Annotated in this window: 43 protein-coding genes, 2 tRNA genes and 1 pseudogene; 43 read left to right on the top strand and 3 right to left on the bottom strand. The window is 38.2% G+C overall.

The window, feature by feature from the left end; all coding sequences use genetic code 11:
* The 43 genes and pseudogenes from tnpA to yneA all read left to right on the top strand — a co-directional run.
* Window positions 1-281: pseudogene (gene tnpA, locus AXF17_RS06225) on the top strand (IS200/IS605 family transposase); the annotation flags it as partial.
* A 325-nt stretch (window positions 282-606) separates the two neighbouring features.
* On the top strand, window positions 607-1,926 hold the full coding sequence (locus AXF17_RS06220; protein WP_094234277.1) for a P1 family peptidase: 1,320 nt from the start codon (window positions 607-609) through the stop codon (window positions 1,924-1,926).
* A 26-nt stretch (window positions 1,927-1,952) separates the two neighbouring features.
* The gene (gene polA / locus AXF17_RS06215) at window positions 1,953-4,559 is read left to right on the top strand and encodes a DNA polymerase I (RefSeq protein ID WP_094234276.1); all 2,607 of its coding nucleotides are present in this window, start codon (window positions 1,953-1,955) and stop codon (window positions 4,557-4,559) included.
* A 13-nt stretch (window positions 4,560-4,572) separates the two neighbouring features.
* Window positions 4,573-5,172, top strand: coding sequence for a dephospho-CoA kinase (gene coaE, locus AXF17_RS06210; protein WP_094234275.1), 600 nt, complete (start codon window positions 4,573-4,575; stop codon window positions 5,170-5,172).
* A gap of 59 nt (window positions 5,173-5,231) precedes the next feature.
* Complete coding sequence (locus tag AXF17_RS06205) at window positions 5,232-6,266, top strand: sugar-transfer associated ATP-grasp domain-containing protein (RefSeq protein ID WP_094234274.1); 1,035 nt, start codon at window positions 5,232-5,234, stop codon at window positions 6,264-6,266.
* A 54-nt stretch (window positions 6,267-6,320) separates the two neighbouring features.
* Window positions 6,321-7,700 (top strand): Mur ligase family protein, encoded by a 1,380-nt coding sequence (locus AXF17_RS06200; protein WP_169711327.1) that lies wholly within the window; start codon window positions 6,321-6,323, stop codon window positions 7,698-7,700.
* Entirely contained in the window at window positions 7,700-8,419 is a 720-nt protein-coding gene (locus tag AXF17_RS06195; RefSeq protein WP_094234272.1) for a hypothetical protein, read from the top strand. The genes AXF17_RS06200 and AXF17_RS06195 overlap by 1 nt, the downstream gene beginning before the upstream one ends.
* 147 nt (window positions 8,420-8,566) lie before the next feature.
* Window positions 8,567-8,648 (top strand) — tRNA-Leu (locus AXF17_RS06190).
* Between the two features lie 27 nt (window positions 8,649-8,675).
* A tRNA-Leu gene (locus tag AXF17_RS06185) sits at window positions 8,676-8,762 on the top strand.
* Window positions 8,763-8,809: 47 nt separating this feature from the next.
* Window positions 8,810-9,226 carry a preprotein translocase subunit YajC gene (yajC, locus tag AXF17_RS06180; RefSeq protein WP_094234271.1) on the top strand — a complete coding sequence of 139 codons (417 nt, stop codon included), beginning with the start codon at window positions 8,810-8,812 and terminating at the stop codon, window positions 9,224-9,226.
* A gap of 234 nt (window positions 9,227-9,460) precedes the next feature.
* Window positions 9,461-11,734, top strand: coding sequence for a protein translocase subunit SecD (gene secD / locus AXF17_RS06175; protein WP_094234270.1), 2,274 nt, complete (start codon window positions 9,461-9,463; stop codon window positions 11,732-11,734).
* Window positions 11,735-11,789: 55 nt separating this feature from the next.
* The gene (locus AXF17_RS06170) at window positions 11,790-13,967 is read left to right on the top strand and encodes a RelA/SpoT family protein (protein ID WP_094234754.1); all 2,178 of its coding nucleotides are present in this window, start codon (window positions 11,790-11,792) and stop codon (window positions 13,965-13,967) included.
* Window positions 13,967-14,590, top strand: a complete 624-nt coding sequence (locus AXF17_RS06165) for an MBL fold metallo-hydrolase (RefSeq protein ID WP_094234269.1) — start codon at window positions 13,967-13,969, stop codon at window positions 14,588-14,590. The genes AXF17_RS06170 and AXF17_RS06165 overlap by 1 nt, the downstream gene beginning before the upstream one ends.
* The gene (gene hemZ, locus AXF17_RS06160) at window positions 14,583-15,962 is read left to right on the top strand and encodes a coproporphyrinogen dehydrogenase HemZ (RefSeq protein WP_094234268.1); all 1,380 of its coding nucleotides are present in this window, start codon (window positions 14,583-14,585) and stop codon (window positions 15,960-15,962) included. Before AXF17_RS06165 ends, hemZ begins: the two co-directional genes overlap by 8 nt.
* Window positions 15,963-15,983: 21 nt before the next feature.
* A complete protein-coding gene (gene hisS / locus AXF17_RS06155) occupies window positions 15,984-17,237 on the top strand; it encodes a histidine--tRNA ligase (RefSeq protein ID WP_094234267.1) in 1,254 nt (417 codons plus the stop codon).
* Between the two features lies 1 nt (window position 17,238).
* Window positions 17,239-19,011, top strand: a complete 1,773-nt coding sequence (gene aspS / locus AXF17_RS06150; protein ID WP_094234266.1) for an aspartate--tRNA ligase — start codon at window positions 17,239-17,241, stop codon at window positions 19,009-19,011.
* A 71-nt stretch (window positions 19,012-19,082) separates the two neighbouring features.
* Window positions 19,083-19,685, top strand: coding sequence for a nicotinate (nicotinamide) nucleotide adenylyltransferase (gene nadD / locus AXF17_RS06145; protein WP_094234265.1), 603 nt, complete (start codon window positions 19,083-19,085; stop codon window positions 19,683-19,685).
* Window positions 19,666-20,253 carry a bis(5'-nucleosyl)-tetraphosphatase (symmetrical) YqeK gene (yqeK, locus tag AXF17_RS06140; protein ID WP_094234264.1) on the top strand — a complete coding sequence of 196 codons (588 nt, stop codon included), beginning with the start codon at window positions 19,666-19,668 and terminating at the stop codon, window positions 20,251-20,253. The genes nadD and yqeK overlap by 20 nt, the downstream gene beginning before the upstream one ends.
* Window positions 20,250-20,594, top strand: coding sequence for a ribosome silencing factor (gene rsfS, locus AXF17_RS06135; RefSeq protein WP_094234263.1), 345 nt, complete (start codon window positions 20,250-20,252; stop codon window positions 20,592-20,594). Before yqeK ends, rsfS begins: the two co-directional genes overlap by 4 nt.
* Before the next feature lie 4 nt (window positions 20,595-20,598).
* Window positions 20,599-23,091, top strand: coding sequence for a leucine--tRNA ligase (leuS, locus tag AXF17_RS06130; protein ID WP_330398472.1), 2,493 nt, complete (start codon window positions 20,599-20,601; stop codon window positions 23,089-23,091).
* 21 nt (window positions 23,092-23,112) lie between these two features.
* Window positions 23,113-25,191: a ribonuclease J gene (locus AXF17_RS06125; RefSeq protein WP_237049020.1), complete on the top strand. Its 2,079-nt coding sequence runs from the start codon at window positions 23,113-23,115 to the stop codon at window positions 25,189-25,191.
* Between the two features lie 30 nt (window positions 25,192-25,221).
* Window positions 25,222-25,554, top strand: coding sequence for a YlbF family regulator (locus AXF17_RS06120; RefSeq protein ID WP_094234262.1), 333 nt, complete (start codon window positions 25,222-25,224; stop codon window positions 25,552-25,554).
* A gap of 85 nt (window positions 25,555-25,639) precedes the next feature.
* The gene (gene efp, locus AXF17_RS06115) at window positions 25,640-26,203 is read left to right on the top strand and encodes an elongation factor P (RefSeq protein WP_094234261.1); all 564 of its coding nucleotides are present in this window, start codon (window positions 25,640-25,642) and stop codon (window positions 26,201-26,203) included.
* 109 nt (window positions 26,204-26,312) lie between these two features.
* Window positions 26,313-27,353 (top strand): endolytic transglycosylase MltG, encoded by a 1,041-nt coding sequence (mltG, locus tag AXF17_RS06110; RefSeq protein WP_094234260.1) that lies wholly within the window; start codon window positions 26,313-26,315, stop codon window positions 27,351-27,353.
* Complete coding sequence (locus AXF17_RS06105) at window positions 27,353-28,015, top strand: O-methyltransferase (protein ID WP_094234259.1); 663 nt, start codon at window positions 27,353-27,355, stop codon at window positions 28,013-28,015. Before mltG ends, AXF17_RS06105 begins: the two co-directional genes overlap by 1 nt.
* Window positions 28,008-29,240 carry a peptidase U32 family protein gene (locus AXF17_RS06100; RefSeq protein WP_094234258.1) on the top strand — a complete coding sequence of 411 codons (1,233 nt, stop codon included), beginning with the start codon at window positions 28,008-28,010 and terminating at the stop codon, window positions 29,238-29,240. The genes AXF17_RS06105 and AXF17_RS06100 overlap by 8 nt, the downstream gene beginning before the upstream one ends.
* Window positions 29,241-29,309: 69 nt before the next feature.
* Entirely contained in the window at window positions 29,310-30,635 is a 1,326-nt protein-coding gene (locus AXF17_RS06095; RefSeq protein ID WP_094234257.1) for a hemolysin family protein, read from the top strand.
* Complete coding sequence (locus AXF17_RS06090) at window positions 30,628-30,984, top strand: Asp23/Gls24 family envelope stress response protein (RefSeq protein WP_094234256.1); 357 nt, start codon at window positions 30,628-30,630, stop codon at window positions 30,982-30,984. The genes AXF17_RS06095 and AXF17_RS06090 overlap by 8 nt, the downstream gene beginning before the upstream one ends.
* Window positions 30,984-31,385 (top strand): transcription antitermination factor NusB, encoded by a 402-nt coding sequence (nusB, locus tag AXF17_RS06085; protein WP_094234255.1) that lies wholly within the window; start codon window positions 30,984-30,986, stop codon window positions 31,383-31,385. The genes AXF17_RS06090 and nusB overlap by 1 nt, the downstream gene beginning before the upstream one ends.
* Complete coding sequence (locus AXF17_RS06080; RefSeq protein WP_094234254.1) at window positions 31,375-32,355, top strand: tRNA (adenosine(37)-N6)-threonylcarbamoyltransferase complex transferase subunit TsaD; 981 nt, start codon at window positions 31,375-31,377, stop codon at window positions 32,353-32,355. The genes nusB and AXF17_RS06080 overlap by 11 nt, the downstream gene beginning before the upstream one ends.
* Entirely contained in the window at window positions 32,327-33,466 is a 1,140-nt protein-coding gene (gene xseA / locus AXF17_RS06075) for an exodeoxyribonuclease VII large subunit (protein ID WP_094234253.1), read from the top strand. The genes AXF17_RS06080 and xseA overlap by 29 nt, the downstream gene beginning before the upstream one ends.
* 11 nt (window positions 33,467-33,477) lie before the next feature.
* Complete coding sequence (gene xseB, locus AXF17_RS06070) at window positions 33,478-33,678, top strand: exodeoxyribonuclease VII small subunit (RefSeq protein ID WP_094234252.1); 201 nt, start codon at window positions 33,478-33,480, stop codon at window positions 33,676-33,678.
* Between the two features lie 8 nt (window positions 33,679-33,686).
* Complete coding sequence (locus tag AXF17_RS06065; protein WP_094234251.1) at window positions 33,687-34,580, top strand: polyprenyl synthetase family protein; 894 nt, start codon at window positions 33,687-33,689, stop codon at window positions 34,578-34,580.
* Window positions 34,580-36,457: a 1-deoxy-D-xylulose-5-phosphate synthase gene (gene dxs / locus AXF17_RS06060; protein WP_094234250.1), complete on the top strand. Its 1,878-nt coding sequence runs from the start codon at window positions 34,580-34,582 to the stop codon at window positions 36,455-36,457. The genes AXF17_RS06065 and dxs overlap by 1 nt, the downstream gene beginning before the upstream one ends.
* On the top strand, window positions 36,441-37,235 hold the full coding sequence (locus AXF17_RS06055) for a TlyA family RNA methyltransferase (RefSeq protein ID WP_094234249.1): 795 nt from the start codon (window positions 36,441-36,443) through the stop codon (window positions 37,233-37,235). Before dxs ends, AXF17_RS06055 begins: the two co-directional genes overlap by 17 nt.
* An 18-nt stretch (window positions 37,236-37,253) precedes the next feature.
* On the top strand, window positions 37,254-39,851 hold the full coding sequence (gene mutS / locus AXF17_RS06050; protein ID WP_094234248.1) for a DNA mismatch repair protein MutS: 2,598 nt from the start codon (window positions 37,254-37,256) through the stop codon (window positions 39,849-39,851).
* A gap of 11 nt (window positions 39,852-39,862) precedes the next feature.
* Entirely contained in the window at window positions 39,863-41,806 is a 1,944-nt protein-coding gene (gene mutL / locus AXF17_RS06045) for a DNA mismatch repair endonuclease MutL (RefSeq protein ID WP_094234247.1), read from the top strand.
* A 24-nt stretch (window positions 41,807-41,830) separates the two neighbouring features.
* Complete coding sequence (gene miaA / locus AXF17_RS06040; protein ID WP_237049019.1) at window positions 41,831-42,757, top strand: tRNA (adenosine(37)-N6)-dimethylallyltransferase MiaA; 927 nt, start codon at window positions 41,831-41,833, stop codon at window positions 42,755-42,757.
* A gap of 10 nt (window positions 42,758-42,767) precedes the next feature.
* Window positions 42,768-43,931 carry a tyrosine-type recombinase/integrase gene (locus AXF17_RS06035; protein WP_094234246.1) on the top strand — a complete coding sequence of 388 codons (1,164 nt, stop codon included), beginning with the start codon at window positions 42,768-42,770 and terminating at the stop codon, window positions 43,929-43,931.
* Window positions 43,931-45,250: a methionine gamma-lyase family protein gene (locus AXF17_RS06030; RefSeq protein WP_094234245.1), complete on the top strand. Its 1,320-nt coding sequence runs from the start codon at window positions 43,931-43,933 to the stop codon at window positions 45,248-45,250. The genes AXF17_RS06035 and AXF17_RS06030 overlap by 1 nt, the downstream gene beginning before the upstream one ends.
* The gene (locus AXF17_RS06025; RefSeq protein WP_094234244.1) at window positions 45,216-46,031 is read left to right on the top strand and encodes a TVP38/TMEM64 family protein; all 816 of its coding nucleotides are present in this window, start codon (window positions 45,216-45,218) and stop codon (window positions 46,029-46,031) included. The genes AXF17_RS06030 and AXF17_RS06025 overlap by 35 nt, the downstream gene beginning before the upstream one ends.
* Before the next feature lie 3 nt (window positions 46,032-46,034).
* Window positions 46,035-46,523, top strand: coding sequence for a Cys-tRNA(Pro) deacylase (gene ybaK, locus AXF17_RS06020; RefSeq protein ID WP_094234243.1), 489 nt, complete (start codon window positions 46,035-46,037; stop codon window positions 46,521-46,523).
* Between the two features lie 292 nt (window positions 46,524-46,815).
* On the top strand, window positions 46,816-47,118 hold the full coding sequence (yneA, locus tag AXF17_RS06015; protein ID WP_094234242.1) for a cell division suppressor protein YneA: 303 nt from the start codon (window positions 46,816-46,818) through the stop codon (window positions 47,116-47,118).
* Window positions 47,119-47,518: 400 nt separating this feature from the next.
* Here yneA and AXF17_RS06010 read toward each other — a convergent pair whose 3' ends face one another.
* From AXF17_RS06010 to AXF17_RS06000, 3 genes are all read right to left on the bottom strand, one after another.
* Window positions 47,519-48,391: an acetyl-CoA hydrolase gene (locus AXF17_RS06010; protein ID WP_094234241.1), complete on the bottom strand. Its 873-nt coding sequence runs from the start codon at window positions 48,389-48,391 to the stop codon at window positions 47,519-47,521.
* Window positions 48,392-48,408: 17 nt separating this feature from the next.
* Window positions 48,409-48,858, bottom strand: a complete 450-nt coding sequence (locus AXF17_RS06005; RefSeq protein ID WP_094234240.1) for a hypothetical protein — start codon at window positions 48,856-48,858, stop codon at window positions 48,409-48,411.
* Window positions 48,859-48,998: 140 nt separating this feature from the next.
* Window positions 48,999-49,883, bottom strand: a complete 885-nt coding sequence (locus tag AXF17_RS06000; protein WP_094234239.1) for a LysR family transcriptional regulator — start codon at window positions 49,881-49,883, stop codon at window positions 48,999-49,001.
* Window positions 49,884-50,141 lie beyond the last annotated feature (258 nt).

Raw genomic sequence — 50,141 nt, 5'->3', positions numbered from 1 at the left:
TATTTGCACCGAAGTATAGAAGAAAAGAAATATATGGGAAGTACCAAGTGGAAATAGGAAAGATGATAAGAATCCTATGCCAAAGAAAAGGTATCAACATTGTTGAGACTGAGCTATGCCCTGACCATATACATATGCTTGTAGAAATACCGCCAAAGTATTCTGTGTCGCAAATAGTCGGATATTCAAAGGGAAAAAGTTCACTTATGATATTCGATAAATTTGCAAATTTAAAATACAGGTACGGAAATAGACATTTCTGGTGTCGAGGATATCATGTATATAGTAAGTAACAACAAAATTAGAAGATTTTTGATATATGTCTAACTATTTGAAATATGATCGGAAACTAGATGCTTACTATATCAGTTATTGCATTAATGCAATAAAAGGTTAAGACAAAAAATGTATGGAAGACCTCTTTGTCCCTTCGCAAATGACATAATGACTTCCCATGAGGCTATCCAATTACGCATCTGACACTTGGTTGAATTTTGTTTAAATGACTGTTATTACATGCTATAATATGTTGAATTGATGTAAATAAAATATTCGTGTTAATTTGTCGTGTATACAAGTAAGAAATAAAGCGAAAGGTATCAGAGAATGGGCTTTAAGAAAATTGACGTAAAGGAAATTAATGGCTTTAAACTAGGTAATGCCGAGAATCAAAGTGCCGGTACTGGTTGTACTGTAATAATATCTGAGCAAGGAGCTGTTGCTGGTGTAGACATAAGGGGCGGAGGTCCAGCGACAAGAGAGACGGATCTGCTAAAATCAGAAAATACTGTTCAGGCAATTAATGCCGTAGTCCTTAGCGGTGGAAGTGCATTTGGACTTGAGTCCGGTTCTGGTGTTATGAAATACCTTGAGGATAAAGGTGTTGGTTTCAAAGTCGGAGAACGCAATATCCCGATTGTTACACAGGCCTCTCTATACGATTTAGAAGTAGGTTCTGGCGATTTAAGACCTGATTGTGAAATGGGTGTTCAAGCTTGTATCAATGCCTATGACGGTATTTTTGATCATGGTAATTATGGAGCAGGCACGGGTGCATCTGTTGGTAAGTTCTATGGCATGGAAAGAGCGATGAAATCATCACTCGGAACCTTTGCATGCTCTGACGGAATTCTTGAGGTTGGTGCAATTACCGCGGTTAATGCCTTTGGTGATGTTTACAATGGCAACAATAATATAATCGCTGGACTTCTGAGCAAGGAAAAGGATTATATCAAAGGCTCTATTTCTGTGATGAAAAATCACGTACATGGAGAGGGCGGCCCTGAAGCACCAGATATCAGAGACCCTTTTAAGAATAATGAAGTTAACACAACTGTCAAGCTTGACGATGCTGAAGTTGTTGATCTTGCAGATGATAATCAGCATTATGATGTTAGTGTAGAGGAACGTGAGCCTGTGTCAAATGCACAGGAAACTAATACTCAAACTTCGGTTGTTTCCAGAACTAATGATGTCGATAAATCTGAAATTGATGAAATTGAATCAAAAATTGAAGAACTACGTGCTGAATTAGAAAATAACTTAGAAAGTCACAACGCTGTTCATGGTGTAGCTACTGTAGAAGATGAGTCTGAATACGAAACTATTCCGGTTGAAGAAATGGGCTACGATGTCCCGTTCAACACAACTCTATCATGCTTAATCACAAACGCAAAACTTACTAAGACGCAGGCAAATAAACTTGCATCAATATTACATGACGGATTTGCAAGAGCAATAAAGCCTGTTCATGGAACTCTTGATGGAGATGCTATTTTTGTCATGACCACAAACCAGGTAGAGGTTAACTTTGATGCTTTTGCCGCGCTAGCTACAGATATAATGCAATATAGCGTTATTGACGGTGCACTTGCTGCAACTGATGCTTACGGACTTAAGGCATCGCGTTCTATCATTAGCAAATAGTCCATATTTGTAAGAGGAAACAATCAATGAGACTAGTAATAATTGATGGTAATAGTTTGCTGTTTAGGGCTTACTTTGCCATGAGACCAATGATGACTAAAGAAGGGGTGTACACGCATGGTGTGTACGCCTTTATCAATATGCTTAATAAAATTTTAGCTGATTATACACCTGACTATGCTGCAGTATGCTTTGACATGAAAGCCAAGACATTTAGACATAAACAGTATGAAGAATATAAGGCCGGAAGACAACAGACGCCAATTGAGCTTCTGTCCCAGATTCCTCTCATGCACGATATTCTTGAAGCGATGAACATTTCTGTTTTTGAGAAGGAAACATACGAGGCGGATGATTTGATTGGTACTATTACTGCTGAAGCCTCAAGACAAGGAATAGAATCCATTGTCATAACAGGTGATAAGGATGAACTGCAGCTTGTAGATGAGAATACAAAAGTCGTTATTAATAAAAAGGGCATGACAGAATTCGAAATGTACGATGAAGCTGCGATGATGGATAGATATTCTCTAACTCCTCAACAATTTATTGATTTAAAAGGTCTTATGGGTGATAAGTCTGATAATATACCTGGTGTTCCTGGTGTTGGTGAAAAGAAGGGTATTGCTCTACTTAAGGAGTTTGGAACGATTGAGGGTGTTATAGAAAACGCTGATATTATTAAAGGAAAGCTTGGAGAAAATATCCGAGAGAACATTGAGATGGCTAAGCTTTCAAAATCACTTGCTACTATAATGCGCGATGTACCGCTAGATTATAATTTTGAAGATTTAAAGCTAATACAGCCTGATTATGATGCGCTTCTTAAGGTTTATAGAACTCTTGAATTTAATAGTTTGATTAAGAAGCTCAATACTGAAAGCGATGAAGCTTCAAGTGAGATTCAAAAATCAGGTGCGAGCATTTCATATGAAAGTATGAAATATAGGATAATAGAGCCAGCTAAGTTCTACGATAAGGTTAATTCAGGCAGTGAAGTAGTTGTATCCTTCGAAGGAGATGATAATCACAATAGTGTTCCTGAATTAAGTAACATTTCACTCTTGTCCGCTGACAGAAAGTTGTTCACTAAGCTGGAGCTATCTCCGCTCAATGCATCTTCTGCATTAGCCTTATTAATAGAACAAGGGTATAAGTATGTGGGCTTTGATCTTAAACCTTTTATCTATTCTCTTCTGCGATATGATATTAGGGATATACACATCAAGCATGACACATTTGTTGCTGAATATCTGATTGATCCTAATAGGAGCAAGTATACAATCGAAAAGATGCTTGTCAAGTATACCGATGTTACATTTGAAGAATCTTCTGATGAACTTGTGAATCTTCTATATATTCTTAAAGTTTATGAAGGTCAGAAGAAAGTAATCGATGATAACGAGCTGACAAGAGTGTTTGAAGACTGTGAATTGCCGCTTATAGAAACTATGGCGGACATGGAGTTTTCAGGCATGAAAGTTGATAAAACTGTGCTCAATGCGGTTGGTATTGAACTCGATGCGAGAATTTCTGAACTAGAGAAATCAATTTATGAGAAAGCAGGGCAGACATTCAATATTAAGTCACCTAAACAGCTAGGAGTCGTACTATTTGAGGATATGGATATACCTTATCCTTCGCGTAGCAAGAAAAAAAATGGATATTCCACATCAGTTGATGTGCTTGAAAAACTCCGAGATGAACAACCTATAGTTGGTGAAATTCTTGAATATAGAAAAGCCACGAAGCTTAAGAGCACATACATAGATGGATTAATTTCACTTATCGCAGATGACGGCAAAATACATCCACACTTCAATCAGACGGTTGCGGCTACTGGTCGTATCAGCTGTACTGAGCCAAATCTTCAGAATATTCCAATTCGTGATGAATATGGCCGTAATATCAGAAAAGCTTTTGTGACTAGCGATGATAATCATACTTTCATCGGTGCAGATTACTCTCAGATTGAATTAAGAATTTTAGCTGCTCTAAGTGGTGACGAAGCTCTTATAAATGCTTTTAATAACAACGAAGATATTCATCGTATAACAGCATCCAGAGTATTTAATGTGCCGCTAGAACAGGTAACACCGATAGAGCGCTCTAGGGCAAAATCTGTTAACTTCGGGGTCATCTACGGAATGAGTGGATTTGGTCTAAGTGAAGAGCTGATGATATCAAGAGCTGAGGCTCAGCGGTATATCGACGATTACTTTGCAAAGCATGAGGCAGTAAAAACTTATTTGGATGAACAGATAAAAGTTGGAGAGCGTGACTATTCAGTAAAAACTTTATTGGGTCGCATTAGACAGATTCCTGAGTTTGCTTCTCGTAAGTTTATGGACAGACAGTTTGCCAATAGGCTGGCTATGAATACACCGATTCAGGGCAGTGCTGCCGATATTATTAAGCTTGCAATGAATAAGGTTTATAGAGAAATCAAAGATAGAAATTTAAAATCTAAGCTAGTTCTCCAGATACATGACGAACTGATCATTGAGGCCGATAATGATGAGATAGATATTGTTAAAGAATTGCTTAAACGTAATATGGAAAATGCTTTTGAGCTTAAGGTGAAACTAGTTTGTGATATGCACACTGGCAAAACCTGGTATGATTTAAAGTAAAGGCTGGCAGTATATGATGAGAATTGCAATCACTGGCGGAATAGGATCAGGAAAAACTGTCATAACGAATTATCTTGAATATCTTGGTTTCACGATTATAGACGCAGATGTCATATCACGTGAGATGACTGGTCCAGGAGGATGTGCTATAGAACGTATTATCGAGGTGTTTGGACCAGATGCAGCATCTATTGAAAATGGCTTATATCGTGATTATATTCGCACACTTATTTTCGGTAACAGTAAGTATAAGCGTCAATTTGAAGAAATAGTTACAAAATCGGTCATTAAAGCTATTAATCGTATATTAAGAGACTATGAGCGCTCCGGTAAAGATGTTGTATTTGTTGCGGCTCCATTGTTATTTGAATATGGAATGCAGGACGATTATGATGCAGTTTGGCTTGTTGTATCAGATGAAAGCACAAGGGTTAAAAGAGTTTCTGAACGAGATGGTCTCGCCATCGAGACCATCATCAGAATTATCGATTCACAGTTAAACGATGAAGAAAAAGGTGCTCTTGCAACTGATATCATTGATAATAACTCGACAGTGAATGATTTAAAGATTGAAGTTGATGCACTTTTAGAGAAATATAAACTTGGGACTTAATTGAGAGAAAATAATATTTGTGATAAAATAACATGTCTTAATTTATGCGAGGTAGAGTTATGAGTGCAAATTTACGTTATAAACTTAGGGTACTTTCTGGGGCACGTTTTTCTAAACTCAACGAAGTAGCTACTGAGATTAATAAAAGATGCGGCAGGAGTAAGGCTAGTATAATCAAGGACATCTATCACTGTTACCGCCGTTTTGGTAGTGGTTATTATGATTACATCACATATCACTTTTATGAGCTCGATGATACAATGCGTGATACATATATTACGCGTATGCGTAGTAAGAAGCTAGTTGCATTTCTAAACGATCCCGAAAAAGCTAAAATTTTCGATAACAAGAATAAGTTTGATGAGGTGTTTAGTGAGTTTATCGCTAGAGATTTTCTTGATGCCCTAAATTGCAATCTTGAGGAAGCGACACGCTTTTATAACGATAACGAAGTTGGTTTTGCAAAGATGCTCGATCTCGCATGTGGTAAAGGTGCAGAAGTCATTCGTATGTCAGACTTTGCTGATGCTAAAGCTTTTTATGACTACATAAAGGAAAAGAACTTCGGTGTAGTTGAGGAATATATGATTAATCACGATAAAATTCGTGAAGTCTATAAACCTGCGCTTAATACGATGAGGATGTTTACCATAATAGGTGACGATAAGAAGCCTCATTTATTCTTTGCCGCACAGAAGTTCGGTGTAAATGGTCGTTTTATCGATGTTCATGGAATCCATGCCCCTATAGATTTGGAAACTGGCGTCATTCATTTTCCATTCCATAGTGGCAACACAGATACAGATCTAATATATACAAAGCATCCTGATACAGGATACGATTTGACTGAATATGAAGTACCTATGTTCAAAGAAGCTTCTGAAATGATTCTTAAGGCCGCCATGGTTGTTCCTGAGATGAGATACGTTGGATGGGACGTTGCTATCACAAATAAAGGGCCTAAAATTGTAGAGGGTAATAATTATACTGCTTATGACTATATGCAATTGCCGGATCAGAATCCAAGTAGAATTGGAGTTATTCCTGATCTTCTAAAAATAGTTCCAAGCTTTAAGGATGAGTTATATAAATAAATTTATAATCATTCCATTTTAAAAATATTAATTATGAAAGGTCGACAGTATCAAATGGGTAAATTGCGCTTTTTCTGCGCTCTTTTAATAGCAAAAATATCTATAATTGCACTAAAGATAACTAGACATAATGGCACCAACTTTCCTGGAATTGTTGCTATCAAAATATGTCCTGATTTTCTTAAGTATATTGAACTACCTAATAAAATAATTGGTGTGACTGGAACTAATGGTAAGACTACATGTTCCAATCTCCTAAATGACTCGCTTACTGTTCTTGGTGAAAGGGTACTAAATAATTCTGCAGGTTCTAATACGATTACCGGAATTACAACATCTCTCATTACGAGCGTTAACTTGATAGGAAAGCAGAGATTTGGAACTGCTATATTTGAAATTGATGAACTTTCGTCCAGAAGAATATTTCCTTTTGTACATGTAGATTACCTTGTTGTTACCAACTTATCGCGTGATTCTATTATGAGGAATGCACACCCAGACTATATGAAGTCTGTACTTGAAGCACATATTGATAAATCAACACGTTTAATCTTAAATGCGGATGATCTTATCTCATCACAGCTGTGCCCTGACAATGAAAGAGTGTTTTTTGGTATTGATGCACTTGATAGTGACAAAGATAATTGTACGAATCTTATCGATGACTGTCCAATTTGCCCGGTGTGTAATTCTAAACTAAAGTACAACAGAAATAGATACAGTAACATCGGTCGTGCATATTGTCCAAATTGTGACTTTAAATCTCACGAAGCAGACTATCTAGCGACAAATGTAAATATTAAAGAGATGACTATGAATATAGTTTTAAAAGGTGAGAACTGTAAATTCAATCTTTTTAATAACGGCACTTTCAATATTTATAATGAATTAACGCTAATTACGGTGCTCAGTGAACTTAGATATTCTTTAGATGATATTAAAGCTGCAGTTAGTCGTGTAAGCATTACAAAAGAGAGGCTTAAAGAATTTGTGGCTGGTAGAATCAAGTTAAGCGCGGTTCTTTGTAAGGATAGAAATGCATATGCTAGTTCAAGGGTTTTCGAGTATATCGAAGCACAGCCTGGTGATAAAGAGCTCCTTTTATTTAATAATAATTTCCAAGATGATGCTACATGGTCTGAGAATATGTGCTGGCTCTACGATGCTGATTTTGAGCTGCTTGCTGATGATAGGATAAAGACTATTGTCACAACAGGATCTAGAGGCTTAGATTTTAAGCTCAGACTTCTAACCGCTGGAATTCCTGAAGAGAAGATTAAGTATGTAAGTGATGCTCTTGATTGTGTTGACGAGTTAAAGTTTATAGAAGGTGAAACAATTTATCTTTTATATGGAACGGATCCGCTTTCTCCCGCACGCAAGGTTAGAAAAAAACTAGAAGAATATTTAAAAAGAATTGAGAAGGTAAGATAATGATTATCGAAATGCTCTATCCAGAACTTAGTAATTTATATGGAGATTCTGCCAATATCAATTATCTGAAAGAATCGTGTTCAGATATTGAAGTCATTGAAACTCATCTTGGTGAGCGACCTCAATTTTTGGATGAAGGGAAAGTTGCTTTCGTATATAGGGGAACTATGACCGAACGCGGGCAGCAACTGTTTATTGAAAATGCAAGTTCTTATGCTGATGAATTCAAATTTGCTATAGAACGTGGACAGCATTTTTTAATAACTGGTAACGCTGTTGAGGTTTTTGGTAAATACATAATTGATAAGACTGGTGAAAAAGTCGACTGCCTTGATTTCTTTGAGTATCACACTGAAAGAGATATTCTAGCTAAACGATTTAATTCCCTTTACGTTGGTCTTTATAATGAAATTAAAGTTGTTGGGTTTAAGAGTCAGTTTGGTCATAGCTTTTACGATGCTCGAATAGAACCTTTATTTGAAACAGTTAGGGGGACAGGATTTAACAAGACTGAACAAAGAGAAGGAATCCATTATAAAAACTTTATGGGCACATATCTTCTCGGACCTTTACTTATTCTTAATCCTGATTTTGCTATTGCGTTTATTAAAGAACTAGGAAATGATAATTTTAAACCTGCGTATTATGAAACTGCAAAAGCCGCATATGAATTAAGATTAAAACAGTATTCAGATGAAAAGACTGGTTTTTATTATTAAATTTCTACTTGAAGGAATGATGAGTATAGCCGATATAATAGTTTTTTATAATCAGCTACATTAAGGGCTTATTATATTTGTTCATTTTAAGTTTTTTTATATTTTGCTTGCATTTTACGCTATTATTCTGTATATTTAAATAGTCGTGTGGCTGTGGCGGAATGGCAGACGCGCATGCTTGAGGGGCATGTGGGAGACCGTGCTGGTTCGAGTCCAGTCAGCCACACCATTTTTTTTACAAAAAAATTAGATTTTTGCCGGCGTGGTGGAATTGGCAGACGCGCGGGATTCAAAATCCCGTGGTAGTAATACCGTATGGGTTCGACCCCCATCGCCGGCACCAATCATATTTTCAATTTTTACTTTAACGAAAATATTGGAGGTGTTAAGATGAAGACAGGTTTATACAACATTGTGTTAATACTGGTATTTATACCGCTTATCTACTTTATGCTGATTAGACCACAGAGAAAGCGTGACAAGGAAGTTACAAGCATGAGAGCTGCTCTTAAGCCTGGTGATAACATTGTTACTATCGGTGGTATCGTTGGTAAGATTGTAAGAATCAAGGACGATCGTATTCTAATCGAAACAGGTTCTGGCAAGACTAAGATGGAGATTATAAAATCTGCAGTAGGTAGCGTAGTTGGTAAGCAAGAAGCTGAAAATAAAGACGATAAAGAGTCTGATGTTAAGGCTGAAGCGACTGAAGAAACTCGTACCAATAGATCTAAAAAGGTTACTCCTAAGAAGCTTGGAGCTAAGAAATCAGACAGCAAGGAAGAAACTAAAAAGGATGCTGAATAAAAAAGGCGTGCTAAGTGCACGCTTTTTTTATTTTATATAAGTTATTGGGAATTTTTACGACAAAATAAGACTTATCTAACTTTATTTTGGAAAATGCTCAAAATCGCTATTTATCAATGGATTTATCACTTGAAGAAATCGCGCATATAATGTAAAATATTCTGAAGTATTATTTGATAAATGGGGGCGTGTGTCCTCAAGAGAAAACGAACGAAGGAAGGGCAATTCATAATTATGAAAACTGGAACAAAAAAGTTTTTAGCAACGTTAGTGACAGTTATTATCATTATCGGTTGGGCAGTAGCTATCAAAGGTGCTGGGCCAATTAAGAGCATTAATAAACAGCTCAAGTATGGTCTTGATATTAACGGCGGTGTGTATGTATTACTTCAAGCAGACACCAACGCAAAAGGATCTGATCTTACCAAACTGATGGATCAGACTAAATCAGTTCTAGAAAATCGTGTTAATGCAATGGGTATTTCTGAGGCTACAGTTTCTGTTGAGGGAACAAACAAGGTTCGTGTTGAGATGCCAGGTGTAGATGATGCTGATACTGCTATCAAGCAGATTGGTAAAACTGCACAGCTTAGATTCTTATTAGCTGATGGTACTCAGATCATGAGTGGTAATGATATCAAGGACGCGTCATTTAGCACTGATTCAAGTAATGGCGGGTATAAAATAACCATTGACTTTACATCAGCAGGCTCACAGAAATTTGCAAAAGCCACTGAGAAGACTTCGCAAGGCACTGTAACGTCAACCTTAAAGAATTCCGACGGAAGTTCATTTGACGCACAGTCGATTATTATCATGCTAGATAATAAAGTTATCTCAGCTCCTAGAGCGAAGAATGTAATTAACAATAGAAGTTGCGAAATTACTAGACAGGGTGGATTCTCAAAAGAAGAAGCTTCACAGACATCTTCACTTATCAGAGGTGGAGCTCTACCAGCAACACTCACGGAAGTTAACTCTTCTGTGGAGACAGCAACAATAGGAGCTAACGCTTTAGTTAAGTCTGTAAAAGCAGGTATTATAGGTCTTGCTATTGTATTCTTATTGATGCTTGTTACTTATGGATTGCTTGGCTTTATTGCAGACCTTGCGCTTTCACTGTACGTCCTCATCGTTCTAGTGATTATGGTTGCTCTCGGGGCGGTTCTTACGCTACCGGGTATCGCTGGTATAATCTTGTCCATCGGTATGGCAGTTGACTCTAACGTAATTATCTTTACTAGAATTAGAGAAGAAATTGCAAAAGGTAAATCTATTAGAGCGTCAGTTGATACAGGATTTAAATCTGCACTTTCAACAGTTGTTGACTCGCAGACAACTACTCTGATTGCTTCAATTGTTTTGTATTTAATCGGTACCACTGCAGTTAAGGGTTTTGCTCTTACACTCATGCTAGGTACAATCTGCAGTATTTTTACAGCTGTAATCATTACTCAGCTATACGTTACGTTGCTTGCTGATAGCAAAAAATTCGGTCAGAATAAGTATTTCGGTGTAAATGAAGACGGTTCACCTAAGTTCAAGTTAAAACATCAATTCGACTTTATTGGAAACCGCAAAAAATTCTACGCACTTTCACTCTGTGTAATTATTATAGGAGTTGTATGCGCAGGATTTAAAGGTTTTAATTACGGAATTGATTTTACTGGTGGTACAACTATCCAGCTCGACATGGGCAAGAAGGTCAATATCGAAGAAGTTAAGGAAACCATTGCAAAGCATAAGCTAAATCCTCAGATTGTGTATGCTGGTGAAAAGAATAATCAGATTGTAATCAGAACTATTAAAGCTCTAAAGGCTGACCAGAGACAGGAAGTCATTAATACAATCGATTCTAAATATAAGTTAAAGAAGGACGCAGTTCTGTCATCTGAAGAGTTCGGCCCTACAGTTGGTAAGGAACTCAGACGAAATGCAGTCAAGTCGATTCTCATAGCGACGTTCTGCATGCTCATATATATTCGATTCAGATTTAAAAATTGGAACTACGGTCTAGCGGCTGTGGGAGGACTTGGGCACGACGTACTAGTGACACTTGCGATTTATGCAATATTTGGATTTACAATCAACAATCCATTTATAGCGGGCATCCTGACAGTAGTAGGTTACTCAATTAATGATACGATTGTAGTATTTGACAGAATCCGTGAGAACACGAAGTTCTATAAGCGCAAAGAGGTCGTTAGTTTAATCAACGACAGTATTAATCAAACGCTTTCAAGATCGATAATGACATCTATAACAACTATAGTTGTTATGATTCCGTTGTTTATGCTTGTTTCATCTGAGATTAGACAGTTCTTAATTCCGCTTATTATCGGTGTATTAGTAGGAACATATTCATCAATTTTTCTGTGCAGCCCGCTGCTTTATGAATCAATGCGTAGACAGAGCATGTCTAAGTACGCAAAACAAATCGAGCAGAACGAGAAGCAGCGCAAGAGAATTGAGCGAGCTAAACGCGAGAATGACGGTATTATAAAATAACCGAGAATATATTCATTTTATTGGAGGCATCAATTTGCAGTCAGAAGCTATAGTTATGACAACTGAAGAATTTATAGCTAAGCTTGAAAGTCTTAACCACAAGTACAATTCACCACTTGTGGTTAAGGCGTTTGAAATTGCTAATACTTTGCACGAAGGGCAGCGAAGAAAGAGTGGAGAACCATATATCATTCATCCTATTGCTGTAACCTTTATATTGGCAAATTTTGGAATGGATACTGAAACTATCGTCGCTGGACTAATGCACGATGTAGTTGAGGATACCGCGTACACTCGTGAAGAGCTTGTCGATGATTTCGGTGAGGAGATTGCACTTCTTGTAGATGGAGTTACTAAACTTGGTAATATCAAATATGATTCTAAAGAGGAACTTCAGGCCGAGAATTTCCGTAAGATGTTTTTGGCTATGTCTAAAGACATCAGAGTACTGATCATTAAACTTGCCGATAGACTTCATAACATGAGAACACTCGAGTATATGCCGACTAAGAAGCGCGAAGAAAAAGCTCTTGAGACACTTGAAATTTATGCACCGCTCGCGGGAAGACTCGGTATTTACAGCATCAAATTCGAGCTGGAAGATTTAGCTCTTATGTACCTTCATCCAAATGAATTCAAGGAGTTGTCTAGTAAAGTAAGCCAGAGACGAGAAAGCAGAGAGAGTGTTATACAACACCTTATTTCTGAAATTAAAGATGCCCTTGATAATGCAAATATAGAATGCGAGGTTATGGGTCGCTCAAAGCATCTATATAGCATTTATAAAAAAATGGTAATCCAGAAGAAACAACTGGATGAAATTTTTGACTTAACAGCTATCAGAGTCATCGTTGACAGTGTTAAAGATTGCTATGCAGCACTTGGGTTAGTCCATACAAAATGGACACCTATACCAGGCAGATTTAAAGATTATATAGCGATGCCTAAACCCAATATGTATCAGTCGATTCATAGCACTGTTCTGGATAAGAACGGTAATCCGTTTGAAATCCAGATCCGCACCAAGGAAATGCACCGCATTGCCGAGTATGGTATAGCTGCGCATTGGAAGTACAAAGAAGGCAAGGTTATTGGCACACAGGATGAAGATGAACAGAAGCTTGCATGGTTAAGACAGGCTCTAGAATGGCAGAAAGAAACTGATGATTCACTTGAGTTTCTCGAGACTTTAAAGGTTGATTTGTTTGATCACCAAGTGTTCGTATTTACACCACACGGTGATGTTGTTGAGCTTCCAGCTCAATCCACTCCGATTGACTTTGCATTTAAAATTCATACAGATGTCGGAGTTAGATGTGTTGGTGCTAAGGTCAACGGCAAGATGGTCACCATTGACTATAAATTAAATACTGGTGATATCGTTGAAATTATCACTTCGGCTAACTCAACTGGGCCAAGTATGGATTGGCTTAATATTGCTAAAAGTTCTCAAGCTAAAAACAAGATAAGAAATTGGCTACGTAAAGCTGACAGAACCAATGTAGTTGAAAAAGGGAAGAACAATATTACCAACTACATAAAGAAGAAAGGTTACAATCCCACACTTGTTGTTAAGAACTCATATCTTCTAAAGGCTGTCAAAGACTTCGGTATGAACAATATCAACGAGCTATATGCTTCAATTTCCGGTGGTGGAGCCGCACAGGTTAAACTGGGTCAAAGGCTTATCGATTATTATATTGAAGACACTCACAAGGAAGAGAAAAAAGCAGAAGAGATAATCAGGAAAAAACCAATCAAAAGAGAGTCGAACTCTGGTACACCTGGCATAATTGTCAAAGGCTTGGACAATCTATTGATTAAGGTTGCAAGATGTTGTAATCCTGTACCAGGCGATGACATCATCGGCTTTATCACTAAAGGCCGTGGTATCACAGTTCATAGAAAGGACTGTACCAATATCTTGAGTTTGCCAAACGCAGAAAAGGATAGACTAATACAGGTTGAATGGGAAACACCTAAACTAGGTCAGACATATTATGCTGATGTTCTTGTATCAGGACAGGATAGGAAAGGCCTATTTAGCGATATATCAAAAGTTTGTGAGGATTTAGATATAAAACTTTCTGGTGTGAACATGAGACCTGTCGAAGATAATAACGTTACATGTACGCTAACAGTATCAATCTCGGATACACATCAGATGCAGCGACTATTAATCGCTCTTAGAAATGTACCGGGGATTTCAGAGGTATATAGGGCTAGGTCATAATGAGTATTAAAATTAAGAGAATAGAATGTGCTCCAATAGGCGAAAATACATATGTCATAAAGGATGAAAATACTGGACTTTGTGCTGTAATTGATCCTGGATGTTTTAACGCATCAATAGAAGAGTTTATAGGAGATAAAAAAAATCTTCTTTATATCATTCTCACTCACGCTCATTGGGATCATATCGCTGCTCTTAATGAGTATAAAGCTAATTATAATGATGTTAAATTAGTTGCAAATTTTGATGAGCAAGAGATGATAACTAACTCGTCAATTAATGGTTCGATTCAGTATATGGGTGATGAAGTTGCCATTGAAGCAGACATTTATGTAGCAGATGATGAAGAGCTTAAATTAGGTGAAACACCTCTTAAGTTCATCACAACGCCAGGGCACACAAAGGGTGGAATGTGCATCCTTGCTGATGGAAACCTTTTTAGCGGAGACACGTTATTTCTGAGGAGCGTAGGTAGAACAGACCTTTATGGTGGAAATTGGGGACAGCTTAAGGAATCAATTCAGAATAAGTTATTCAATCTTGACGGGAGCATTGTCGTTTATCCAGGACACGGTCATTCAACAACTATTGAATCAGAGATGAGGGAAAATCCTTTTGTATAGACTTTATGTTAATGGAATAGAAAACGAACACCACTACTCAGAACTTGCTAGAGAGTTTTTTGCAGATGGAGAATACGAAGTAATTCCTATCATTATATCCAATGCGGCAAACCTTGCACTAGGAGAGCACAGTCTAGTTTTCAATGCAAATTTCACGCAAGATAGAGATATTATCAAGCGTGAGATGTTCAAAGATTTATCTGATATTACCGGAAAATCACCAGACTGGGGGACACTAACTGGTGTTAAACCGCTAAAACCAGCGATGAATTTTTATCTTAAAGGATTTGATTTAGAAGGTGTGGATAGAGGACTTGCTGATATCTATCTTGTATCTGATAACAAGAGAGAACTTATTTATGAGATCCTCAGTTATCAGACCTCAAACGTTCCGTCTGCAAATGATAAAAACTGGGCAATATATACGAGCATTCCGTTTTGCCCTAGCATCTGTTCATACTGTTCATTCGGATCTGAGTTAGCTCGAGATAAATCTATCGAAAAGTATCTTCCTGAACTTCATAAAGAAATTTATGAGTGCGGTAAGCTATTCAGAAAAAGTGATAAGAATATTGAGAGTGTTTACTTCGGTGGTGGGACTCCGACTTCTTTAAACGGTAAAGAACTCAAAGAGCTTTTTAATAAGCTTGAGCATTCATTTGATATTAAGTTCAAAGATATCGAGACTACCGTGGAGGCAGGTAGACCTGACACTATTGACGAAGATAGATTAGAAGTTATTAAATCAGCTGGTGTAAATCGTATTAGCATCAATCCTCAATCTATGAATGATGAAACGCTAAAAAGGATTGGAAGATCTCATTCCAGTAACGATATAAGAGCAGCTTTCAGAATGGCGTGTGAGTATGATTTTGAAGTTATAAACTCTGATGTTATCGCCTGTCTTCCCGGTGAAACAACTATGGACGTTGAAAATACAATACATGAATTAATTGATATAGGTGCAAATAATATTACCGTGCATACATTATCGGTAAAGAGAGGGTCTAAGCTTAAAAACGAAGACCCTGAATACTATTTAAGAGGTGTTCGTGAGGTTGAAAAGATGCTTAGTACTGCAGCTAACATACTTCACGAATCTGGATTTGTGCCTTACTACGTTTATAGACAAAAACACCAGATGGGATCGTTTGAAAATACCGGGTGGTGTAAACCAGGACTGCATTCCCTATATAACATTAGGATTATGGAAGAGTTACAGACTATTATAGGACTCGGAGCAGGGGCAATAGGTAAGAGATATTATCCAGCTGAAAACCGGTTAGAACGAGTACCGAACATAAATGATTACAGAATGTACGTAGATAGAATCGATAATATACTTGCTAGAAAACACAAGTATTTCGATTAAATTTACATTTAGGAGGAGATTATGGCTATTAAAGCCCCAAAAGGAACCAAGGATTTAATGCCGAAGGATTCGTATAAAATGCAATATATCGAAAGAGAGTTTTACGAACTTTGCCGTCGTTACGGTTTTGGAGAAGTAAGGACACCCATGTTTGAAAGTACTGAACTTTTTAGTAGAGGTGTCGGTGAGACTACAGATATAGTTCAAAAGGAAATGTATACATTTGAGGACCTTGGACATCGCAGCATTACTTTAAAGCCAGAAGGGACATCTCCTGCAGTAAGAGCATTTATTGAAAGTCACGATTACGCTGAAATGCAGCCTACTAAATATTATTACGATACACCATGCTTCAGATACGAGAGACCGCAAGCTGGTAGACTTCGTGAATTTCATCAGTTTGGAGTAGAGAACTTTGGAACTCCCGATATGATGGCTGATGCCGAGGTTATTGCTCTTGCATCTGATTTCATCAGAAAAGTTGGAATTGAAGACGTTGAACTACACATTAACAGTGTAGGCTGCCGTGAATGTAGACCAGTTTATAGAAAAGCACTTCAGGATTATCTAAGGCCATATTATGAAGATCTATCTGATATAAGCAAGGAGCGTTTCGAAGCTAACCCAATGCGCATTATAGATAGCAAAGATCATCATGACCAGGAGATTGCTGCAGATGCACCGTATATGCTCGATTATCTATGTAGCGACTGTAAGGCTGCTTTTGAATCGCTCAAAGCTAATCTCGATGCTATGGGTATTAGTTATACAGTTGATCCAAGAATAGTACGTGGACTTGACTACTACACTAAGACAGCATTTGAATTTGTGACAACTAAGATAGGTGCTCAAGGAACTATCTGTGGCGGTGGTAGATATGACCATTTGGTAGAAGAAATAGGCGGACCATCTATTCCTGGAGTAGGATTTGGACTAGGAAAAGAGAGATTACTCCTCCTCATGGGACATAACGATATTATTTTCGATGATCCAAATGTTCCAGACATATCTATCTCATTTATTGGTGATAAAGCCAGACTATATGCTCTTGGACTAGCTCATAATCTTAGAGTAAACGGTATCGCAGTAGCAATCGATACACTAAACAGAAATCTTAAAGGACAGATGAAATACGCTAATAAACTTGCTGCTAGATATTCTGTGGTTATTGGAGATGACGAGATAGAGAGGGGTGTTGTCACTCTTAAGGATATGAAGAGTGGAGAGCAAAAAGAAATTAATGCCAGTGATTTAACTAAGGAGATTGAAAAATAAGATGTCTACATTACTGAAAAGAACACACATGTGCGGAGAGCTAAGACTAGAAGATGTGGATAAGAATGTTGTCCTAAACGGCTGGGTTGCTAAGGCAAGAAGCCTTGGTGGTCTTGTGTTTGTCGACATCAGAGATAAATCCGGAATTACACAGATTACTTTTAATGAAGATATACCTGAGGAGCTTCTTGAGAAGGCGAAGTCTCTTAGGTCAGAATATGTAATAGGGGTTACCGGTGTTGTAAAAGAAAGATCTTCAAAGAACTACAATATCCCAACCGGAGCAATTGAGGTATTTGCAAATGATCTTGTGATATATTCAGAGGCAGATACTCCTCCAATTTATATTAAGGATGACGATAATGTTGATGAAAATCTTCGTCTTAAGTATCGCTATCTTGATCTTCGCAAGAACAAGATGCAGCGAAATATTACGTTCCGTCATAAGCTCACTAAGCTTGTACGCGATTATTTCGATGAAAACGAGTTCACCGAAGTAGAGACACCTATGCTCATTAAGCCAACACCGGAAGGCGCTCGAGACTATCTAGTTCCAAGTAGGGTTAATCAGGGTTTTTTCTATGCACTACCTCAGTCACCTCAGATGTTTAAACAGCTGCTCATGGTTTCTGGTACGGATAGGTATTTTCAGATTGTAAAATGCTTCAGAGATGAGGATCTTCGTGCTGATAGACAGCCCGAGTTCACTCAGATAGACCTTGAGATGTCATTTGCTGATTCTGATGATGTTATAAACATGCAGGAGGGTCTTCTAAAGCGCGTTATGAAGGAGCTTAAAGGAATCGATATAAAAACTCCGTTCCCAAGACTTACTTACAAAGAAGCTATGGAGCGCTACGGTTCCGACAAACCTGATACAAGATTCGATATTGAGCTTAACAAACTAAATGATATTTTTGCAGAAAGCGAATTTAAAGTATTCCAGGATGCACTTGCAGAAGGTGGTGATATTCGAGGAATCTCAGTTCCTGGTGGTGCTGCCGAGTTCTCTCGTAAGAAGATTGATAAACTTACAGAAGAAGCTAAGCATTACGGCGTTAAGGGATTGCTATGGATTAAAGTTGAAGAAAGTGGATTTGCTTCTTCAGCGAACAAGTTCCTTACAGATGATGAGCTGACTAAGGTTGCTGAACGATGTGGTTCAAAGGTAGGAGATATTATCTTTATAGTTTCTGCCCAGCCGAAGGTTGTATTCGACACGCTCGGATGGCTCAGAAGAAAGATTGCAGGCATCTTGGGACTTCTCGACGACAACAAGTTTAACTTCCTGTGGGTTGTTGATTTTCCAATGTTTGAACAGGATGACGAGGGCAATCTCAAGGCGATGCATCATCCATTTACACAGCCTAAACTCGATGAGTTAGATAAGCTCGATGGTGATATTCTATCACTAAATGCAGATGCTTATGACATCGTACTTAACGGAGTTGAGCTTGGTGGTGGATCTATCAGAATTCACGACAGAGAGCTTCAGGATAGAATGTTCCAAGTTCTTGGCCTCGGTGAGGAAGAAAGAATGGAAAAATTCGGATTCTTTATTGAAGCATTTAAATACGGTGCTCCACCTCATGCTGGACTTGCTTATGGATTAGACAGAATGGTAATGCTGTTACTCGGTGAAAACAGCATAAGAGAAGTTATTGCATTCCCTAAGAATGCTAATGCTGAATGCCCAGTATCAGAAGCACCAGGTAGAGCAGATAAAGTTCAGCTTGATGAATTAGGTTTAAAAGTTACTGCTGAGCTTGAATAAGATTAATAAATCAGTATTGGCATGTGATTATTTCACGTGTTGATATCTTTAACATTTATAGGAACTACTATATGAAAAAGATAGCGATTTTTGGCGGTACATTCGATCCAATTCATCTCGCACATATTAAATTAGCCGAAACAGCCCTTGAAGAGCTCAGGCTAGAGAAGCTAGTTTTTATGCCAAATACAATCTCGCCATTTAAGCTAAATGCTAAGATATCTTTAGCCGAGCATCGATGCAAGATGATTGAACTTTCAATACAGCACAATCCAAGACTTGAGATGACTAGATATGAAATTGATAAGCATGGAATATCATATACTTATGATGCACTGAAAGAACTTTCGTCTATATATGATGCACATCTATATTTCGTGCTGGGCTATGATTCTGTCGTAACAATTGATACGTGGTATAAGGGTACAGATATATTAAAAGAGTTTTCACTCATAACGGCTGTAAGACCTGGAACTGACAATCAGTTAGGAGAGCAGAAAATCTCTGAATACCGCACAGCTTATGGTGCTGATATTCACTTGCTGCATATGCCACCTTTCGACTGTTCATCATCTCGTATACGAGAGCTTTGTAAAAAAGGACAATCATTAGCTGGTCTAGTCGCAGATAGTGTAGAGGAATATATTATTAGTAATGGATTATACAAAGACTAGGGAGCTTGATGCATATCTAAAACGCGCATTAAAGCCACGTAGATACATACACTCACTTGGTGTTGTAGAAATGGCAGGTGAGTTAGCAACAATACATGGTGCCAACGCTCAAAAAGCAAGGTTTGCTGGACTTGTACATGATATTGCAAAGTGTTATACATGCGAGACTATGAACCGTTTGATAAGAATGTATGGCGTTGATTTAAAGTTCATTAACACGCCTGAACTGGCTCATTCAAAAGTCGGTGCCGCGATGCTGCAAAAGGATTTTGGAATTAACGATACAGAAATTCTTATGGCAGTTTCATCTCATACAGCAGGAAGATATGGAATGAGTCTACTGGAAGAGATAGTATATGTAGCTGATGCGATTGAGATTAATAGAACTTACGCCGAAGCACCAGAGCTACGAGAACTAGCTAAACGAGATTTAGACAAGGCATGCCTTGAGATTATCGATTACAGCATCGAGCTACTCGGTAAGAGAGGTGTTCCAGTTGACAACGATACATACGAAGCTAAGCGCTTCATTCTTGATAAAATTACCGAAAGGAAGGGTACATTATGACAATGCAGAACAACGCAATTGAAATAGCTAGAGTTCTATCAGAGAAGAAAGCTCGTGATATTACGGTTATTAACATTGCTGAAAAGTCTTCTTTTGCAGACTTTTTTATCAACGCTACTGCTGGTTCAGAGAGACAGCTCAACGCGCTTCTTGACTTTGCTTCAGTAAAAGCTGCGGAGCTAGGCCTAGAACAGAAGAATGTCGAAGGAATTCAAGGATCAGGCTGGATTCTTGCAGACTATGGAGATATCATTATCAATCTGTTTACAGCAGAAACTAGAGACAAATACACCCTAGATAAAATCTGGAGTGATTGCGAAATAGTATTCATTGAAGAGTAAAGGAATGGGTAAAAGCATGAATGAAAAATACAATTTTGGAGAAATTGAATCTAAGTGGCAAAAGGTTTGGGCAGATGAAGATGCATTTAGAACACTTGATGATGAGACTAAAGAAAAGTACTACACATTAGAGATGTTCCCTTATCCGTCTGGAAAATTGCATATGGGACATGTGCGTAACTATTCCATCGGTGATGCCATTGCAAGATTCAAGAAGATGAAGGGTTTTAACGTTCTTCATCCTATGGGTTGGGATTCATTTGGACTTCCAGCTGAAAATGCTGCCATTAAGAACGGCATACATCCTGCAATTTGGACAGATAGCAACATTGCTGAGATGCGCAAACAGCTTTCAGTTCTAGGCTTCAGCTATGACTGGGATAGAGAAGTTGCTACTTGTAAGGAAGATTACTATCGCTGGATGCAGTGGTTATTTATTCAGTTCCATAAGAAGGGACTTGCTTATAAAAAGGAAAACCCTGTAAATTGGTGTCCTTCGTGCCAGACGGTACTCGCTAATGAGCAGGTAGTAGAAGGTGCTTGTGAGCGTTGCCACACTCCAGTAACTAAGAAATATCTATCGCAGTGGTATCTAAAGATTACGGACTATGCTGATACACTTTTAGAAGACCTTGACACACTTGATGGTTGGCCAAATAAAGTTAAACTGATGCAGAAGAACTGGATTGGCAAATCAACTGGTGCAGAAATCAGATTTGATATCGACGGAACCGATAAGTCGCTAGAGGTATATACGACAAGATGCGATACTGTTTATGGTGTTACATTCATGGTCATGGCTCCTGAGCATCCTTATGTAGCAGAGTTAACCAAAGATACTGAATATGAAGAAACAACTAATGAATACGTTGCTGAATGTGCTCATAAGAGTGAGATTGAGAGAATTTCGCTAACTAAGGAGAAGACTGGTGTTTTCATCGGTCACTACTGTGTGAATCCGTTTAATGGAAAGAAAATTCCAATCTATATTTCTGATTATGTAATGATGGATTATGGAACTGGTGCTGTAATGGCTGTTCCTGCTCATGATCAGAGGGACTTTGAGTTTGCAAAGAAATTTGGTCTAGACATCATTCCTGTAGTAGATGTTGGAGATCCTGAAATCGATTTAAATAATCTTAAGGAAGCTGCTCCAGCAGAAGGCAAGCTCATCAATTCTGAAGAATTTAGTGGACTAGATAATCTAAAGTCAATTCCTAAGGTTATTGAGTATGTTGAAGAAAAGGGTATAGGCAAGAAATCAGTAAACTACAAGCTTAGAGATTGGCTAATTTCGAGACAGAGATATTGGGGCTGCCCAATTCCTATGATTTACTGCAAAGAGTGCGGTTGGGTTCCTGAAAAAGAAGAGAATCTTCCAGTTAAACTTCCAACGGATATTGAATTTACAGGAAAAGGAGAATCTCCGATTGCCACAAGTTACACATTTATAGAAACAACTTGTCCATGCTGCGGAAAGCCTGCAAGAAGAGAAATCGATACAATGGATACTTTTGTAGACTCTTCATGGTACTTCCTCAGATACTGTGATCCACACAACGAAGATATGCCTTTTGAAAAGAAGAAGGTTGATTACTGGATGAACGTTGACCAGTATATCGGTGGAGTTGAACACGCAATTCTTCATCTTCTCTATTCAAGATTCTTCCAAAAGGTGCTAGCCGATCTAGGATATGTATCGGCTAGAGAGCCATTCAAGAACCTTCTAACACAGGGTATGGTTATTAAGGATGGTGCTAAGATGAGTAAGTCCATTGGTAATGTTGTAAGTCCTGAAGAGATTCAGAAGAAGTACGGTGCAGATACGGCTAGACTATTTATCTTGTTTGCAGCTCCACCTGAGAAAGAACTGGATTGGTCAGATGCAGGTGTAGAGGGAAGCTATAGATTTCTTAACAGAGTATATAGACTAGTTTACGACTATGTAACTGACATCAGAGATGTTGAAGCTGTAAGGGGAGATATAGTCGCTTCTAGTTCGGAGGATAAGGCACTTAATTATCAGCTAAACAAGACTATCAAGAAGGTTTCTGATGATGTAGGTGGCAGATTTAGCTTCAATACTGCTATCAGTTCAGTTATGGAACTTGTAAATGAAATATACAAGTATAAGCAGATTAAGAACGTTAATATGCCGCTTATTGACAGAGCTATCAAGAGTACGGTTTTGATTTTAAGTCCATTTACACCGCATATCTGTGAAGAATTGTGGTCAAATCTCGGCGAGGAATCCCGTGTTTATAAGGCACTATGGCCAGAATATGATGCATCTGCTCTAGTACTCGACGAAGTTGAGATTATAGTGCAGGTAAATGGTAAACTCAAAGATAAGCTAACTATGTCAAAAGACACATCAAAGGATGAACTTGAAAAAGCAGCAAGAAGCAGCGAAAAGGTTCAGGAGACAGTAGGAGATAAAAATATCGTAAAAGCTATTGTAATTCCTGGCAAGCTTGTCAATTTTGTTGTTAAGTAGGCTCTGGGGATAAATATGAGAATGGAAAACAGAAACAATAAGAAGTTCCAGAGGTCGGATAATTCAAATTCATCTGAAACAAGAAAAAAATTTATTGATAATCGTGGCGTTGAAAAATCGCCACGTAACAACAATTTTAGAGTAAGTGACAATTCTCGTTCCAGAGCAAAAGGGATAAATTCTCGCATAAGCCGAGACGCAAAGAATTATTCTACAAGTAGGTCTGAGAATAGCAGTAAGAATAAGAACAATACCAAGAATAGTAATAGCACTAGCAAAAATATTAATAGTAAGAATTCTTACAATAGAAATTTAAATAAGAATACAGCTAAGCAGAGTATTAACCAGAAACAAAATATTAAAATGAGCACTAAAAATGCTTACAAAAAGAATAAATCTGGTATTAATCAGAAGAACAATAACCAGCAGAGAAGACCTAAGGCTCCACTTGAAACAATGCGCGTTATGCCACTTGGTGGTCTAAAGGAAATCGGCAAGAATATAACTCTTGTGGAGTATAAAGACGATATCTTGATCATCGATTGCGGATTTTCTTTCCCTGAGGATGAGATGTTCGGTATAGATGTAGTAATCCCTGATTTCACCTATCTCAAAGAGAACATGGAGAAGATTAAGGGGCTCATCATCACACACGGACACGAAGACCATATTGGAGGAGTACCATTCCTACTAAAGGAGATTAGTACTCCAGTATACGCTCCACCACTTGCTATGGGGCTTATACGTAATAAGTTAAAAGAACACGGATTATCGATGAAAGAGCATGTGATAGAAGCTGGTGAGACTTTCAACGTTGGTGTATTTAAGATAGAGGCGATTCATACAAACCACAGCATTGCTGATGCTATGGCTTACTCTATAAAATGTCCTGGTGGTCACCTCGTTCATACTGGTGATTTTAAAGTGGATTTCTCGCCTTTAGATGGGAAAAGAATTGATCTTGCGAAGTTTGCACAGCTAGGACAAGAGGGAGTAGACGTTCTTCTATGCGACAGTACGAATGTTCTTCGACCAGGATACACTCCATCTGAAAAAGTCGTTGTAGATTCAATGAACGAGATTTTTTCGAAGACAGACAAGCGTCTAATTATTGCAACGTTTTCGTCTAATATCTATAGAATAAAATATTTTATGGAAGCTTCTATAAAGCACAGACGTAAAATTGCAATTTCAGGACGTTCAATGGAAAACGTATCAACACTTGCTAGAGAGCTCGGATATCTTGATGTTCCGGAATCCGCTTTCGTTGATATCCGAAAGATTGGAAACATACCCGATGCTAATATAACAATTATTACTACTGGTAGTCAGGGTGAACCAATGTCTGCACTGACACGAATGGCCAATGACTCGCACAGGACAGTTAAACTTAAGTCTGGAGATACCGTTGTTTTCTCATCGTCGCCAATACCTGGTAATGCAAAGGCTGTAACGAACATAGTTAACAAGCTTTACGAGAAAAAAGTTAACGTCTTCTTGTCAGATTTTGTTGATATCCATGTATCTGGACACGCATGTAAAGAAGAACTGAAGTTGATTCATTCACTCGTTAGACCGAGATTCTTTATTCCAGCCCACGGTGAATACCGTCACCTAAGGGAGCATGCTGAACTAGCCGAATCTATGGGTATGGATAGAGGTAACATCTTTGTAATGAATAATGGTGATGCTCTTCGCATTACTGGTAAGCAAGCTAAGGTAGAACCGGAACAGGCTTCAGCAGAAGATATACTCGTTGATGGTTACGGTATAGGAGACGTTGGTAATGTCGTACTCCGTGATAGAAAGCAGCTCTCTGAATCAGGACTAATTGTTATAGCTGTTTCGATTGATAGTAATTCAGGACTACTGGCAGCTAGACCTGAGCTAATAACACGTGGCTTTATCTATGTAAAAGAGAATATACCTCTTATAAACGAAGCTACTGAAGTTGTATACGAGTCAATCGATAAATGGAATAACATAGGTTCAAAGGATATTAACGCTTTAAAGAATATTATCAAGGATGATATGAGGGGCTTCATTTACAAGAAAACACGCAGAAGTCCAGTAATTCTACCGGTGATAATGGATATTTAATGAACGCTTTGGTTTCAGGAGGTGTTTAATATGAATGTATATTCAAGTGCCCATGAACTCGCATCTGCAATTAAGGCAAGTAATGAGTTTATGGATTACGATAAGCTTCGTAAGGAGATAGAGCAGGATCCGACTCTTAATCAGATGATTAGCGATATGCAGAAGCGTCAAATCGAGATTCAGGCTAAGCAATTAAGCGGTGAAGAAGTTGGGCAGGAGGCAATGGCACAGATGCAATCGATGTATGCTATGATTTCATCAAATCCTAAAGCTGCAGAGTATATGCAAGCAGAGGCAAGATTTGCTATAATGATGAAGGACGTATACGAAATCCTATCAGATGTTGTAAAACTTAATATTTAAAGTGAACATTTGATATAATACATATAGTATACGTTGTAAAAAGAAAAAAATTTAATTTATAATATCACAGAAAGAGAGATTAAGTATGATTAGTGCAGGAGATTTCAGAAAAGGCGTAACTTTCGAGATGAACGGAGAGCCACATGTAGTACTCGACTTCCAGCATGTAAAGCCTGGAAAGGGTGCTGCTTTCGTTAGAACTAAGTACAGAAACATTCTTACTGGTGCTACAAGAGAAGAGGCATTTAACCCTAACGATAAATTCCCTAAGGCACATATCGAAACAAAGACTATGCAGTATCTCTACAATGATGGAGAGTTATACTACTTCATGGATCAGGAGACTTTCGATCAGGTTCCTCTAAGCGCAGACCTTGTAGAAGATGCGGTTAAGTTCATTAGAGAGAACGATACAGCAACTATTAAGTTCTATCAGGGAAATGCTTTTGCTGTTGAAGCTCCAAACTTCGTTGACCTTAAGGTAATCGAGACAGAGCCAGGAGTAAAAGGCGACACAGCCACTAATGTTACTAAGGCAGCTACTGTTGAGACGGGTGCTGTAATTCAGGTTCCTATCTTCATCGAAGAGGGCGAGATGATTCAGATTGATACTAGAGAAGGTGGAGAGTACCTCGGAAGATCCAAGTAGTCTGAAATATACTATATTGATTATTTAATAAACTGTGTTTAAGGATTGTTAGCTGATATTAATTTTTTATTTATATTGGCTAACAATATTCCTGGTTGTGGGAGGTAATATGAAGAAGTCAGTAAAGAAGGTTATAGCCATTCTTATCGCTATACTGTTAATCCTGATTGCGCTGAGCGCCTCGCTTCTTATAATTAACAAGCCAAAGGACAGAACTGATAATACCTTTGTCGTTGTTAAGATTAAAGAAGGTTCATCTACCGATGATATCGCGAAGGAGCTTCACAAGAAGGGGGTAATCAGCAGTATATCTAAGTATAAGCTCGTATCTAAGATTTGGAGATATGATGGCAAATACAAGGCTGGTAGCTTTTCAGTATCTCCTAGCATGAGATCTAGTGATATAGCACAGACAATTGTAAAAGGTGTTTCGAGTACAAAAAACTTTACTATTCCTGAAGGTTATACGCTCGAACAGACTGCTGAAAAGCTGGGTAAAGAGGGTATAGTTGACAAAGATAAGTTCCTTGACGTTGCACGACATGGAGACTTTAGCAAATTCTCATTCCTAAAAGGATCTCAGTCGGGAGACAATCATCTTGAGGGATATCTTTTCCCGGATACTTATGCTGTTGATCTTGATGCTGATGAAACTCAGATTATCACTACTATGCTAAATCAGTATGATAAGGTGTTTACAAAGAAGTACAGAAAACGTGCTAAAGAACTTAACCTAACTGAAAATGAAATCGTTATCATAGCATCACTCATCGAGAGAGAATCTCAATACGACGGAGATAGGGCTAAGATTGCAAGCGTTATTTACAACAGAATTAAGGCAAATATGCCTCTACAGATTGACGCTACAATCCAATATGCACTCGGTAAACCAAAGGAGAATCTATCTATCGCAGATACAAAGATCGATTCTCCATATAATACATATACCAACCAGGGCCTGCCTCCAGGACCAATCTGTTCACCTGGAAAGGCGTCCATCAAGGCTGCTCTTTATCCAGAGGATACAGATTACCTGTATTACGTTGTAAGTGAGAAGCTAGACGGCACTCACAATTTTAGTAAGGACTACGACAAATTCTTAAAAGATAAAGAGGCTTATTCTAAGGCTTTAACGGAGAAGAATAAATAATGAGTATTACTGACGAAAAAATCGTTGAACTTATAGACTCGTTCCATTCTCCGGTTTCATATAAGTTAGGGAAATTAAGAGAGTTTTGCGAGAAAGATAGCGTGCCGCTAATCCTTCGTGAAACAGAGAGCTATCTGAATACATTCTTAAAGATTACTAAGCCGACTAATATCCTTGAGATAGGAACGGCTTACGGTTATTCTGCGTGTTATTTTGCAACTGTATGTGATGGATCTCATATCACCACGATAGAGAGATCACCTCACATGTTTGAACATGCGGTTCCAAATATTAAGTTGATGGGCCTTGAAGACCATATTGATATTAAATTTGGAGATGCAAATGATATACTCGATCATTTGATAAAAGATGATTCATCGGAATCTCGTTTTGACCTTATTTTTATAGATGCTTCAAAGAGTCACTATCGCGAATTTTTTGATAGAGCAGAAATGCTTGCAAGACCAGGTGCCTCGATAATCTGTGACAATATGCTTATTCATGGATATCTAACTGGCTCGACAGTTGATCCAAGGCGCAGACATCGGACAAGTGTCAAGAGAATGAAAGAGTTTTTAGAGTATTTAAAGGGTAGAAAGGACTTGACCATTTCGCTTCTTAGCTGTGGTGATGGTCTTGCTGTTATAAAACTAAATGACTAAAAAGAAAATTGAGTTACTCGCTCCTGCTGGAGATATGGAAAAGTTGAAAACAGCCATTATTTACGGTGCTGATGCAGTTTACTTCGGAGGTGAACTTTTCAGCCTTCGTGCTGGGGCAGGAAATTTATCAATAGATGAAATTAGAGAGGCCATGGACTTTATCCATGAGCATGATGCAAAGGGATATATGACTATAAATATATACCCACATAATGACGATATTCCGCCTCTTAAAGCTTATCTTGAAAAAATTAAGGACATTCCCATTGACGCATTTATCGTGTCGGATCCAGGGGTTATGACTATCGTAAAAGGCATCATTCCATATGCCGAAATACACATTAGTACACAGGCAAACACAACAAACTACATGACAGCTGCATTCTGGGTTCAGCAGATGGGAGCTACCAGAATCGTTGCTGCGAGAGAGATGAGTCTCAAAGAACTTAGGGAGATGAAGAAAGTTCTTCCACCTAATACGGAAATTGAAGCATTCGTTCACGGTGCTATGTGCATGTCATATTCAGGAAGATGCCTGCTAAGCAACTTCATGGTTGGAAGAGATGCCAATAGAGGATCTTGCACTCATCCATGCCGCTGGAAGTATTCTCTAGTCGAAGAAAAGAGACCTGGGGAGTATTACCCGATTGAAGAAGATGAGCGTGGAAGCTATATAATGAACTCACGTGATCTCTGTATGCTCGATAAGCTACCAGACTTAATTGATGCTGGGATATATTCACTCAAGATTGAGGGCCGGATGAAAAGTCCTTTCTATGTGGCAACCGTTGTTTCTGCATACAGAGCTGCACTTGACTCATATCTTGATAATCCGGATACCTATGAGTTCCAGGAAAAGTGGTTTACTGAGCTATGTAAAGCTAGTCATAGAGAATTCTATCATGGATTCTACTATTCTAAACCTGATAGCAGTGGGCAGAATTACTCGAGTAGTGATTACACTAGGGAATATTCATTTATCGGTGTTGTAAGAGGATTCGAGTCTGATACTGGGCTAACTGTCGTTGAACAGCGTAATAAGTTCAGTGTTGGAGAAGATATCGAGGTATTTGGACCACGCACAGAGTATGCTGATGAGATCGTTAGGGAGATGTATGACGAGGATAATAATCCAATTGAGTTGGCACCTCATCCACAGCAGGTTATAAAGGTTAAACTTAGCAAAACTTATCCTGAGAATTTCATTCTAAGAAAGAAAAAGTAGACTTTATTTTAAAGAAAAGTTATTTCATCAATTTATTAAATTACTGAAATCAATTGCAAGGAGAAAATCATGTCATCTGACCCCGTGAGTTGGACTATATACGTACTGATATTGTTAGTTGTACTTGTCGCTAACGGCTTAGTTTCAGCATCACTTAACGCGCTTGACTATGTCGATAGAAACAAGTTAAACGAGCTTAGAGAAGACGAGCCTAATAACAAAAAAGCTGAACTTATACACGACTTCATCAAGAAGCCGTCAAGGTATCATTACCCAGATAGAATTTTCATGTATTCAATGGCAATTGCTGCCATCGTAGTTTTTAATTTTGGATTTTACTCTAAGCTTGATTCATATCGCTTTCTGCCGGTAGTAGCGAATATATTATTTGCTATTTTTTACTTCGCTTTGGCTGATATTTTTCCAAAAAAACTAGCTGTACAGTCTGCTGATTCTTACGCCCTTAAACTTGTATTACTCCAACGCTTCGTTTGTATAGTACTTTTTCCGATTACAACACTTTGTCTTGGAGTTGCAAATCTTTTTCTTCTTATAATGAGAAAAGATATAGATGTTGATGATACACAGTTTTCCGAGGACCACGTAAGGTCAATGCTCGACAAGGGGCAAGAGAGCGGTGATCTCAAAGAAGAAGGTCGTCGTATGATCGATAGTATATTTGAATTTGACGATCTCCTTGCGTACGAGATTATGACCCCGCGTACAGACGTGTTCATGATTGATCTTCAGGATGATAAAGAAGAATATTTTGAGGAATTAATGGAACTTCGTCACTCACGAATTCCAATATGTGACGGTGATACCGACAATATAATCGGCCTTCTCCTTGTTAAGGATTATCTGCTTAAAGGTGCATCTGTAGGATTTGATGACATAGATATCAAGGAGATAATGCGAGAACCTTATCTTGTTCCCGAGACTAAGAACATAGATTCTCTCTTCATTGAACTTCAGAAGACAAAACAACACATCGCCATATTAATAGATGAGTATGGCGGCTTTAGTGGAATTGTCTCAATAGAGGATATAATTGAACAGATTGTTGGCGATATAGATGATGAATTCGATGATGAAGATAGAATTATCGAAAAAATATCGGACTCTGAGTTCGTCGTGGATGGAAACGTATATCTTGACGACTTAGATGAAGAAACTGGTATAGGGCTCGAATCCGAGAACAGCGAAACTGTAGGTGGATTTATCATCGACTATATTGGTGAAATTCCTAAGGAAAATTCTACATATAACCCAATACAATACAAAAATATTACTTTCCAGATATTAGAGGTAAAGGATAGACGTATAGAGAAAGTTCGCATCACTGTAGTAGAAGATACACAAGAGACGGAAAAGGAAGAGCGTGCTGATGAGTAATTTTGATACTACTAACGGTAATATAAATATTGATGATCAAGTTATCGTGGGATATATTACTGAAGAAATATATAAAATTAAAGGTGTAAGCCGTATGATTTCTAGTATTTCAGATAGTTTTTCCAAGAATATATTTGGTCGTGATAACGGCATGAATGGCGTTCGTATTATCCGAGATGATAACAATATAACTATTAATATTCATATAATCGTGTATTACGGATTTAATATCCCACAAGTATCGTACGAGATACAGAGCGCTATAAAGAATTCAATTGAAAATTTGACGGGGCTTACTGTAGACGCTGTAAATATAAGCGTCGAAGGAATTGACCAGGAGAATAGCTAATGGATAGAAGAATAATTAGAGAAAACATAATGCAGTTTGTTTATCAGATGGATGTATCTGATAATTTTGATTACGAACAACAGGCATGTGTTGAAGAAGCAGAGAAAGCACTTAAACATAATCAAGCAGTTGAAACGCTAAGTGCAATTAGGGATCATATCGAGGATATCGACAAACTCATTTCTAATAGCATTGATAAATGGGATATTGATAGACTTCCTAAAGCTGATTTAGCAATCCTTAGAACAGCACTTGCTGAAATTTTATACGTCGATTCAATTCCGGCCAATGTTTCTATCAACGAAGCGGTTGAGCTTGGTAAGACTTATGGTGACGAACGTTCATATGCGTTTATAAACTCAGTACTAGGTAAGATTAACAGGGAATTAAATGAACAGTAGATATTGCCTCGGCATTGATACGTCTAATTATAAAACATCGGTAGCGATTACCGATGAGCATGATGATATAATATTTGAAAAATCTGAATTCTTGGAGGTTGAACACGGTGCGCTTGGACTAAGGCAGTCTATCGCTTTCTTTAAGCACGTAAATGTTCTACCTTCATTTATTGAGGAGGCTCTTTCTAAAGTTAATATAAATGACATTAGATGCATTTCCGTTTCCAATGCTCCTAGACGGGTTAAAGGTTCATACATGCCCGTATTTATGGCAGGATATAATGCTGCTAAAATTCTAAGCAGCAGTCTAGCTGTACCGCTTTATACATTTTCCCACCAAGAAGGCCACGTTGCTGCAGTTCTAAAGTTCTTTGACACAGGACTATCAGATGAAAAAGCAATATTCTTTCATCTCAGTGGCGGCACAACAGAAGCTCTACTTGCAGCGAATGACGGTGTTCACTATGGGCTTGAAATAGTTGGCGGAACAAAGGACATAAGCGTGGGTAAACTACTAGATAGAGCAGGAGCTGCCCTAGGTTACGATTTTCCAGCAGGTAAATACATTGATCAACTCGCTTTAAAATCTGGATATAACAGTTCTAAACATCTAACAACGATTAAAGTTGATGATGGATGGTTTAACTTGTCGGGTACTGAATATCAAGTTTTAAACGCCATAGAAACATATGGAACAGAGGTTGCCGCTGAACTTATGGAAAGGGTATCAATACTGCTTTTCGATGTTTCAAAATATCTGGCTAATAAGTTTGATACACAAAAAATTTATATGGCAGGAGGGGTGGCATCAAGCAAGTTTTTTAGAGCGAAAATAAGAGAACTTACACATGAGAATAGTTCTTTGACAATAAATTTTGGTAGTCCAGAGCTATCTGGCGATAATGCTGTCGGTATAGCTCTTCTCGGAGGAAAAGCATCAAATGAATCCATTTTCAATAACACAATTTAATGAATATGTATCGAAAAAGCTCAATGGCGATCCTAATCTCAAGAATTTACCCCTAATAGGTGAAGTCTCTGGTGTTTCTATGAGTGCCGGACATATGTATTTCTCTTTGAAAGACGAAAATAGCGTACTTCGTGCGGTAATATGGAGAAGTAATATTTCTCGAATCGACACATCCCTAATCCGGAATGGTAGTAAAATAGTGGCGCTTGGTGACATAAGTGCATATGCACGTGGAGGAAACTATTCATTTTCTGTGCGAATGATTGAAAGCTTTGGAGAAGGCGACCTTGCAAAAGAGTATCACCGCGTCAAGAAGTTGCTCGAGTCAGAAGGCCTTTTCTCTAGAGAACATAAGAAACCGATTCCAAAGTTCGCTGGAAGAATAGGAGTTGTAACATCAGATACTGGTGCAGCTATTGAAGATATTAAGAAGATAATCACAACTAAGAATGATTATGCTGATATAATAATCTTTCCAACGCTCGTTCAAGGTATAGGTTCACCGGCCAGTATAATCAAAAACATTGAAACTGCGAATATAGTTAGCAAATCAGGAAAGCATATAGATGTACTCATCGTCGGACGTGGCGGTGGATCAGCGGAAGATTTGGCAGCATTTAACGACGAAGGTGTAGCAAGGGCGATATTTGCATCTGAAATTCCAATCATAAGTGCAGTTGGTCATGAATCGGATGTATCAATATCTGACTGGGTGGCTGATGCCAGAGCAGAAACACCGACCGCCGCAGCTAATATGGCTGCCATTAATACATCCGAACTTAGAGAACAAATCGCGAGAAATGAGCAAGAGTTAAAAAAATCCATTGATTATAAAATTAAGATGGAACGTAACAACATCAAAATTCAAAGAGATCATCTCATTCACGTTATAAGCAGTAAAATTCGCGAGATGAGACTTAATATCGACAAAGCTGTTATAACACTTAGGGAGAATAATCCGACTAACGTTCTCAATAAGGGTTATGCACTGGTTACTAAAGATAATCATGTAGTCTCAGAGGTATCAAATATCGATTTAGACGAGACTTATACAGTAGTTATGGCCGATGGATCTTTTGAAGCTAAAACTAAGTCTAAAACGCAAAAATAAAGAGGTGTGATATGACTAATAATATTGATAAAACCTTTATGGAGGCATACCAAGGCTTGGTAGATGCCGCAACCAATATTACAAAACAGACAACTTCAATCGATGAGTCAATGAAACTATTTGACGAAGGAATGAAAGATGCAGAACTGTGTAGCAATATTCTCGACGAAGCAGAGCAAAAAATCGAAGTATACACTAATGAAGAAAACTAGAGGCTAACATGTATAGTTACGACGAATATAAAGCGATTATCGAAAAGCATTTGCTTGATTATATTCCTGTAATTGATATTAAAGCTAGAACGCTTTTCGATTCTATGGAATACAGTATTATGAGCGGAGGAAAGAGACTTCGTCCAGTAATGCTATTGGCCGCATGTGATTTTGCAGGAGGGGATATATATGAAGCCCTACCGTTTGCATGTGCTATTGAGTATATTCATACGTATTCACTCATTCACGATGATTTACCTGCGATGGATGATGATGATTTGCGCCGCGGCAATCCAACTAACCATAAAGTATTTGGCGAAGATATCGCCATCCTAGGCGGTGATGCTCTTCTAAATACTGCTATGGAACTCATGTTCAGAGATTTCACATATCACTTCGATAATCCAGAGAAGCTTAAGAGACACTGCTGTGCAGGACTCACAATTGCAAAAGCTGCAGGTGTCAATGGAATGATTGCAGGCCAAGTTGTCGATGTTAAAAATAACATTAAGGACTGCTCGCATGAGTTCGTTGATTTTATCGAGGAAAATAAGACTGGGGCTCTTATCAGCGCTCCAATCATCTCTGGACTAGGCATTGGCGGTGCTGATAAGGAAGTCGTTGATGCATTTACCATTTATGCTAGACTCATCGGAAAAGCTTTCCAGATATCAGATGATATTCTCGACATGACAGGTTCAGCTGAAGAGCTCGGTAAGACACCTGGAAAAGATTCTCAGCAAGAGAAAGCAAACTTTGCCATAGTTAACGGCATAGAACAAGCTCGCCAAGAGCTTCATAAGCTTACAATCACAGCTATCGAATCAATTGAGAGATTTGAAACACAAGATAAAAAATTCTTTACAGATCTAGCACTTAAGCTAGAACAGAGGAGAGCATAATGAAGTATGATCTTGAACATGAAGATCTAATATCTATTATAAAAACAGCGGATGATAGTGGACTCGATGAGCTATGTAAAGACATTAGAGAATTCCTGATTCAGAAAGTCTCTAAAACAGGAGGCCACCTGGCTTCCAACCTTGGTGTAGTCGAATTAACTGTTGCAATGCATAAGGTTTACGATAGTCCTCGAGACAAATTAATCTATGATGTAGGTCACCAGACTTACGTACATAAGATACTTACCGGCAGAGCCGATCAATTTGATACACTCCGCAAGTTTAAGGGACTAAGCGGTTTTCCTAAGGCCTATGAAAGCGTACATGACGCTTACGACACAGGCCACAGCAGCACGTCGCTTGGAGCCGCTGCAGGATACGCTGTCGCAAGAAATCTCAGAGGCGAAGACAATGAAGTAGTTGCACTTATTGGAGATGGAGCTATGACTGGCGGTTTAGTATACGAAGCCTTAAATAACATTGGTTCAAGTAGACTGAAAGTCCGAATTATCCTTAACGATAATGGAATGTCCATTGCGCACAATGTCGGTGCAATGTCGAAGCATTTACAGGGACTTCGTAGTTCATCTAATTATATAAATGCAAAGAAATCAGTTAGAAATTCTCTAAACAAAGTTCCACTGATTGGAAAACCTATCTCAAACGGAATAAGTAGAATTAAGTCGCGCATTAAGTTATCAGTTCTCGACCAGCAGGGTATTTTATTTGAAGAGCTAGGAATCAAGTATATCGGACCAGTTGATGGTTACAATATACCTAGGCTAACAGAGGCTTTTAATGCTGCAAATGCAGTTGATGGACCTACACTTGTACACGTTATAACGACAAAAGGTAAAGGTTATTCTTGGTCTGAAAAATATCCTAAAAAATTTCACGGAGTTGGACCATTCAGCGTTGATGACGGTAATATATTATCGTCTAATTCTTCTTTACCAGAGCTATCTTTCTCTGAAGTTTTCGGTATTAAATTGCTTGAGCTAGCTAAAGAAGATGAAAGAATCGTTGCAATTACAGCAGCTATGGGTTCTGCTACTGGACTCGGCTCATTCTACGAAGAATTTCCAAATAGATTTTTTGATGTAGGCATCGCCGAGCAACATGCCGCTCTATTTGCTGCAGGCCTCGCTAAAGCTGGGATGGTTCCAGTAGCTCCGATTTACTCGTCCTTCCTACAGAGAGCGTATGATCAAATTATTGAGGATATCTGTATTCAGAATCAGCATGTTGTCTTTGGGGTCGATAGGGCAGGACTCGTGGGCGCAGATGGTGAAACTCATCACGGTGTATTTGATCTCAGTTATCTGTCAAGCATTCCTAATATGACTGTGTTTGCACCAGCAGACGGCACTCAACTTGAAGAAATGCTTGAATATGCAGTTAAAGATATGAGTTCACCTGTTGCTATAAGGTATCCACGCGGTTCAGCAGAGTTTGAGCATCTCAAGCTAAAACCTTTTTCAGGGAATAATATCAAACTGTCAACAGGTACTGATATTACTATACTTGCTGTTGGTAGTATGCTTGATACTGCTCTTGAAGCTGCTCGCGAACTCATGTCAAAAGGATATAGCGTAGGCGTTACAAATGTCTGTGTTGTTAGTCCGTTTGAAGTTACTTTGACCGATCTAGATACTAAACTAGTGATCACTATCGAAGATAATGTTATCCGCGGCGGATTTGGTGAAGCCTTTGCTTCTTCAGCACTTAAAAAAAGACATAGATATGGATTGATCACTCTAGGCGTTCCCGATGCATTCATAGAGCAAGGATCTGTAAAGCAACTTCACATCGAATGTGGAATGACTGCTATCGACATTGTGAAAGGAGCAACTGAATACTTTGAAAGAAAGGCTTGATGTCATACTTGTAAATATGGGACTTGCTCCATCAAGGGATAATGCTAAGCGCACTATTATGGCTGGATTAGTTACAGTTGACGGAGTTGTTGAGACCAAGTCTGGTCAGAAATTTGATGTCGACAGTGAGATTATAGTTAAGGATAAGCTCCTCAAGTATGTTAGCCGCGGTGGACTTAAGCTTGAAAAAGCTATCGAATCGTTTGATATTAATCTCGAAGGCTCTTATACAGTTGATATGGGAGCTTCAACAGGAGGATTTACAGATTGTATGCTCATGAACGGAGCCATCAAAGTTTATGCACTAGATGTCGGCTATGGACAGCTTGATTATAAGCTACGTGTGAATCCTCGTGTAATAAACATGGAGAAAACGAACATACGTTACCTCAATACTGCCCTTATAGAAGAGCCGATAGACTTTATTTCAATCGATGTCTCTTTTATTTCTCTAAAGCATATGTTCCCGGTTGCCGCTGAGATTCTCAAGGACTCTGGAGCAGTTATGTGTCTTATAAAGCCGCAGTTTGAGGCGGGACGTGAACAGGTTGGTAAAAAAGGAATAGTTAGAGATAGCAAGGTGCACGTAGAAGTTATTGAGAATGTAATTGGTTACGCGGCTCTCGATGGGCTTTATCCACACGGTCTCGACTATTCGCCTGTAAAGGGAACAAAGGGTAATATCGAGTACTTGCTATATCTCAAGAAGACAGAATCAATCGATATTATTTCACCAGATGAAGTGGTGAATAGAGCTCATAGTGAGCTTGATTATTAATGCAGCAAGGGGGTAATCATGGGTCTTTCACCGATGATGCAACAATATAACGACATTAAAGAGCAATACAAGGACTGCCTACTCATGTATAGATTGGGTGACTTTTACGAGCTGTTTTTTGATGATGCTCTCACTACATCACGCGAATTGGAATTAACTCTGACAGGCAGAAATTGTGGCCTAGAAGAGCGAGCTCCCATGTGTGGTGTTCCTTTTCATGCTGCAAATTCATACATCGCTAAGCTGGTTGCTAAAGGTTATAAAGTAGCGATATGCGAACAGGTTGAAGATCCTAAAGAAGCAAGGGGCATAGTAAAGCGCGAAGTTATACGTATAATTACACCTGGAACAATTGATATTGATGAAGCTACAAGTGCTAATGATAATCTCTATCTTGCTTCTGTTTACATCACTAGCAAGACTAGTTCAATCGCATATACTGATATTACTACAGGAGAATTTACAGTTCTAGAAATACGAGATAATCAAGATATTGAGCAGTTAATTTCAGAGCTCTCACGTATTGCGCCAAAGGAGATTATCTATTTTGATGAAACCTCTTCAGACTTTATCGATAGATACACCAAAGCTGCACCTGAAACCTATATCAACAATATCGATGAATCCTATTTTAAATATTCATCCTGTGAAGACATACTTTTGTCACAATTTGATGTTACTTCACTTATTCCTCTTGATATACAGGATAAGAGGGAAGTTACCATTGCATCAGGCGCACTGCTACTTTATCTCATGGAAACCGAGAAGCACGCATTGCCTCAGATTAAACATTTGTCTTTAAAAGAATCTGACCTAGGTATGATTCTTGATCGTTCTACCATGCGTAATCTCGAGCTTCTCGAGACACAGTACAATCAGAGTCAAAAAGGCTCACTTCTCAATGTAATAGATAAAACACATACAGCAATGGGAGGCAGACTTATCAAAAGATTCATCAAGGAGCCTCTCAAAGACAGCATAGCTATCAACGAAAGATTAGATGCGGTAGAGGCGCTCGTTGACTTGCCATTAAACAGAGCTAATATTGTATCTTCATTAAAGCGTGTATATGATTTTGAACGTCTCACAGCTAGAATTGCAAGCCTTAGAGCTAACGGCAAGGATCTCATCGCCCTAAAAACGACACTTCGAGAACTTCCTTCAATAAAGGAAGAGCTTCAGAATATCGATACATCGCTCTTAAATGACGTGTATTTATCACTCGATGATTTTTCCGAGCTGGAGGAGCTCATCGAGAACTCGATTGTAGAAGAGCCGCCATTTACAATTACAGATGGTGAATTGATTAAACCAGGCTACTCTAAGGAGCTCGATGATTTAAAGCTGTCAATCAAAGATGCTAAAGAATGGATTACAGGCCTTGAAACTAGAGAGAAAGAACGTACAGGTATTAAGAATTTAAAGGTTGGATTCAACAAAGTATTCGGTTATTACATCGATATTAGTAAATCTAATCTTCCGCTCGTACCTGATGACTATATCAGAAAACAAACACTCGTTAACAATGAGCGATATATTACACCTGAACTGAAAGAAAAGGAGAGTCTTGTACTCTCTGCTGAAGCTAAGATCAACAATATAGAGTACGAGATTTTTAAAGATATTCGTTCATCCATTGAACCTTACTTTGCAAGACTTCAGAAGGCTTCTGCATCAGTCGCACTTCTCGATGTGCTAACCGCTCTTGCAGATGTCGCATCTAGATACGGCTACGTAAAACCGATTGTTGATGATTCCAATGTAATCGATATCAGAGAAGGACGTCATCCTGCAGTTGAGCAGATGATAGGTGAAGGCCTATTCGTATCAAATAGCACTTCGCTAGATACGGTATCACGAAGCATGCTAATTATCACAGGTCCAAATATGTCTGGTAAATCAACGTATATGCGCCAAACTGCGATAATCGTATTGATGGCACAGCTAGGCTCTTTCGTGCCTTGTGAAAGCGCTCATATTGGAGCTGTTGATAGGGTATTTACGAGAATCGGTGCATCCGATAACCTTTCACATGGTCAATCTACCTTCTATATAGAAATGAGTGAATTGGCAAATATCCTAAGAAATGCTACTGAGCAAAGCCTCATTATCCTTGATGAGATAGGTAGAGGAACTAGCACATTTGATGGTCTTTCTATAGCATGGGCAACGATAGAGTATTTATCGAAACCAGGAAATTGTATTAGGACTATGTTCGCTACTCACTACCATGAATTAATGGTTCTCGAAAGCAAGTACGCAAATGTAAAGAACCTCTCTGTAGCCGTAAGTGAGCAGGGAAGCGATATAATATTTTTGCATAAGATAATAGAGCAACCAGCTAGTAAGAGTTACGGAATTCATGTTGCTAAGATTGCCGGTGTACCATCTGAAATACGTAAGAAAGCAAATGTAAAACTACGTGAACTGGAATCTGGATCTAGCTCTTCACCTATAACAAGTGATCAGATATCGTTCTTCGGACAGAGCATTGTAGCAGAAGAAGAGAACACGTATGACGAAGTTATCAATGAACTCAAGGACATTAACCTTAATGACATCACGCCGATGGAAGCGATGTTAAAACTAAAGGAAATTCAGGATAAAGTAAAATAGAAGGAGTTACCATGATAAGAATTCTCGATGAGTTTATAGCTGATAAAATAGCAGCAGGCGAGGTTATTGAACGCCCGCTTTCTATTGTCAAAGAGCTTACTGAGAACTCCATTGATGCAGGTTCCTCGCAGATTGTAATTGAGATTAGAAATGGTGGTAAATCATATATTAGGGTAACCGACAATGGTTCTGGAATCTCTAGTGATGAAGTAGAGATTGCATTCGAAAGACACGCCACAGGCAAAATATCTAAACTGAGTGATCTTGATCATATAAGCACACTTGGCTTCAGAGGTGAGGCTCTTGCCAGTATCACGGCTATCTCAAGGCTTACTATATATACTAAAACAGAAGATTCTGAACTTGGTACTAAACTTAAGATGCAAGGTGGCGCTACTGTCAGTTTAGAGAAGACGGGCATGAACACTGGAACAACAATGGTCGTTGAAGATGTTTTCTATAATACGCCTGCAAGACGTAAATTCATGAAGAGCGATGCAGCTGAAGCTACTGTCATCATTGATATGATTCAAAAAATGGCTATCTATTATTCTCACATTGCTTTTAGACTCATCAACAACAAACAGACTGTTATTGCAACACCTGGTACTGGAGATATACTCACTACTATTCAGTCGATATACCCATCTTATCGCGAGCTAATAGAAATAAATGGTGACTACGTTCATGGATTTATCTCAGATCCAGGTAGCACAAAGAGCAATAGAAGAGGTCAGATTTTCTTCGTAAACGGCAGATATATCAGTAGTTCTACGATTGAAAAGGGAATTACAAAGGGATACGGAGACAGAATATTTTCCGGTCATCCTATATGTATATTATTTTTGGAAGTTAACCCAGAAACTATAGATGTAAATATACATCCTAACAAAAAAGAAATTAAGTTCCTACAGGAAGATGATATCGTTAAAGACATTGAAAACGCTATCAAGCGTGTAATTAATTCAGAGAATACAATTCCTTCAGCAATAGGTCTTAGATACGAAGGGGATTCTGATGCAAAAGCTTCTTCAACAGCAGATATCAGCTCTTCAGCAGCCCATCAAGGTAAATCACTAGAATCTGAGGACTCCGTTAGTAGTTATACCACTGAAAAGAGCACGCAGATTGATATAAAGTCGTTTTTAGCAGCTAAAACTCGAGTTTCAGATATTACTCATAACTACACAACTTATGAATCGGTTGAACCCGAACAAAATATCACTGCTACAGCTTCCAAAACAGACGTTTTGGAAGAATGCAATTATAACAATAACATATCAACTACTCATAATAATGATTTTATAATCAACGAAATTGACAGAGATGATGTTATAATTAAAAAGAAGATTTCACTAAAGGCACCTGCTGTAAAATCATTTGATTTTGAATCACTCGCATATAAAGGATATTTGTTCGATACTTATATAATCATGCAATCAACTGACGTGGCATACCTAGTAGATCAACACGCTGCACACGAGCGTATCATGTACGAGAGTTTTATCACTATGTATAACGACTCAGAACATGTATCTCAGCCGATGCTTATTCCTTTTTCTATTGAGACCTCGAGCGATGTTTATGCTGCTGAGAGACTCTGGATGGATGATCTCGCTAGGCTAGGCTTCGATATCGATGATTTTGGAAATAACACCTTCATCGTTAGAGGTATTCCTACTTACATGGATAAAGGGGAAGCGGAATTATTTCTAAAAACTTACATAGAGGACCCAGAATCACGTTCAGAACGTGGTAATACTACAGTAATCGATAAACTTATCATGCGTTCGTGTAAAGCTGCTGTAAAAGGAAATAATAAGCTTAGCACTATGGAGATTGAAGAATTACTCGACCAACTTGCAAACTGTGTTAATCCGTTCAGCTGTCCTCACGGAAGACCTACGTTTATCAGGTTCACATTATCTGAAATTTCACGCGCATTTAAGCGGTAATTATATATAGAAGGGGAAATTATTATGACCATAAGAGATAGAAAAGTGTATGTAATTGGAGGCCCGACTGCGGCGGGGAAGAGTGTGGTTGCTCTTTATCTCGCTAAACGAATTCAAGGTGAGATTGTAAACTGCGACTCTGTACAGCTTTATAAATACATGGATATAGGAAGTGCTAAGCCTTCCCAAAAGGATATGAATGCTGTTCCTCATCACATGTACGGATTCGTTGATCCTGCTGACGATATAACTGTTGCACAGTATCAGCAGCTCGCTTTTGATAAAATCGACGAAATTCTATCTCGCGGCAAGACACCGATTGTTGTCGGCGGAACAGGACTATATCTTAACTCACTGATTTACAAGATGTCATTTGCAGCAAAGCCTATAAATCTCAAGAGAAGAGATGAACTTGAAAATCTGGCAGAGGTGAGAGGCAAGGAGTATCTCTTCGAGCTTCTATCTGCAGTTGATCCAGAAGCTGCTGCAAGAATTCACCCAAATAATATCAGAAAGATAATTCGCGCTATTGAAGCTTACGAGCTTGGTTCAAAGCTAGAATCTATGGACAAGCTTGAACCTAACACCAAGTATGACTTCAAGATTAACATCGTAAATATGGAGCGTGAATGGCTTTATAACCGTATCAATAGACGCGTTGATAAGCTTATGAAAGAGGGACTTCTCCAAGAGGTTAAGCATCTTATAGCCATGGGATATAATCACGATACTCCTGCGATGAAGGGTATAGGATATAAAGAACTATTATCATACTTAGATGGTAATTCTACGCTTGAAGAAGCAGTTAACGACATAAAGACCAATACACGTCACTATGCGAAGCGTCAGCTCACTTGGTTTAAGCGTTATGAAAATGCCCACTGGGTTGAGATTAAAAAAGGACAGATGGTTGGTAATGTAGTCGATGAAATTATAGAGGCTAGCAAATAAAATAGGGAATATGACTATTAAAAGAAAAATCGGAATCGCTGGCGGCGATGCAAAGCGGCTCAAAATTCATAATAAATCTGATAAGCCAGATAATGTAATTGAGAAAGAAAACGAAATCTATATCCAATGCGAAGCAATTGAACGCGAACTACCAAGTTTTCTGCGTTCATATTTTGTATACCTAAAAGGAAATGTTCTTCCTATGTCTAGACTTGCATATCTGCAAGATATACGATTTTTCTTTGATTATCTTATTACCAATACTTCGCTCACAAATGCTGATGTTCCTAAAGATATAAAGCTTGAAGAAATTCGTGAAATTACATCTATGGATGTAAATCTCTTTATCGATTTCTGTCGTAAATACACCGTTGATGATGGCGATAAGATAATCATTTACGAGAACAACAACAAGACTCTCGCACGGAAAAAATCGTCTGTATCCGTTATGTTTAAACAGCTCTATCGTGATGGATTCGTTGATAACAACATAACTGATGGTTTTGATCCAATCAAGGTTCCAAAGCCTGGTGAACGCGAGATAAAAGCACTCCAAGATGATGAAGTTATGGTTATGCTAGACGCGGTAACCACTGGTTCAACTATGACTCCACATGAGCGAAAGTACTGGGAGAAGACGAAGCTTCGCGACAAAGCTATTCTCATGCTTTTCTTAACGTATGGACTTCGACTATCTGAGCTTCAGCAGCTCAATATTTCATCATTTAACTTCTCTCGCGGTGAATTTACCATTTACAGAAAGCGAGGAAAGGAATCAAGTATGCCGATTAATCAATCGGTACAGATGACTGTTCAGGACTATATTAATAACGAGAGATCATCAATTGCCGAGGAAACGGAAGCTGACGAAGATGCGTTATTTCTTTCTTTACAGGGAAGACGCATGACATCACGATCTATAAGGGAGCTGGTAAAAAAATATACTGCTATTGCCCTTAATACGACCAAACATAACGGTTATAGCCCGCATAAGCTACGTGCAACGGCAGCAACTAGTCTTATAGGACGCGGAAACTCCATCTACGATGTACAAGCTCTACTTGATCACGAGCAAGTAACGACGACTCAGCTTTACGCTTCACATAAGATGAATGTAAAGCGAGATTTGGTAAAAGATATGGAGTGGGAGATAGAGAGAAAGGATAACGATTAATGACTAGCTATAATGAACACCTCATAAAGAATTTTGGTATCAAGCCTGCCGTTCTGGACATAGTAGATAGGGCAGAGGAGAAGTTGAAAGAACAGTTTGCTGAACTAGAGGATATATGTGCTATTAACCAGCTCAAAGTTCTAGGTGCCTTTCAAGATAATAAAATAAGCGATTCGCACTTCGCATGGAACACTGGGTATGGATATGATGATGCAGGTCGTGAAGCCGTTGAAAAGGTGTATGCTAGCATCTTCAATACGGAGGCAGCTCTTGTACGACCCAATATCGTAAATGGCACACATGCGCTCTCTACAACGCTTTTCGGCCTTCTTAAACCTGGTGAAGAACTGATATACGTAACTGGCAGACCATATGACACACTCCAAACTGTCATCGGAATAAATGACCATGAGTACATGGGGACTTTGACAGATTACGGCATAAAATACAGTGAAGTTGAGTTAAATGATAACTGGGACGTTGACTTAGAGGCAATAAAGAGATCACTTCACGAGAATACACGTGTCGTTGCAATGCAACGTTCAACCGGATACGACTGGAGACCAGCGATAACTTTAGACAGCATTCGTAAAGTCCCTGATTTTATACACGAAATTCGCCCGGATATCATAGTTATGGTAGATAATTGCTATGGTGAGTTCGTAAGTGCAGAGGAGCCTACTGACTTTGGTGTGGATGTAATTGCAGGTTCTCTTATCAAGAATCCTGGTGGTGGACTAGCGCTTTCTGGTGGATATATCTGCGGTAAAGAGGAACTAATAGAAAGGATCTCATATCGTCTCACGTGCCCAGGCATTGGTTCAGAATGTGGATTAACTTTTGGGCAGAATCGTTCTGTTCTTCAGGGAATTTTCCTCGCACCTAAGATTGTAAATGCAGCGCTAAAAGGTGCTATGTTATGCGGTACTGTTTATGACATGCTCGGTTATGAGGTTTGTCCGCCAGTTTCTGCTGAGAGAAGCGACATAGTAGAAGCAATTAAATTTAAGGATCCTAACCTAGCAATAGCTTTTATTCAAGCAATCCAGTCTGCTGCACCAATCGATGCATACGTTACTCCAATTCCATGGGATATGCCTGGATACGATGACCAGGTGATTATGGCAGCTGGAGCCTTTGTACAGGGATCCTCCATAGAATTAAGTGCCGATGCTCCACTCAGAGAACCTTATATCGCTTACTATCAGGGCGGTCTTACTTATGAACATGCTAGATTCGGTATTATTAAAAGCTTACATGAGCTAGTGAATAGGGGCTTAATAGATGTCAACAAAACGCAAGGTGACAACAGAATATAAGAATGAATGTACAGCAAATGATGCTATACCTGATCTAGAGCGAGATGCACGTGCAAATGCACGCAATATGTCTGTTTCTAAACGATTAATCGCCTTCGGTAAGCTATTTTTACTTTTCGCTATACTAATTGTTGTTCCACTCGTGCTATATTTCTTATATAGAGATACGTTATTCAATAAGGCTTATTTGTCAAATATATCTAATAAGCTCGATGAATTTAAGGGTTTTGCATTTATACCGTTAATATGCCTACAAATTTTCCAAATAGTCATCTGTATCATACCAGGTCAACCGATACAGTTCGCATCAAGTTACTTATATGGCATATTAGGTGGTTTCTTGATTTCGCTAACTGGGGCTATCATCGGAACTGTTATCACTTACTACCTTGCGAGGTTTCTTGGCAGCGATGCTCTTCATATTATATTTGGCGAAGAAAAAGTTAAATCTCATGTGCGAAAACTTAATAGTAGACGTGCCTATATGATTATATTTCTCGTGTATTTGATACCTGGTGTTCCCAAAGACTTTACCAGCTATATTGCAGGTATTTCAAATGTTAAACTAAAACCTTTTTTATTACTTTCTGTAATCGGAAGATCTCCGGGAGTACTTGAAAGCTTGCTATTTGGTGCATTTTTAGCTCAGAGAAATTATTTTGGGATTACTGTTCTAATTATTGTCAGTATCATTATTTTGCTGTTATGTTACATGAAACGTGATGTTTTACTTCGATTTATTGACTCCGATGAGGATTCTGAAGATAAAGTAGAGGTTTAAATTATGTCTAAGAAAGAAAAGATTGAAAAAACTAATGCTATGAGACAGCTTGATAGTGCCGGTATAGAACATGGTATCAGTGAGTACGATTATAATGAATCTGATCTCTCTGGAGAGCATGTTGCTGCAGCACTCGGAATATCTGAGGAAGAAATTTTCAAGACATTAGTAACTCATTCTAACTCAGGAGAATATTACGTATTTGTAATTCCTGTTGCATCTGAGCTAAGTCTTAAAAAAGCTGCATCTGTAGCAGGTGTTAAGAAGATAGAGATGATTCATCTCAAGGAATTACTTCCGTTGACAGGCTATGTTAGAGGTGGCTGTTCTCCAATAGGTATGAAAAAACTTTTCCCGACCTTTATCGATGAAACAGCGATTCTGTATGATCAGATATATATATCGGCAGGAAAGAGGGGGGCTCAGATTATAATTAACGGGGAAAAATTAGCTGAGTTTATCAATGCTTCTTTTGCGGATATAACAGCATAATACTCTAATAATAATTTAGCTAGATATACTATACTTAGCTTGCTAAGCAATAAAAATAAGCAAAATCTAATGCTAGGTATATGAATTAATCATTCTAAAGATGTTGTAAAGACTGACTTACAGCATCTTTTTTTATTTTTTAAACATTTGTTCTTTTTCTATTGACTTTGAATATAGCAGGAGCTATACTATGTATATCCAAACAGAACATTTGTTCTTTTTTTAATTTTTAAGATAATTAGCACTTCAGTTATAAAGCTGTCAGTGTCATATACATACGGAGGTTAATATTATGAAGAAGAAATACAAGATTGTTTCACCGGTTAGATTTTTTATTTTTATCCTAGTATCAGTATTAAGCATGACTATGCTCATATACAGCTTACTTGGTTTTGCCACAACTGAAGCTGATACTTCTGATACATATAGACAGGTTGAAGTTCAAGAGAACGATACGCTTTGGTCTATAGCTAATAAGTATAACGGCAAGAACGTTGATCCTCGCACTACAGTTAATAAGATTTGCGAGATCAACAGTATATCTGCATCTGATGTACAGCCGGGAGATACTATTCTAGTTCCATTAGAGTCATAAAAAATCGAAGCCGAAATTTCGATTTAGAGACGTTTTTCTAAAGGTAAGGGTATTATGACACCTCCATAATCAATAATATATTCTTAAGGAGAGTGTATAAACCTTAATATCACAAAGGTATTGGTACAGTGTTATATCACTTGTTGTCAAATACATAAAGCTCCATTTACACGGCTGCCTTGATGACAGCCGTATTCTTTGTTTAATAACTATTCCCAAAATTATGATTTTAGGAATAGTTATGGAAATCAACAGGCTAAGCCCTTTCCTTAATGGACTTACAATCACCCAAATTGGAGGCATTATTTCAACTAAGAGAGCAAGGGTTAGCACCTCTTTGTACCTACCCTTGCTTTTGTCACAATTAAGATTTTCCCTTTTATTCATATTATACTACCATTTATCTCATTGTAATGTAGCCATTGTAGCCAGTCATATTGTCTGACCTAGCTATATCCGATAAGAAAATTCCTGAAATTCCATACGACTTCTTGAGGTATGGAAAATCATTAGTCTCGGCCCAAGATGGTTTATCTACATTTTTAGAAGCATTTTCTGTTGCTGCTACCCAAGCAGACTGGCATGGGAACCACATCTCTACAATACGGTCAAACTCACAGTTATTTACTTCCTTTATAATTTTGCTTGACAGACATCTAAGCACCTCATCCTGTTCTGTATAAGCCGGTAAGAATTCTTCCTTAAGCCACTTATCTCCTTCTTCTAGGCTAACACTTTCAGGATAGCGAACCATGAACTGCCATCTATAGTTTGGTCCATCTTCAACAGTTCTTCCTTCACCCTTAAAATCTTCTTCCCACCATACTGGAACGAATGCAAATACGAATGGGACTGTTCCGAGTTCCTCGTTACCCTTCGTAGATCTCGCATCATCCCCTTCAAAATTTACCTCTTCTGACTTATCGATAATATGAGAATTTCCCTCATCAGGAATATTATTTTGCCATACAAGTACATCTTTAGGAAAATACTCTGTTAATGCCTTATGATGCACGAAATTTCTGATGTCATTTGGATTTGCCAGCCAGTAGTGTTCTGTCATCTGCATTCTTACAGTTCCAAATCTTTCACCACCTGGTGGTGTTGGAAGTGCCTGGTAAAATGCATACTTTGAAACATAAGGTCCAAATTGCGAAATACTATCGGGCACATGATACCTATACAACCAATTTTCAAGCTTTATTCTGTAATCTTCATGTGCGAGATCAACGTATATTAAACTTCTTACCGGATAAAATTCAGGTCTATTCATTACATTTACCCCCTTTTTTACTCGTGACATATTGCTCTTGATGCTTTATCTGCAACTGGGTACCATAGTATAGCTATAATAAGTGTTGGGATATAACATGGGATAAATCCAGCAACTACAGCAATTAGATACTCACTCATAGTTCCATTACTAGCAATAAACACTCCAAAAGCTGTCATTACTATATCGAGAATAACTACAAAGAACAATGCGATTACAACGTTTGCAAGAAGTCCAAACTTCAATGTATTATTATCTGCATACTTACTAGCAAACTTAAAACCTATCATACCTACAGGTAGGAAATTAATGAAAAAAGTTAAGATATAAGCTAAGCAGAAGCTCGGAATAAATCTTTCCATAGTTAGATTCCCACCGAGTGCGAGAGCCACCATTGTAACAACAATACTTAATGGCAAGTCCATTATTAGTGCATATACTGCAGTCAGTTTTTTACTTTTTTGCATTGTAGTATCCTCCATTCATAATAAAAACAATCCCTAGTCCATAATCGTTAAAATCAAAACGACCTTGTTTATCTTTATTTTAAACAAACAAGGTCTCTTTGTATAATTAAATATTAGGTATGCTCTACATAACCGCGCTGTTATGCATCCGTTGAATGAGATAGTATCAAGTCGTATAACTCCCTAACTTCATCATTAGTGCTATTCTTAATCATTCCGATGCAGATAAATTCTTTCTCCTCTAGATCAATAGATTCTAAGTTCTTATCATTGAGGTATCCAGTGTATTCATCACAAATTGCAACTCCGAGATTATATCTAACACAGTTGACCATAGACTCAAAATTATTAACGAACTGAATTTTCGGCCGAACACCATAAGGCTGCATGTACATATTAATACTCTTTGTAACAGTATCATCCATGATACTCCAAGGTGCGAAAAACTTTTCTTTTGCAAAATCCTCTGGACTTAGATCAGCCTTCGAAGCTATTGGATTCTGCTTACTATAAATTAGTTTTTTCCTTGTCTCTAGGATATTATGTGATTCAATCTCTGCAAAAGTATCAAAAGTGTTCTTTAGTGAGATTGCGAGATCAAGTTCATCGGTAAGAAGCATTGTTGAGATCTCTTTAGCTCCGACATAATTAATCAGTATATCGACATATCCGTATGAGTCTCTATACTCCTTGATAATTTTAGTAAGCCATGATGCAAAGTCCCAACCTTCAAGTATTCCAATGGTTATAGTCTGACTTGCAATACCATCTAGCTCAGAAACTTCATGTTTAATATTACCCATTTCTGCCTTATATCTGCTAAAAAAGTCATAGTATCTCTTGCCAGCTTCTGTCAGTTCCGTTCTTCTATTGTTTCTTATAAACAGCCTAACACCGAGTTCTTTTTCCATAAGTGCAATTTGTTTAGAAATTGCAGGTTGAGATACAAAAAGTTCTTCAGAAGTCTTTGTAAAACTCGAGTTAGTGGCTACAGCCATAAAATAATCTATTTGAAGGTCATTCATAATACACCTCGTATTATAGTGTCATAGCCTTTTCTTTACCTTTTCTACAGGTTAGGCTATGCTGTTGAAGATGCTGTGGATTGGTTTTTTTCACCTACCGCATAGACGGTTTTAGTGAGGATCCAACCACAGCCTCTCTGTCTCATTGTTAATCAGTTAGATACCGCATGACGGTTTATGTAGAACGAGGTTACATCCGGCAGAGAGCCCTGTGGATCGACAGCAGCATCAAGATACTTTAAGGAGAATCTGATTATG

Origin of the sequence: Mogibacterium pumilum (assembly GCF_002243385.1) — a bacterium.
GTDB classification, from domain to species: domain Bacteria; phylum Bacillota; class Clostridia; order Peptostreptococcales; family Anaerovoracaceae; genus Mogibacterium; species Mogibacterium pumilum.
The sequence above is the reverse complement of the archived record's forward strand: the minus strand, read 5'-3'. Positions and strand labels throughout refer to the sequence as shown.

Bases quoted from the DNA above. Each gene is read 5' to 3' on its own strand.
- AXF17_RS06195 (WP_094234272.1), top strand. From the start codon at position 7,700: ATGATTATCGAAATGCTCTATCCAGAACTTAGTAATTTATATGGAGAT.
- AXF17_RS06165 (WP_094234269.1), top strand. From the start codon at position 13,967: ATGAGTATTAAAATTAAGAGAATAGAATGTGCTCCAATAGGCGAAAAT.
- AXF17_RS06030 (WP_094234245.1), top strand. From the start codon at position 43,931: ATGACTAGCTATAATGAACACCTCATAAAGAATTTTGGTATCAAGCCT.
- nadD (WP_094234265.1), top strand. From the start codon at position 19,083: ATGAAAAAGATAGCGATTTTTGGCGGTACATTCGATCCAATTCATCTC.
- yqeK (WP_094234264.1), top strand. From the start codon at position 19,666: ATGGATTATACAAAGACTAGGGAGCTTGATGCATATCTAAAACGCGCA.
- mutS (WP_094234248.1), top strand. From the start codon at position 37,254: ATGGGTCTTTCACCGATGATGCAACAATATAACGACATTAAAGAGCAA.
- xseA (WP_094234253.1), top strand. From the start codon at position 32,327: ATGAATCCATTTTCAATAACACAATTTAATGAATATGTATCGAAAAAG.
- mutL (WP_094234247.1), top strand. From the start codon at position 39,863: ATGATAAGAATTCTCGATGAGTTTATAGCTGATAAAATAGCAGCAGGC.
- AXF17_RS06095 (WP_094234257.1), top strand. From the start codon at position 29,310: ATGTCATCTGACCCCGTGAGTTGGACTATATACGTACTGATATTGTTA.
- AXF17_RS06170 (WP_094234754.1), top strand. From the start codon at position 11,790: ATGACAACTGAAGAATTTATAGCTAAGCTTGAAAGTCTTAACCACAAG.
- AXF17_RS06100 (WP_094234258.1), top strand. From the start codon at position 28,008: ATGACTAAAAAGAAAATTGAGTTACTCGCTCCTGCTGGAGATATGGAA.
- nusB (WP_094234255.1), top strand. From the start codon at position 30,984: ATGGATAGAAGAATAATTAGAGAAAACATAATGCAGTTTGTTTATCAG.
- leuS (WP_330398472.1), top strand. From the start codon at position 20,599: ATGGGTAAAAGCATGAATGAAAAATACAATTTTGGAGAAATTGAATCT.
- AXF17_RS06220 (WP_094234277.1), top strand. From the start codon at position 607: ATGGGCTTTAAGAAAATTGACGTAAAGGAAATTAATGGCTTTAAACTA.
- efp (WP_094234261.1), top strand. From the start codon at position 25,640: ATGATTAGTGCAGGAGATTTCAGAAAAGGCGTAACTTTCGAGATGAAC.
- yajC (WP_094234271.1), top strand. From the start codon at position 8,810: ATGAAGACAGGTTTATACAACATTGTGTTAATACTGGTATTTATACCG.
- mltG (WP_094234260.1), top strand. From the start codon at position 26,313: ATGAAGAAGTCAGTAAAGAAGGTTATAGCCATTCTTATCGCTATACTG.
- yneA (WP_094234242.1), top strand. From the start codon at position 46,816: ATGAAGAAGAAATACAAGATTGTTTCACCGGTTAGATTTTTTATTTTT.
- xseB (WP_094234252.1), top strand. From the start codon at position 33,478: ATGACTAATAATATTGATAAAACCTTTATGGAGGCATACCAAGGCTTG.
- AXF17_RS06120 (WP_094234262.1), top strand. From the start codon at position 25,222: ATGAATGTATATTCAAGTGCCCATGAACTCGCATCTGCAATTAAGGCA.
- AXF17_RS06080 (WP_094234254.1), top strand. From the start codon at position 31,375: ATGAACAGTAGATATTGCCTCGGCATTGATACGTCTAATTATAAAACA.
- AXF17_RS06035 (WP_094234246.1), top strand. From the start codon at position 42,768: ATGACTATTAAAAGAAAAATCGGAATCGCTGGCGGCGATGCAAAGCGG.
- AXF17_RS06000 (WP_094234239.1), bottom strand. From the start codon at position 49,883: ATGAATGACCTTCAAATAGATTATTTTATGGCTGTAGCCACTAACTCG.
- polA (WP_094234276.1), top strand. From the start codon at position 1,953: ATGAGACTAGTAATAATTGATGGTAATAGTTTGCTGTTTAGGGCTTAC.
- secD (WP_094234270.1), top strand. From the start codon at position 9,461: ATGAAAACTGGAACAAAAAAGTTTTTAGCAACGTTAGTGACAGTTATT.
- aspS (WP_094234266.1), top strand. From the start codon at position 17,239: ATGTCTACATTACTGAAAAGAACACACATGTGCGGAGAGCTAAGACTA.
- AXF17_RS06125 (WP_237049020.1), top strand. From the start codon at position 23,113: ATGGAAAACAGAAACAATAAGAAGTTCCAGAGGTCGGATAATTCAAAT.
- AXF17_RS06065 (WP_094234251.1), top strand. From the start codon at position 33,687: ATGTATAGTTACGACGAATATAAAGCGATTATCGAAAAGCATTTGCTT.
- dxs (WP_094234250.1), top strand. From the start codon at position 34,580: ATGAAGTATGATCTTGAACATGAAGATCTAATATCTATTATAAAAACA.
- ybaK (WP_094234243.1), top strand. From the start codon at position 46,035: ATGTCTAAGAAAGAAAAGATTGAAAAAACTAATGCTATGAGACAGCTT.
- hisS (WP_094234267.1), top strand. From the start codon at position 15,984: ATGGCTATTAAAGCCCCAAAAGGAACCAAGGATTTAATGCCGAAGGAT.
- AXF17_RS06200 (WP_169711327.1), top strand. From the start codon at position 6,321: ATGGGTAAATTGCGCTTTTTCTGCGCTCTTTTAATAGCAAAAATATCT.
- AXF17_RS06090 (WP_094234256.1), top strand. From the start codon at position 30,628: ATGAGTAATTTTGATACTACTAACGGTAATATAAATATTGATGATCAA.
- AXF17_RS06105 (WP_094234259.1), top strand. From the start codon at position 27,353: ATGAGTATTACTGACGAAAAAATCGTTGAACTTATAGACTCGTTCCAT.
- rsfS (WP_094234263.1), top strand. From the start codon at position 20,250: ATGACAATGCAGAACAACGCAATTGAAATAGCTAGAGTTCTATCAGAG.
- coaE (WP_094234275.1), top strand. From the start codon at position 4,573: ATGATGAGAATTGCAATCACTGGCGGAATAGGATCAGGAAAAACTGTC.
- AXF17_RS06205 (WP_094234274.1), top strand. From the start codon at position 5,232: ATGAGTGCAAATTTACGTTATAAACTTAGGGTACTTTCTGGGGCACGT.
- AXF17_RS06010 (WP_094234241.1), bottom strand. From the start codon at position 48,391: ATGAATAGACCTGAATTTTATCCGGTAAGAAGTTTAATATACGTTGAT.
- miaA (WP_237049019.1), top strand. From the start codon at position 41,831: ATGACCATAAGAGATAGAAAAGTGTATGTAATTGGAGGCCCGACTGCG.
- AXF17_RS06025 (WP_094234244.1), top strand. From the start codon at position 45,216: ATGTCAACAAAACGCAAGGTGACAACAGAATATAAGAATGAATGTACA.
- AXF17_RS06005 (WP_094234240.1), bottom strand. From the start codon at position 48,858: ATGCAAAAAAGTAAAAAACTGACTGCAGTATATGCACTAATAATGGAC.